At 44.6% G+C, this 57,671-nt stretch carries 51 protein-coding genes, 8 tRNA genes, 2 rRNA genes and 1 riboswitch (1 of these 62 running past the window's edge); of the genes, 18 read left to right on the top strand and 43 right to left on the bottom strand.

Going from position 1 to position 57,671, the window contains the following annotated elements; all coding sequences use genetic code 11:
* The 5 genes from A5868_RS17565 to thiW form a co-directional block, all read right to left on the bottom strand.
* Positions 1-1,047, bottom strand: the 5' portion of a protein-coding gene (locus A5868_RS17565) for an FAD-dependent oxidoreductase (protein ID WP_086306274.1). It extends 243 nt beyond the left edge of the window; the window shows 1,047 of its 1,290 coding nt (coding positions 1-1,047); its start codon is at positions 1,045-1,047; the stop codon falls past the left edge of the window.
* 197 nt (positions 1,048-1,244) lie between these two features.
* Positions 1,245-2,075 carry a bifunctional hydroxymethylpyrimidine kinase/phosphomethylpyrimidine kinase gene (gene thiD, locus A5868_RS17560; RefSeq protein ID WP_086306273.1) on the bottom strand — a complete coding sequence of 277 codons (831 nt, stop codon included), beginning with the start codon at positions 2,073-2,075 and terminating at the stop codon, positions 1,245-1,247.
* Entirely contained in the window at positions 2,072-2,713 is a 642-nt protein-coding gene (gene thiE, locus A5868_RS17555; RefSeq protein ID WP_176281405.1) for a thiamine phosphate synthase, read from the bottom strand. The genes thiD and thiE overlap by 4 nt, the downstream gene beginning before the upstream one ends.
* The gene (locus A5868_RS17550) at positions 2,692-3,510 is read right to left on the bottom strand and encodes a hydroxyethylthiazole kinase (protein WP_086306272.1); all 819 of its coding nucleotides are present in this window, start codon (positions 3,508-3,510) and stop codon (positions 2,692-2,694) included. The genes thiE and A5868_RS17550 overlap by 22 nt, the downstream gene beginning before the upstream one ends.
* Positions 3,507-3,986, bottom strand: coding sequence for an energy coupling factor transporter S component ThiW (thiW, locus tag A5868_RS17545; protein ID WP_254908415.1), 480 nt, complete (start codon positions 3,984-3,986; stop codon positions 3,507-3,509). Before thiW ends, A5868_RS17550 begins: the two co-directional genes overlap by 4 nt.
* A 131-nt stretch (positions 3,987-4,117) precedes the next feature.
* Positions 4,118-4,207, bottom strand: a riboswitch (TPP riboswitch).
* 118 nt (positions 4,208-4,325) lie between these two features.
* On the opposite strand from thiW, the gene gloA2 reads away from it, so the two are divergent.
* A complete protein-coding gene (gloA2, locus tag A5868_RS17540; RefSeq protein ID WP_086306270.1) occupies positions 4,326-4,715 on the top strand; it encodes an SMU1112c/YaeR family gloxylase I-like metalloprotein in 390 nt (129 codons plus the stop codon).
* A 34-nt stretch (positions 4,716-4,749) separates the two neighbouring features.
* On the opposite strand, the gene A5868_RS17535 is transcribed toward gloA2, so the two are convergent.
* The 9 genes from A5868_RS17535 to A5868_RS17495 form a co-directional block, all read right to left on the bottom strand.
* Complete coding sequence (locus A5868_RS17535) at positions 4,750-5,043, bottom strand: nucleotide pyrophosphohydrolase (protein WP_010779411.1); 294 nt, start codon at positions 5,041-5,043, stop codon at positions 4,750-4,752.
* 19 nt (positions 5,044-5,062) lie between these two features.
* Positions 5,063-6,586, bottom strand: coding sequence for a helix-turn-helix domain-containing protein (locus A5868_RS17530; protein ID WP_086306269.1), 1,524 nt, complete (start codon positions 6,584-6,586; stop codon positions 5,063-5,065).
* A 504-nt stretch (positions 6,587-7,090) separates the two neighbouring features.
* On the bottom strand, positions 7,091-8,707 hold the full coding sequence (locus A5868_RS17525) for a SpaH/EbpB family LPXTG-anchored major pilin (protein ID WP_086306268.1): 1,617 nt from the start codon (positions 8,705-8,707) through the stop codon (positions 7,091-7,093).
* Positions 8,704-9,363: a pilin N-terminal domain-containing protein gene (locus tag A5868_RS17520; RefSeq protein WP_086306267.1), complete on the bottom strand. Its 660-nt coding sequence runs from the start codon at positions 9,361-9,363 to the stop codon at positions 8,704-8,706. The genes A5868_RS17525 and A5868_RS17520 overlap by 4 nt, the downstream gene beginning before the upstream one ends.
* A 441-nt stretch (positions 9,364-9,804) precedes the next feature.
* The gene (locus A5868_RS17515; RefSeq protein ID WP_010779407.1) at positions 9,805-10,188 is read right to left on the bottom strand and encodes an ASCH domain-containing protein; all 384 of its coding nucleotides are present in this window, start codon (positions 10,186-10,188) and stop codon (positions 9,805-9,807) included.
* A gap of 75 nt (positions 10,189-10,263) precedes the next feature.
* Positions 10,264-10,764: a macro domain-containing protein gene (locus A5868_RS17510; protein WP_086306266.1), complete on the bottom strand. Its 501-nt coding sequence runs from the start codon at positions 10,762-10,764 to the stop codon at positions 10,264-10,266.
* A 140-nt stretch (positions 10,765-10,904) separates the two neighbouring features.
* Positions 10,905-11,873: a tRNA dihydrouridine synthase gene (locus tag A5868_RS17505; RefSeq protein WP_086306265.1), complete on the bottom strand. Its 969-nt coding sequence runs from the start codon at positions 11,871-11,873 to the stop codon at positions 10,905-10,907.
* 112 nt (positions 11,874-11,985) lie between these two features.
* The gene (locus A5868_RS17500) at positions 11,986-12,579 is read right to left on the bottom strand and encodes a helix-turn-helix domain-containing protein (protein WP_010779404.1); all 594 of its coding nucleotides are present in this window, start codon (positions 12,577-12,579) and stop codon (positions 11,986-11,988) included.
* Positions 12,580-12,745: 166 nt separating this feature from the next.
* Entirely contained in the window at positions 12,746-13,432 is a 687-nt protein-coding gene (locus A5868_RS17495; RefSeq protein WP_010779403.1) for a Crp/Fnr family transcriptional regulator, read from the bottom strand.
* A gap of 196 nt (positions 13,433-13,628) precedes the next feature.
* Between A5868_RS17495 and larA the strand changes: the two genes are divergently transcribed.
* Genes larA through A5868_RS17465 form a run of 6 tightly spaced genes read left to right on the top strand, consistent with a single transcriptional unit; the run spans position 13,629 to position 19,535 of the window.
* Positions 13,629-14,912: a nickel-dependent lactate racemase gene (larA, locus tag A5868_RS17490; RefSeq protein ID WP_086306264.1), complete on the top strand. Its 1,284-nt coding sequence runs from the start codon at positions 13,629-13,631 to the stop codon at positions 14,910-14,912.
* Between the two features lies 1 nt (position 14,913).
* Entirely contained in the window at positions 14,914-15,675 is a 762-nt protein-coding gene (larB, locus tag A5868_RS17485) for a nickel pincer cofactor biosynthesis protein LarB (RefSeq protein WP_086306263.1), read from the top strand.
* The gene (gene larC / locus A5868_RS17480; protein WP_086306262.1) at positions 15,672-16,904 is read left to right on the top strand and encodes a nickel pincer cofactor biosynthesis protein LarC; all 1,233 of its coding nucleotides are present in this window, start codon (positions 15,672-15,674) and stop codon (positions 16,902-16,904) included. The genes larB and larC overlap by 4 nt, the downstream gene beginning before the upstream one ends.
* A gap of 16 nt (positions 16,905-16,920) precedes the next feature.
* Entirely contained in the window at positions 16,921-17,757 is an 837-nt protein-coding gene (gene larE / locus A5868_RS17475) for an ATP-dependent sacrificial sulfur transferase LarE (protein WP_086306261.1), read from the top strand.
* A 5-nt stretch (positions 17,758-17,762) separates the two neighbouring features.
* Positions 17,763-18,485 (top strand): MIP/aquaporin family protein, encoded by a 723-nt coding sequence (locus tag A5868_RS17470; protein WP_086306260.1) that lies wholly within the window; start codon positions 17,763-17,765, stop codon positions 18,483-18,485.
* Between the two features lie 54 nt (positions 18,486-18,539).
* Positions 18,540-19,535, top strand: a complete 996-nt coding sequence (locus tag A5868_RS17465; protein WP_086306259.1) for a HoxN/HupN/NixA family nickel/cobalt transporter — start codon at positions 18,540-18,542, stop codon at positions 19,533-19,535.
* A 152-nt stretch (positions 19,536-19,687) separates the two neighbouring features.
* Here the strand turns inward: A5868_RS17465 and A5868_RS17460 are convergent, their stop codons facing one another.
* The 5 genes from A5868_RS17460 to rplM all read right to left on the bottom strand — a co-directional run bounded on the left by A5868_RS17460 (position 19,688) and on the right by rplM (position 23,718).
* Positions 19,688-20,893, bottom strand: a complete 1,206-nt coding sequence (locus A5868_RS17460; RefSeq protein WP_086306258.1) for an ABC transporter permease — start codon at positions 20,891-20,893, stop codon at positions 19,688-19,690.
* The gene (locus tag A5868_RS17455) at positions 20,890-21,567 is read right to left on the bottom strand and encodes an ABC transporter ATP-binding protein (RefSeq protein WP_086306257.1); all 678 of its coding nucleotides are present in this window, start codon (positions 21,565-21,567) and stop codon (positions 20,890-20,892) included. The genes A5868_RS17460 and A5868_RS17455 overlap by 4 nt, the downstream gene beginning before the upstream one ends.
* Complete coding sequence (locus A5868_RS17450; protein WP_086306256.1) at positions 21,560-22,705, bottom strand: efflux RND transporter periplasmic adaptor subunit; 1,146 nt, start codon at positions 22,703-22,705, stop codon at positions 21,560-21,562. Before A5868_RS17450 ends, A5868_RS17455 begins: the two co-directional genes overlap by 8 nt.
* A 175-nt stretch (positions 22,706-22,880) precedes the next feature.
* Positions 22,881-23,273 (bottom strand): 30S ribosomal protein S9, encoded by a 393-nt coding sequence (rpsI, locus tag A5868_RS17445; protein WP_010779392.1) that lies wholly within the window; start codon positions 23,271-23,273, stop codon positions 22,881-22,883.
* 16 nt (positions 23,274-23,289) lie between these two features.
* A complete protein-coding gene (gene rplM, locus A5868_RS17440) occupies positions 23,290-23,718 on the bottom strand; it encodes a 50S ribosomal protein L13 (RefSeq protein WP_303393783.1) in 429 nt (142 codons plus the stop codon).
* A 353-nt stretch (positions 23,719-24,071) separates the two neighbouring features.
* On the opposite strand from rplM, the gene A5868_RS17435 reads away from it, so the two are divergent.
* Together A5868_RS17435 and argH are read left to right on the top strand one after the other, a co-directional pair.
* Positions 24,072-25,280 (top strand): argininosuccinate synthase, encoded by a 1,209-nt coding sequence (locus A5868_RS17435; RefSeq protein WP_086306254.1) that lies wholly within the window; start codon positions 24,072-24,074, stop codon positions 25,278-25,280.
* A gap of 376 nt (positions 25,281-25,656) precedes the next feature.
* The gene (argH, locus tag A5868_RS17430) at positions 25,657-27,027 is read left to right on the top strand and encodes an argininosuccinate lyase (protein WP_086306253.1); all 1,371 of its coding nucleotides are present in this window, start codon (positions 25,657-25,659) and stop codon (positions 27,025-27,027) included.
* A gap of 35 nt (positions 27,028-27,062) precedes the next feature.
* On the opposite strand, the gene lacD is transcribed toward argH, so the two are convergent.
* Genes lacD through pfkB form a run of 4 tightly spaced genes read right to left on the bottom strand, consistent with a single transcriptional unit; the run spans position 27,063 to position 30,880 of the window.
* On the bottom strand, positions 27,063-28,037 hold the full coding sequence (gene lacD / locus A5868_RS17425; RefSeq protein ID WP_086306252.1) for a tagatose-bisphosphate aldolase: 975 nt from the start codon (positions 28,035-28,037) through the stop codon (positions 27,063-27,065).
* Positions 28,034-28,492: a fructose PTS transporter subunit IIA gene (locus tag A5868_RS17420; RefSeq protein WP_086306251.1), complete on the bottom strand. Its 459-nt coding sequence runs from the start codon at positions 28,490-28,492 to the stop codon at positions 28,034-28,036. The genes lacD and A5868_RS17420 overlap by 4 nt, the downstream gene beginning before the upstream one ends.
* 13 nt (positions 28,493-28,505) lie before the next feature.
* Positions 28,506-29,948 (bottom strand): PTS fructose transporter subunit IIC, encoded by a 1,443-nt coding sequence (locus A5868_RS17415; RefSeq protein WP_086306250.1) that lies wholly within the window; start codon positions 29,946-29,948, stop codon positions 28,506-28,508.
* Positions 29,930-30,880: a 1-phosphofructokinase gene (gene pfkB / locus A5868_RS17410; RefSeq protein WP_086306249.1), complete on the bottom strand. Its 951-nt coding sequence runs from the start codon at positions 30,878-30,880 to the stop codon at positions 29,930-29,932. The genes A5868_RS17415 and pfkB overlap by 19 nt, the downstream gene beginning before the upstream one ends.
* A 149-nt stretch (positions 30,881-31,029) precedes the next feature.
* On the opposite strand from pfkB, the gene A5868_RS17405 reads away from it, so the two are divergent.
* The 4 genes from A5868_RS17405 to A5868_RS17395 are packed head-to-tail and all read left to right on the top strand — an operon-like array spanning position 31,030 to position 34,036.
* Entirely contained in the window at positions 31,030-31,779 is a 750-nt protein-coding gene (locus A5868_RS17405) for a MurR/RpiR family transcriptional regulator (RefSeq protein ID WP_010779384.1), read from the top strand.
* Between the two features lie 34 nt (positions 31,780-31,813).
* Positions 31,814-32,638 (top strand): DUF1538 domain-containing protein, encoded by an 825-nt coding sequence (locus tag A5868_RS19445; RefSeq protein WP_254908401.1) that lies wholly within the window; start codon positions 31,814-31,816, stop codon positions 32,636-32,638.
* Between the two features lie 35 nt (positions 32,639-32,673).
* A complete protein-coding gene (locus A5868_RS19440; RefSeq protein WP_254908400.1) occupies positions 32,674-33,339 on the top strand; it encodes a DUF1538 domain-containing protein in 666 nt (221 codons plus the stop codon).
* On the top strand, positions 33,326-34,036 hold the full coding sequence (locus A5868_RS17395; protein WP_086306248.1) for a transposase: 711 nt from the start codon (positions 33,326-33,328) through the stop codon (positions 34,034-34,036). The genes A5868_RS19440 and A5868_RS17395 overlap by 14 nt, the downstream gene beginning before the upstream one ends.
* 57 nt (positions 34,037-34,093) lie before the next feature.
* Here the strand turns inward: A5868_RS17395 and A5868_RS17390 are convergent, their stop codons facing one another.
* Positions 34,094-34,561, bottom strand: coding sequence for a Dps family protein (locus A5868_RS17390; protein ID WP_010779381.1), 468 nt, complete (start codon positions 34,559-34,561; stop codon positions 34,094-34,096).
* Between the two features lie 112 nt (positions 34,562-34,673).
* On the opposite strand from A5868_RS17390, the gene A5868_RS17385 reads away from it, so the two are divergent.
* Positions 34,674-35,363 (top strand): prepilin peptidase, encoded by a 690-nt coding sequence (locus A5868_RS17385; protein WP_176281404.1) that lies wholly within the window; start codon positions 34,674-34,676, stop codon positions 35,361-35,363.
* Here the strand turns inward: A5868_RS17385 and msrA are convergent.
* The 4 genes from msrA to rpoB form a co-directional block, all read right to left on the bottom strand.
* A complete protein-coding gene (gene msrA, locus A5868_RS17380) occupies positions 35,360-35,884 on the bottom strand; it encodes a peptide-methionine (S)-S-oxide reductase MsrA (RefSeq protein WP_086306246.1) in 525 nt (174 codons plus the stop codon). The two genes, A5868_RS17385 and msrA, sit on opposite strands and share 4 nt — an antisense overlap.
* A gap of 122 nt (positions 35,885-36,006) precedes the next feature.
* The gene (locus A5868_RS17375) at positions 36,007-37,107 is read right to left on the bottom strand and encodes an LCP family glycopolymer transferase (RefSeq protein WP_010779378.1); all 1,101 of its coding nucleotides are present in this window, start codon (positions 37,105-37,107) and stop codon (positions 36,007-36,009) included.
* Between the two features lie 249 nt (positions 37,108-37,356).
* Positions 37,357-41,010, bottom strand: a complete 3,654-nt coding sequence (gene rpoC, locus A5868_RS17370; RefSeq protein ID WP_010779377.1) for a DNA-directed RNA polymerase subunit beta' — start codon at positions 41,008-41,010, stop codon at positions 37,357-37,359.
* Positions 41,011-41,151: 141 nt separating this feature from the next.
* Positions 41,152-44,766 carry a DNA-directed RNA polymerase subunit beta gene (gene rpoB, locus A5868_RS17365; protein WP_010779376.1) on the bottom strand — a complete coding sequence of 1,205 codons (3,615 nt, stop codon included), beginning with the start codon at positions 44,764-44,766 and terminating at the stop codon, positions 41,152-41,154.
* 781 nt (positions 44,767-45,547) lie between these two features.
* On the opposite strand from rpoB, the gene A5868_RS17355 reads away from it, so the two are divergent.
* From A5868_RS17355 to A5868_RS17340, 4 genes are all read left to right on the top strand, one after another.
* A complete protein-coding gene (locus A5868_RS17355) occupies positions 45,548-46,513 on the top strand; it encodes an ABC transporter substrate-binding protein (protein WP_010779375.1) in 966 nt (321 codons plus the stop codon).
* Positions 46,514-46,554: 41 nt separating this feature from the next.
* On the top strand, positions 46,555-47,478 hold the full coding sequence (locus A5868_RS17350) for an ABC transporter permease (protein WP_086306244.1): 924 nt from the start codon (positions 46,555-46,557) through the stop codon (positions 47,476-47,478).
* Positions 47,453-48,256, top strand: a complete 804-nt coding sequence (locus A5868_RS17345; RefSeq protein ID WP_010779373.1) for an ABC transporter ATP-binding protein — start codon at positions 47,453-47,455, stop codon at positions 48,254-48,256. The genes A5868_RS17350 and A5868_RS17345 overlap by 26 nt, the downstream gene beginning before the upstream one ends.
* Before the next feature lie 102 nt (positions 48,257-48,358).
* Positions 48,359-49,312, top strand: coding sequence for a biotin--[acetyl-CoA-carboxylase] ligase (locus A5868_RS17340; RefSeq protein ID WP_086306243.1), 954 nt, complete (start codon positions 48,359-48,361; stop codon positions 49,310-49,312).
* Between the two features lie 32 nt (positions 49,313-49,344).
* On the opposite strand, the gene gor is transcribed toward A5868_RS17340, so the two are convergent.
* From gor to A5868_RS17265, 15 genes are all read right to left on the bottom strand, one after another.
* Positions 49,345-50,694, bottom strand: a complete 1,350-nt coding sequence (gene gor, locus A5868_RS17335; protein ID WP_086306242.1) for a glutathione-disulfide reductase — start codon at positions 50,692-50,694, stop codon at positions 49,345-49,347.
* Positions 50,695-50,858: 164 nt separating this feature from the next.
* Complete coding sequence (locus A5868_RS17330; RefSeq protein WP_086306241.1) at positions 50,859-52,100, bottom strand: peptidase U32 family protein; 1,242 nt, start codon at positions 52,098-52,100, stop codon at positions 50,859-50,861.
* 13 nt (positions 52,101-52,113) lie between these two features.
* Positions 52,114-53,028: a peptidase U32 family protein gene (locus A5868_RS17325; protein ID WP_086306240.1), complete on the bottom strand. Its 915-nt coding sequence runs from the start codon at positions 53,026-53,028 to the stop codon at positions 52,114-52,116.
* 105 nt (positions 53,029-53,133) lie between these two features.
* Positions 53,134-55,635, bottom strand: coding sequence for an ATP-dependent Clp protease ATP-binding subunit (locus A5868_RS17320; protein WP_086306239.1), 2,502 nt, complete (start codon positions 55,633-55,635; stop codon positions 53,134-53,136).
* Between the two features lie 5 nt (positions 55,636-55,640).
* Positions 55,641-56,108 (bottom strand): CtsR family transcriptional regulator, encoded by a 468-nt coding sequence (locus A5868_RS17315; protein ID WP_279625400.1) that lies wholly within the window; start codon positions 56,106-56,108, stop codon positions 55,641-55,643.
* A 119-nt stretch (positions 56,109-56,227) separates the two neighbouring features.
* Positions 56,228-56,301 (bottom strand) — tRNA-Pro (locus A5868_RS17310).
* An 18-nt stretch (positions 56,302-56,319) separates the two neighbouring features.
* A tRNA-Arg gene (locus tag A5868_RS17305) sits at positions 56,320-56,393 on the bottom strand.
* A gap of 12 nt (positions 56,394-56,405) precedes the next feature.
* Positions 56,406-56,491, bottom strand: a tRNA-Leu gene (locus A5868_RS17300).
* Between the two features lie 22 nt (positions 56,492-56,513).
* Positions 56,514-56,585: transfer RNA gene (locus tag A5868_RS17295), tRNA-Gly, on the bottom strand.
* A gap of 1 nt (position 56,586) precedes the next feature.
* Positions 56,587-56,662 (bottom strand) — tRNA-Thr (locus A5868_RS17290).
* Between the two features lie 22 nt (positions 56,663-56,684).
* Positions 56,685-56,766, bottom strand: a tRNA-Leu gene (locus tag A5868_RS17285).
* 9 nt (positions 56,767-56,775) lie between these two features.
* Positions 56,776-56,848, bottom strand: a tRNA-Lys gene (locus A5868_RS17280).
* Positions 56,849-56,851: 3 nt separating this feature from the next.
* Positions 56,852-56,924: transfer RNA gene (locus A5868_RS17275), tRNA-Val, on the bottom strand.
* Between the two features lie 10 nt (positions 56,925-56,934).
* Positions 56,935-57,050: ribosomal RNA gene (gene rrf / locus A5868_RS17270) — 5S ribosomal RNA — on the bottom strand.
* 75 nt (positions 57,051-57,125) lie between these two features.
* Positions 57,126-57,671 (bottom strand): 23S ribosomal RNA (locus tag A5868_RS17265); the annotation flags it as partial.

The following is a 57,671-nucleotide window of genomic DNA, read 5'->3' as shown; positions in this document are numbered from 1 at the left end:
GACCTGCGCTATCTGGATTTCTTCAGGGTACAATAAGGCTTCTTTTTCAAGCAAACCGGCACTGCCGACAAAATAGCCAAACCATTGATTGCCGCTCACTCGCACGGTTCCTGGATCTTCTTCCGGCGTTCCAAGGATGTTCTGACTGGCGATGCTCGCTGTCCGAAGCGCGTTCGTGACCAACGATACGTAGAGTTCTTCCCCCGTCAGTTGGAATCTTACTTTGATGGTATCCCCGATCGCATAAATGTTCGGATCGGAGGTTTGCAAATAGGCGTTCACTTTCAGCGTGCCGTCATCGTTGCGGTCCAATGCCTGCCAAATGTGATTGTCGGGACGCGTACTATTGGCCAACATGACCAAATCAACAGCCAGATCTGTTTCCTCAAAAAAGAGCCGGACGTGCCCCTCATTGGTTTCCTCCATTGATTCTACAAAGGTGCCCATATGGAGGTGGACGGCGGACTGGTGGATCGCCGTCTCGAGGGGCTGGATCATTTCTTCATCAAAATAGTGCCCCATCAGCATCGTGTCACTCTCAAACAAATGAATCTGCTTATCGGTTTGTGCAAAAGCATCCGCAAGCTCTAAGCCGACGTGTCCGCCACCGACGATCGCGACTGTCTCCAGCTCCTCCAGCTGCGTGAGAATGTCTGTGACATCCTGCTCGGTCTTACAGGTTTTGATTCTGGCTGACGACATCTCTTCTTGTTGAAACGATTGCCGCGAACCGGTCGCGATCACCAGCCGATCAAACCCGATCGCTTCGCCAGTCGACAACTGGATTTGATGGTCTGGCAAAAGACCGGTACAAGAAACACCCGTTCTTACGTGAATCCCCTGCGCCTCTAATTCCGCTCGTGTGATCCAGCGCAATCCGTCTACAGAGGCCGCTTTTCCCTGTAAAATCAGGGCTAAGCTGCCGGGCACGAAGCCCAATTCTGTTTGCTTTTCAATCACTAGGACCTCTGTTTCTGGCGCCCTCCGCTTTATTTCCACTGCCGCTTGGACACCGCCAAAGGAGCCTCCTACAATCACTACACGCATATGTTCCCTCTTTTCTTTAAATACTGATTTTCTAGTTCTTCCAGCATTGCATTTATTTCTTCACCCATGAATTCCTCATCTTCAATTATAAATCTTTGCCTCAAAGATCGCTATTTTAACCATTTGGTGACAGGAATAAAAAAAGCCCGTTGCCAGAAAAGTTCTGACAACAGGCCTTTACTAAGATAGTCCTTTTTCTAAACAAGGGCGTCCTGAATTGAAATAGATTCTGTGATTTCCGCCCAATGATTCGTTGGGCCATGACCGTGTCCGACAAAAATCGGCTGACGAATGGCTGCCTGAATAAATCTCTTTCCGATGAGGATCGCTTCCTTCAGCTCCGTCCCCTTTGCCAGTTCAGCCGCGATACAGGCGGAGAAGGTATCCCCTGTGCCGTGGGTGCTCGCTGTTTCCACCCTCGGTGCACTCATCCAAAAGGCGTCTCCCGATGCCAGCAGAACAAAATCCGCCGCTTCTTTCTTCTGGCTATGACCACCCTTGACGACGACATTCTCCGTCCCGAAAGCCAGCAGCTTCTTCGCAGCAGCAACCATTTCCTGATCGGTCACGATCCGTTCACCAATGATCACCTCTGCCTCAGGCAAGTTCGGCGTCACGATCGTCGCCAGCGGCAATAATTGTTCATTGATCGTTTTTACCGCATCGCTTTGCAGCAAATGATGGCCGCCTTTTGCCACCATCACCGGATCAACGATCAAGGGGCCAAAATCGACTTGCTTCAGTTTTTTTACGACGGTCTCCACCCGTTCCACATCTGCCAGCATCCCTGTCTTCGCGGCACCGATCGCAAAATCTGCCGCCAATGAATCAAATTGATCTTCGATGAACGCACTTGGGATCGCCATGCTGTTTTGTACGCCATACGTATTTTGCGCGGTCAGAGCCACGAAGATGCTCATCCCGAAGGCGTTGCGGGCTTGAAAGGTTTTAAGGTCTGCCTGCACGCCTGCGCCGCCGCCAGAATCCGAACCGGCGATCGTTACGACTTGCGGTGTTGCATTGATCATTTTTCTTCCTCCAATACATCCGTGATTTTTTGTTTCAGACGACGGACTTTCTGTCCGACAGCCTCCGCTAACATAATGTCGCTTACGATGGAGACGCCCGCGACCCCTGTTCTGCCAACAGCCGCCAAATTGTCTTCCTTGATCCCGCCGATCGCCACACTTGGGATCGTCGTTGCGTCATTGATCGCTTTCACTGTTTCCAATCCCGTCAGCGGCGTCTCCTTGGTCTTCGTTGGAAAAATCGCCCCGATCCCTAAATAATCTGCGCCTGCCTGTTCCGCTTCCACTCCCCGCGCCACCGTCTTCGCTGAAACACCTAAGATTTTTTCCGGACCGATCAGCGATCGAACGACCGCCACCGGCAGCTCGTCATCCCCGATGTGTACCCCCGCTGCGTCAACGGCTAGACAAATATCCACCCGATCGTTGATGATCAACGGAACCTGATACGCGTCGGTGATTGCTTTGACCTTTAACGCCAGGTCATAAAATGCCCCCGTCAGCAATTCCTTCTCCCGCAATTGAACAAGAGTCACCCCATTCTTACAAGCCTCTTCCACCACCGCTAAAAATTTCGCGTCGCTGAAATCATAGCGCCCAGTCACCAAGTACAACGTTAGATCCATTGCTTTTCCCATCCTTTGATCTCCCTCCACCATTCTTTTTCCATTTGTAACGAAAGCTGGTTCAGTGTTTCCTGTCGAAAAGCAGCTAAGCCCTTCCCATCGGCTGCCTGCTCTCCGCAAAGATTGAAGTAACTGACCGCTGCGATGACGGCTTCAGGCGTGTCCAGACCGCTTCCCAACAAAGCCGCGATTAACGCCCCCACCACGTCCCCCGTGCCCGTAAACCGATCCAGCTCAGGGACTCCGTTCGTCAACCGCCACGTTCGCTGTTGGTCCACGAGAATGTCTTGACTACCAGTCGCCAAGAAAGTGGTTTGCGGGTACGCTTTCGCCGCTCGCTGCAACGCTTCGGCCAATTCTTCTAACGCTTCTTCTCCTTGGTCCAATGCGCTGCCATCCACTCCGCGGGCATGACTTGAAAGCTGGCAAAAGTTTCGCAGCTCCGAAATATTGCCCTTCACGACCGTTGGGTTTTCTGCGGCTAGCTGCCGCCCGACACCATTCCGCAGCTCGCTGATGCCAAAACCCACAAGGTCCACGACGGTCGGTTTTTCCTGCTTTCTTGCACTTGCCGCTGCTGCCGCCAGACTTGCTGCGCGCTGCTCCGACAAATGTCCGATGTTCAGCAGCAGACTGTCCGTCTGCTGAAACAAGGCGTCAAACTCTCTTGGATCAGCCGCCATGATCGGTTTCGCGCCCACATAAAGCAGCGCATTCGCCACCGTCTCACAGGTGACCTCATTGGTAATACAATGGACTAACGGAGCACGCTTCAAAGGAAATACGTTTGAGACTTTTTGTTTGATCATCCAATCATCCTTTCATTGGCAAATAACCGCTGCCACCGTTTGAAAATCGTTGTCTCCTTTAACTTCACCAGCACAACAAAGGCGATCGCAGCGCCGATCACCGTCGCGCCTAAAAACCTCGGCGTGTAGATCAGCCAGTACAAGTCGCTTTGACTGCCTGTGAACCAGACCATCACGGGATACGACAGCAACGAGCCTATGATTCCGGTGCCAACTATTTCCCCCAGCATCGACCAATACACCTTTTTTCCGAAACGATAAAACACCCCAGCAAAGAACGCCCCAAATACCGCCCCTGTCAGCGCTAAAGGGGGAATCCCCAACAGTGTCATGCGAATCAATCCGCATACCAGCGCCATCATAGTGCCATAAAAGGGTCCCAATAAAACACCCGCGAGGATGTTCATCACACTAGACATCGGCGCCATGCCCTCGATCCGCATCAACGGTGACAAGACGACATCCAGTGCGATCATCAATGCTAAAAGCGTCAATTTATGGATTTTATTTTTTTCCACGACAAATACCCTCCTTTTTTCAAGAAACAAAAGGAGGGTGTACAAAAAGACAGAAAAACCCAACCAAAAGAAAATGGTCGGGTGCACGTCGTAAATTCGCTACATTTCCCTGCGACAGTTTTAACTGCATCAGGTTCCATGGGTATAATCTCAGCAATACAGCACCCCAAATGTTTCTCTTCAATTGGTTAGAGTATAACATACTTTTTTTAAAGCAACTAGCTTATAATGGAGGAGAAGCCTTCGAGCACGTCGAAGCGACGCTTATAGCCAACGAAAAAAAGAAAGGAGACGCCTATGTCGAAACCCGATTTTTCTGCGATCCATCACGTGGCGATCATTGTGTCTGATTATCAAAAAGCCCGCCATTTTTACGTCGATATTCTCGGTCTGCCGATCCTGCGGGAACATTACCGGCCTGAACGGCACGACTACAAGCTGGATCTGCAATTGAAGGACGCGGAATTGGAACTTTTTGCTGTCCAAGATCCGCCGAAACGCCCAAGCTTCCCAGAAGCGGCCGGTTTGCGTCATCTTGCCTTCAAAACCGAGGACATCGAAGCGACAGTGGCCTATTTAGCTAGTGAAGGGGTCGTCTGCGAACCGTTGCGCACCGATGATTTCACTGGCAAAAAAATGACCTTCTTCTTTGATCCTGACGGTCTGCCGCTAGAATTGCATGAATAAAAAAGAGGTGCCGCTGCATACGGGCACCTCTTTTTTACGCGTTCTCCACTGGGTATTTGATCGCGTTTTTCTTTAGTTTTTCGCTGATGATCTCGTCAATATCAAAGTCTAGATTGTCCGCCATCATATAAGAATAGATCAGCACATCTGCCAATTCCTCTTTCAGCCGCTCAGTTTGGGTCCGAGCTTCTTCAGAATCCTTCCATTGAAACAGCTCCAATAATTCGGCTGCTTCTAAGCAGATAGACAGCGCAAGATCCTTTTCATTGTGGAACGGGCGCCAATTGCGATCATCGCGAAATTGATTGATTTTCTCCATACTGTTCATAGTCGACCTTCTTTCGCTTCTATTCTATCACAGAAAGAAGGCTTCGTTTTTCCTCCAGCTCGGTGATCATCTCCTGTATCCACCGCGTACTCTGCCTTGTTAAAAAAGGATCGATCACTACCACTGGATAGTCCTGGGGCAACCCTTCCGCCGAACCCGTCGTGATCAAACAATCATAATTTTTCAATTCATTTCGTAGTTGCGGGTTTCCCCCGGATAATGTTTCAAAATGCAGAATGATAAAATTTCCATATATAGCGTCTGAAATTTGCTTGGCCAAAAAGCTTTCCTCTGTTGGCGTTAGATCAGACAGCAGCAGCACCTGCAGCAACGGCTCTTGGTTCGCCAGCCATTCCATGCTTCGCTCTTCTGTCGTCACCAATAAGTATGTATAGTTCCGCAAAAAATCTTCTTCTTGATACATCTGGTATTTTTCCGTAAATCGCTGAACGAGTTTCTTTACCCGTTCCACGCCGCGACTGTAAACCTTCGATACCTCTGATAAAAACACCGTCCGATTGCGCCATAGTAAGCAAACATACTGCCCTGCCGGATCATAAAGGTAAAATTCATTCGACAAGACGGTCGCCAGATTGATCCGACTTTGCTTGTCCAAGCGGTACCCTAGCATTTTGTTGTACGCCCCCACCAATTCATAGTGACGACTGAATAATTGCTGATACTTTTCATTGTCTGACATTGCAAGCGCACGATGAGAACTGCTGAATACGATCGAATCCGAAAAGAGCAGCCATAGCCCGTCGCGAACCAGCTCCGGCGACAGCTCGACCTCCGCGCCCTCATGGACCGCCTGCTTCAAGTGTTGATAATAAGGGCCTTTCGGCAACTCCAAGCCTTCTGTCCGCAAGTGATCGACCGGATACCGATGGCCATTTTTAACCCGCCAAATACTGATATAGAAATTGTAGATCAAACGCTTTTGAAAGACGTACTTTTCATGGATCTGATTGATCGAAACAAATTCCTGTACGTACTGCTCGATCACGTGATAGTGCTTCGCAGGCAGCTTCGGCAGTGTGCTTTCAAACGCCTCTTGCCGTTCACTGTAAAAGCGGTAATAAAAATTTCGGATCTCCCCTTCATTTCCCTCGACGCGTAAGGGCCGATAGCACAATTCTATCCCCGCCTCTGACAACGCCTCTTCGATCTTTTTAAGATAACGCTGCGTGTTTGAGGAACTAAGGTACAGCTTTTTCCCTAAAGCCGTGATATTTTCACATTCCTCATACAGCAATTCCTCGATGATCTGAAATTCAGGGCTCGTGTTCAAAATATTGGCATACAAATTTCCCAAACTGACTTTCTTGTCCACCTCTAGCCGATAAAGTCCCTTCGTTTTCGTAATCTGGAAACTGGGGTACTCCTCGTTGATCATCTCGATGTCATTCAACAAGATCGGCAGCGAACAATTCAATTCACTCAAAAGCTGATCACTCGACCACCCTTCCCGACGATAATAAAGCTGCTCCAGCAACGCCAATCGTCGTTTGTTGCTTGTCCCTAAAACCCCACGAAAATCCATGATCATTCTCCTCTCAAAAGAATGTCTTCACAAGTAAAATCCTGCGTTTCCCCTTATTGGATACTGCTTTAGACAGCCCGTTTCGGATTTTTACTCTTTTGCTAAAAAATTGGAATCCTCCTTTATTAATAGATTGATTCAAGGCTATTTTCTCAAAAATAGTCCGTTTTCCCAATAATAGAAAGAGAAAATACAAGAAATATTTTTGTGTTATTCAAAAATAATAGTATAAAAAAACGATAAAAGCAATTTTCGGTCAAAATTATTCAAAATATATGATTTCAAAATGACCTTTTTCTGAACGCTGAAAAACGGGTGCCTAAACACCCGCTAAAACAGCAAAAAAGTAGATTAATATCCTTAAATTAATTGTATTTTCTATGAAAAATGAGCAATTACCAACCAACTTTCACCTTAAAAATCATTTTTTCTTCTTACCCATTTTTTTTCAAAAAACAAAAAAACAAGAACCGTTTCGCTCTTGTTTTTTCGTCTTTATTGGTTTTATGCGTGATTTATCTGGCGATACTTGATAAATGCCCCTGTCATCAATGCTGCTCCGATCACTAAAAAGGCAATGATCCCTGTTCCACCTGTTGAAGGCAAGAAGCCGCCTTTTGACACGTTGGCGATCGGCAAGGTCGCTGCATCGTCAAAGGACCCTTTCTCTACAATGAACTCCTTATCCGTCTCCAACAATTGGAAGCCTTTCGGTGCCTCGATCTCACGTAAATAGTAGGTACCAACCGCTAGACCCGACACTTGCAGATGTCCGCCATTTTCGGACGTATAGTGTGTCGCTGTCGCGAAATCTTCTGTTTCTCCAACTTCTGTCCAAATCATTTGGTCATTTTTATTCGTTAAATAGTAATCTTTTCCATCTTCTTTTTTGATAACAACGAATTTAGCGCCATCCAATCCTTGCTTCTCTTTTTCGGATTCATGCTTCATAAATTTCTTACCGCCAGTAACGACAGGCGGTACGGTTGTATGGTCGTCCGTTTCTGTTTGTCCATCATGGGTCAGCTCAACGGAGAAGTTATTATTGATGTCAACGTCGACAGGCGTTTTATCCGTAAAGGAGATCGCGTAATAAATATGCAGTGTCTTTCCGCCAAAGGGCTTCAGATACTCCGCTGTCTCCTTCGATGAAGCAAACTTAGCAGCATCTCCATCGCTTTTCGCGTCAGACAAATTCATATCGATCGTGAATCCTGCTTTTTCATTGTAAGGAGCCGCGGTGCTCGTATAGCTCGCTGTTCCGTGAGAGAGGAAGGCCGCTTTGATATCGTCTGTTTTATCCGCGATCGAGATTCGTTCGATCCCTTCAAATTTCACGCCATTTTGTGACACCTCATCCTTGAATTGCAATTTCGTGTAACGTGTCTGCAAACTGCCCTCTGAGTCAAGAATCTCACCAATTTGGCTCGGGATCGTAAAGCTTGCATGGTAGTAGATTTTTTTGCCTACTTCATAATCGTAGCGATCTTTCCCCGTCAATTCCTTCCCGTCTTCGTCCACAAGCTCTTTGTCGATCTCACCTTTGATCTTGTTTTTTGGATACAAATGGATATCCGTGTTCTCACCCGCTTCATCGACAACAGGCAATACTAAAATCAATGGTACCGCCGAAGCCGTCGCGCCTTTACTGTCGGTTTCTTCAAACAGGTAGACCTTGTACGTTCCCTCTGTTGTCCGCTTATCCAAATCAGCAAAAGTAGCCAAGCCCAATTTATCCGTAGTTTCAGAACCCTTTGATACGGCTGCATCCTTGTTCAATTTAAAGTTCTTCATTAAATCCTTCACAGCCGCCTCGTATACGGCCTTCGACGCATTCGGCGCTACGAGTTTATTCAATTGTGTGTAAAAATCAGTGGTGATGTCCCACGCCTCAAAGGTGACTTCAGCCAGACCTTCGTATTGCTCAAATTCGGCCATTTCCTTCCCTGTATTCTCTACTGGATTCGTTGGGAATTGGTCCATTTTTTTCTTGTGAAGTGTGACATCCACTTTTCCTTCAGCAGCGGCCTGTACCGCGCCCCCAAACCCAAACACTCCGGCGATCAGCGGAAGCAGACACACGATCGCTATGACAACCCGAACTATCTTCTTACTTTTCATTCATTTTTCCTCCTGTTTTTTTGTTTTTGATAAGCCAGACCACCGCCCCCAGCTAGAGCTAGCAGAATTCCGCTATACAGAAAATTACTAGGACGCTCATTTGTTTGAGGCAATGATGTTTTTGTTGATGGCTTATTCTCATGATTGGGTGATTCCTCGATCAGCTCTTCTGTCCTTGCGGTCGTTTGGTATTTTCCATACAGATACACCGTTGCCGTCGGATACTCTGTCGGCAGAAACAAAACCAGTGGCAGAAACTCTTGGTTCCCCGTTTCCCCCAAAGCTGAAAATAAATAAACGGCTGGCTTCCCTTGCTGATGATAAGGAAGCGCTGCTTGCATAAGCCCGTCAGACCCAACAGCTAAAGGGCGCTCATTTACTTTGCTTAACGCCGCCTGTTGGATGACCCGTTGGAATTGTTGTTTATTTTGATACTGATCTAGCCAAAATTGCTTGCTCTTCTTTTCGCTTTGATTGTTTTTTTGACACCACTCGGTCAAATCGTACACATCAAAGGTGAGCGCTTCCGTTCCAGCAACGAATTCTCCAGCGCGCTTCGTATCGATCGACACGGAAACGGCGGCTTCCGAAGCAAAGGCCGAATTCCCGTAAAAAAAATAGACGATCACTAAACAAATAAGACTTAATTTTTTCAAGTACGAGCCCCTCTCTCTATTCTTCCTCCACTGCCTGCGCCACCGTTTCAACGATTTCTCCCTTTATATAGAAGAACTTCCCCAGCAAAAACTGAACGCTCAGAATTCTTATTTTTCAACGGAATGACCTTCCCCACCTGCACAAATAATATTTTAAACAACTTCTTTTCTACGTGCTTTTTCACAAAAAAATTGATCGTAGTTATTTTTAAAGATTTAAAACCGCTTGTTTAAAGGCATTTATCACTAATATTAGAAAGAATCCGTTATAAACCTTTTTTTATTATTTTTAATTACGAATTAAGTTTTTTTAAATCGCTTGTTTAGGCAAAATAAAAACACTCATTTCCTCAATGAGTGTTTTTAAAAACGGCTATTCTCCCCGTTATAACAGCGATTACATTTGCTTGTTCGTTATTAGCAGAGGTGTTTTAGACAGGCTTAATTGATCAAATTTACGTAGTATTTCTCCCAAAATTCGTCCGTAACGACCCGTTCTCCATCCTCAATCACAAACTCGCCCTTTTCAGGTTCGACGATTCGATCATCAGGAACATGGTACAGACGACGCTGACCTTTGATAGGAAAAGGCTTGATGCAGCGCACATTTTCAAACACCCACGCATAGGAATGGGGCGTTTCCTTTACAGCGACCAGATCAACGATACAGACAGCATGACCAGAGATGCATCCAGGTGTTTTGATGGCTGTTGAGCAGATCAATAACGGGCCACGATGATGCGTAGACCACGAACGGTATTCCTCGGTTTTCTTCCCAGAAAGAATGTCCATGACCGGCTCAGGATGAATCGAAATAGCTTTCAAATGATTCGCCTCACTTTTCTTATTTATCCCTATTTTATCACTTATTTGAACACCAAGAAAAAATCCCAAGTTCCATCAGTTGCCCTGTTGGAGCGCCGCGAAAATTTCCAGCCACGATTCCTCAAAGACAACAATGGTCGTAGCAATCCCTTGATTTTCAGGGCGTCCCGCTACTTCATAAAGCACCCGCGCCGCTGCTTTTTTTGGATAACCATAGATCCCTGCACTCAAAACGGGCACTGCAAGGCTCTCGAGCTTGTATTCCTGCGCTAGCTGATAGACCGCTTCATAGGCACTGTAGAGCAACTTTTCTTCCTCGTGTTCGCCATCTTGATAACGCGGGCCAACCGCATGAATCACATACGTCGCAGACAGCTCAAAAGCTGGCGTGATCACCGCCGTCCCTGTCGGTGTTCCGCCAATCGCCCCCATCGCCTTTTTCAAATTCGGTCCCGCTGCTCGGTTCAATGCGCCATCCACACCGCCTCCGGGAATCAAAGCCGCATTCGCCGCATTGATGATAGCTTCTACTTGAAAGGTCAAATGCGCGATATCTCCCACTACTACTTGAATCACCGTCTTCTCCTCCTTTGTTCTGCTCCTTCTATCCTACAGTCCTTCTGGCTTGCGGGGCAACTGTTAACGTTCAGACCGTTGTCATAAAAAAAGACACCTTCTCCTCAACGGAAAAAAGTGTCTTTGAAGGCAGTCCTCCATTAGTGCTGTTCAGCCTGCTCAAAGGCGTCTAAAATCTCACGAACTTCAGCCGTCGATTTCGTATTCATCAAGCGCACGCGTAAGTCATTCGCACCGGGAAACCCTTTAACATAAATTTTGAAGAATCGGTGCAAGCCAACGATCGAACGAGGAACTTTCTCCGCATACCGGTCTTGCAAATCAAGCTGTAAACGCAGCAGTCCAATCAATTCTTCGGGAGAATGTTCTTTAGCTTCCTTTTCAAAGGCATAAGGATTCTTAAAAATCCCACGACCGATCATCAGACCATCTACACCATATTTTTCTGCCAGATCCAAGCCCATCTGACGATCCAAAATATCCCCATTGATCGTGATCAGCGTTTGCGGTGCTAGCGCATCCCGCAGCTTCACGATCTCAGGAATCAGATCCCAATGCGCATCCACCTTGCTCATCTCTTTGCGCGTCCGCATATGAACAGAAAGATTGGCGATGTCCTGCTCCAGCAAATGACTGATCCACTCCGTCATCTCCGCGGTATCTGTAAATCCAAGACGTGTCTTCACACTTACAGGCAATCCCCCAGCTTTTGCTGCTTGGATCAATTCCGCCGCCACTTCTGGCCGCAAAATCAAGCCGCTGCCTTTTCCTCGTTCCGCCACATTCGGCACCGGGCACCCCATATTGATATCGATTCCGCTGAAGCCCATCTCCGCCATCGCAAGACTCATCTCGCGGAAAAATTCAGGCTTGTCTCCCCAGATATGCGCCACCATCGGCTGTTCATCCTCAGTAAACATCAACCTACCGCGAACGCTCTCGATCCCATCAGGATGACAAAAACTATCCGAATTCGTAAATTCCGTAAAAAATACATCCGGTGCGCCCGCTTCCTTCACCACATGACGGAAGACCACGTCCGTCACATCCTCCATCGGAGCTAAAACAAAAAAGGGCTTCGGCAATTCCGCCCAAAAATTATTCTTCATTATGTAGATTTCCTCCTACTATCGCTATGTATACAAAACAACGTTATTATACTAAGGTTTGCGGGAAGAAGCAAAAATACAAATCACAAAATAAAAATACACTCAGCTTTCACTAAGTGTACTTGATCTCATGGATATGTTCTTTGCTGTCGTACCACAGTTCCTCCGGTGAGTAATGATCCGTCCCATTGAGGATGACTTCTCCCGTCTCCTTGATCTCAAACTCTGAGCCCAACCAATAGTGGGCTTTCGGACCGCCGAACATCCACAGTCCCCCTTTGCGTTTCCAGCGCCAAGGAGAAAAAACATCAACAATATCCTTGTACAAATGCGACCTCAGATAGCGAATCTCACCAGTGTCGAACGTGATTCGTAAAAAACTAGAGACATTTTCCACTTTTGTCGCTTTCGGTACGTCACCTTCTGGATATTGTTTTATCTCGATCGATTTATCCATCTCCTCGTCTCCCTTTGTTTTAGAAAAGAAAGAGGCAAAAAAGGACGGCTTGGAATTTCCCAGCAGTTCGTCTGCCGTCACCTGAAAAAAATCACTTAACTTCACCAGCATATCCAAATCGGGGTAGCTTTTGTTCCGTTCCCATTTCGAAACCGCCTGCGGTGTGACGCTGAGAAAATCAGCCAAGTCTTTCTGTGACATCTTTTTCACTTCTCTTAATTCCCTGATTTTTGCTCCGATCTCTACCATGACTATAGCCCTCCAATGTGTAAACAGACAATAAACCTTCTGTTGAAATAGCGAAAACTAAGCTCAACCATTCGTTGAATACTTAAATTTTACCATGACCAGAAGGTTTACATCGATAAAGTTTATTCATTTTTACTGGGCTCTTTGCAAACGGAGGGGCTATTTCTCAATAGGCGATATAATCATCCAATTTCTGGACATTGCAGACAATGATTCTTCGTCTGCCGTTGTCACTATTGGTAAATGCGATCACGCCCTCTTCCTTCAGCTTCTTCATCATTCTGCTGACGCTTGCGTACGTAGCGATACCGCAAAATGCTGCAATATCCTCATTAGTGACCTCAAAATCAATCAAGATCTTTGATCCGCCGTCCAATTCGCGTCCGAACTTCAAGACCAGATCTCTTAAAAAGCTCGCCAATGCTCCTAATTTGCCATTCATGGTCAAACGCTGCAAACGCGAAAAATTTTCAGACAAGCGATGGCGGTAATATTGTTTTACATAGTTTTGGAGATACGGATCGTTGTTGACATACTTCCAAAATTGCACCCGATTGATCTGATAAAAAGTAGCCGTCGGTGATTCGATCCGTACGTTGAAGGGTTGTTCATCGTATTGAAGTGCTTCGTCATGCAGCAGTGAAATAACGTCCGGCTGATTGATATAGGAAATATTAAATTCCCGACCATCCTGCAAAATGACCGACGTTTTGATAACGCCCTCCTTCAGGATAAACACACTCGCCGCTTTTAAGCCGTGAAAAGTCAGATACGTATGATAGTCTTTCGTAATAACCGGAATTTGTTTGTCTTCCAGAAAATTAACGAGGTAATCGATGTCTTTATTATTCATAGTTTTCCTTCCAATCCCTACTTTCATTTATGAATGAAAGAATCTGTTGTATTTTATCATATCCTCTTACCATTTGGTAATGTCAAAGGACGATGCTTCTCGATAATGCTCAGAAACAATGCCTATCAACAAGGTGAGCGTCGTTCTTGGGCCTTATCATAAGTCTTGTACCAAATAGAAAGAGGATGAAGAACAAATGATTGAACTAGCACTTCCTTACGACAACAAAACAATAATTGCAAAAATAGAAGACGACCGTTTTGCGGGGTCTCTCGTTTCTCAAGCCGCTACCTACCGTGCGGAGTATTCAGAAGAGGAGCTAGTCGAACGCTCTTTAGATTTTCCTATCGCTTCTCCCAAACTAGAAGAGCTAGCGAAGGGAAAGAAAAACATCGTCATTATTTCTTCCGACCACACGAGACCCGTTCCTTCAAAGATCATCACACCGATTCTTTTACGCCGCATTCGTTCCGTTGCTCCTGATGCACGAATCCGAATTTTAGTCGCCACAGGTTTCCACAGACCCTCCACAAAAGAAGAGCTGATCAGTAAATATGGCAAAGACATCGTTGCCCATGAAGAAATCGTTATGCATTATTCTGAACGAGACGAAGACATGGTGACCCTTGGTAAACTCCCTTCTGGCGGTGATCTGATCATTAATAAAGTGGCAATGGAGGCAGATTTACTACTGTCAGAAGGATTTATTGAATCTCACTTCTTCGCTGGTTTTTCTGGCGGTAGAAAATCTGTCTTACCGGGTATTTCTTCTTATAAAACGATCATGGCCAATCATTCAGGCGAGTTTATCAATGATAAACATTCGCGGACAGGGAACCTCAAGCATAATTTGATCCATGAAGACATGGCTTACGCGGCCAAAACGGCGCATTTAGCCTTTATCCTGAACGTCGTCCTTGATGAAGATAAGAAAATCATCGGCTCCTTCGCCGGCGACTTGGAAAAAGCACATAAAAAAGGCACAGTGTTCGTTAATTCCTTATCTCAAGTCGACGCGATCGAATCCGACATCACGATCTCTACCAATGGCGGATATCCCCTTGATCAAAACATCTATCAAGCAGTAAAAGGCATGACCTCCGCTGAAGCTACAAATAAACTGGGGGGAACGATCATCATGGTTGCCGGCTGTCGAGACGGACACGGCGGCGAAGGCTTCTATCATAATATTGCGGATGTTGCCGATCCTAAGGAATTTCTCGACAAAGCTATCCACACCCCGCGACTAGAAACCGTCCCAGATCAATGGACGTCTCAGATCCTTGCTCGTATTTTGGTGAACCATCACGTCATCTTGGTGTCTGACCTCGTGGATCCTCAATTAGTCACCGATATGCACATGGCGCTTTCGACATCCTTAGAGGATGCACTAGAAAAGGCCTACGATCGTGAAGGAAAAGAAGCGAAGGTCGTCGTTATTCCAGATGGACTCGGCGTCATCGTCAAAGGAACGAATTAAGATGGACGCAAAAAAAATAAAAGAACTCTTACAGCTTGTTTCGGAACAAAAACTAAGCCCGGAAGATGCGGCAGAAACGATTCATAACGACGGCTTCACTGATTTAGGCTTTGCCAAGATCGATACAGAGAGAGGCCAGCGAACAGGGATGCCTGAAATTGTTTATGGGGAAGGAAAAACCGCTACTCAAATCATCAGGATCGTCGAAGCCATGCTAGGAGAACAAAACAACATCCTAGTCACAAGAGTCGACGGAAAAAAAGCAGCGGCTGTTAGAACGAAACTCCCCCACCTGCACTACGATACGGCTTCAGAAATCTTGCTGTGGGAAAGAAATCCACAAATGAAGACACAAGGAAAGATTGCCATAGTCACCGCAGGAACCTCCGATCTGAAGGTTGCTGAAGAAGCTGCGATTACAGCAGAAGCCTTTGGAAACAGCGTAGACAGAATCTATGACGTCGGCGTTGCAGGAATCCATCGCTTGTTTGCTCGCCTTGAACAAATCCGGGCAGCACAAGTGGTGATCGTGATTGCCGGAATGGAAGGGGCGCTGGCTTCCGTGGTTGGAGGACTGGTTAGTACGCCGATCATTGCAGTACCGACAAGTGTAGGCTACGGAACAGCCTTCAATGGCTTGGCTGCACTCCTCACGATGCTCAACAGCTGTGCTACAGGTATCACGGTCGTAAATATTGATAACGGCTTCGGCGCCGGATATGCGGCTAGTAAAATCAACCATTTAGCGGAGGCTGCGAAATGAAAACTCTCTATCTTGACCCCTTTTCAGGCATCAGCGGAAATATGTTACTAGGAACCTTGTTTGACCTTGGGCTGGACGTTGAGGACTTCACCCACGAATTAGCCAAACTAAAGCTGACAGGATACCAATTATCACTGACCAAAACAACAAAGTCAGCGATCGACGGGCATTTATTTGAAGTCGTGCTAAGCGACGAGTTCAAGGGGCATCACCCTGATGAAGGTGCGGAAATGATCCATCATCACGGAAGAAATCTTGCGGCCATCGAAGGACTTATCCATGCTTCAGAGCTGAGTGCGTCCATCAAACAGAGCGCCTGTGCCGTCTTCGAAGAGATCGCAGCAGCGGAAGCGCGTGTCCACGGAAAAACGATCAATGAGATCCATTTCCATGAAGTCGGTGCGATCGATTCGATCGTGGACGTCGTCGGCTTTTTTATTGGGTTAGAACTTTTACAAATCCAGCACGTCCTTTGCGGCACTCTTGTTGATGGAACTGGGACGATCACTGTGGCTCACGGCGTCATGCCCGTTCCAGTTCCCGCAGTCATGCAGATGCGGTTGAATAGCAATGTCCCTTTTCGGCAGCGAGAAGATGTCCTCACTGAGCTGGTTACACCAACTGGATTTGGACTGATCAAGCACACCGCAGAGACCTTCGGCACCCTCCCGGAAAATGTGATGATCGAAAAGATCGGATACGGGTTTGGAACGCGAGAGACCGGCAGCTTGAACGCCCTCAGAGGCTGTCTCTGTAATTCTTTACTGAGCAATCAGCAAGTCCCCCGTGAACAAGATCATGTGTTGTTGATCGAGACCAACTTAGATGATGCTACAGGACAGGAATTATCCGACGTGATGCAGCTCCTGCTTGAAAAAGGAGCAAAAGACGTTTGGACAGCACCCATTACCATGAAAAAAGGCCGTCCTGCCTACAAGCTGAGTCTCTTAGCGGCCCCTGCCCAAAACGATGAAATGGTCAAAATCTTATTTGAAACGACTTCTTCGATCGGCGTTAGGCAGCAACTGCTAGACAGAAAAATCATGCAACGAACGGTTCGTTTAGAAAAAACAGCCCTTGGCGATGTTCATGTTAAACACTTGTCTTATCAGGGCCTTTCAAAGAGTTCCTTTGAACATGACGAGCTTCTCGCCTTAGCCAAAGAAAAAAGGTGCACGATCACTGAGGTAAAAAATCAATTAATGGAACAACTTCAAAAGAACGAATAAAGAAAGAAGCCTTCAAATGACCTTATTAAAAGAAAAAGAAAAAAAGCTGCAAGCAATTTTATCCCATTATCAAAAAGTCGTCGTTAGTTTTTCCGGCGGGATCGACTCGACACTCGCATTAAAGGAAGCTCTCGACACACTAGGCAAAGAAAATGTTCTCGCTGTCGTTGCCGACTCTGAATTTTTTGCGGACGATGAATACGAAGAAGCCCTTCAATTAGCCGAAGAAATGGGCGCGCGGGTGATGGGGGTGCAACTAGATTATTTAGCAGATGAGCATATCAAAAACAACCAGCCGGATTCGTGGTATTACATGAAAAAAATCTTCTATACCAAGTTGACAGAAATCGCCGAAGAATTTGGGGCGAATGCTGTAGTTGACGGCATCATCATGGATGACGACGCGGATTTCCGACCAGGTCTTCGCGCGAGAAATGAAGCAGGAGCGGTCTCCATTTTGCAGCAAGCGACCCTTTACAAAGACGAAGTCCGCCAGCTCTCACAACTCTTAGGCTTGAAAAACTGGAACAAGGCCCCCTCATGTTCAGTTTCCTCGCGCTTTCCCTACAATACAAAATTGACGAGTAAAAAGCTGCGGCAAGTCTTAGCCGCTGAAAAATATTTAAAGGAATTAGGATTTCCTACGGTACGAGTCCGTGTCCATAAAAAATTGGCCCGCATTGAAGTCCCTGAAGAAGCTATCGCGCAAGTGGTGGCTCAACGCGCCGCGATCACTAAAAAATTAAGCGAACTAGGCTACGACTATATTTCAGTCGATCTTGACGGGTTTATCAGCGGTCGAATGAATCAGACACTTTCAGAAGAAGAAAAATCAACCATATTAGCGGGGTAGAAAAAATGCATGACTCATTATTTATACGTTGTCTCACCGAACTGATGGGCACAGCCATTATGGTCGCTTTGGGAAATGGTTCGGTAGCAAATGTTGAACTACGTGGAACAAAAGGCTTTCAAGGCGGCTGGATCTTGATTGGTTTTGGGTACGGGATCGGTGTGATGATCCCTGCCCTCATGTTCGCTGCCATATCTGGCGCCCAGATCAATCCAGCCATGACCATCGCCTTAGCCGTCAGCGGCAGCTTTCCTTGGAAAGACGTACTGCCCTACGTTCTTGCGCAAGTCCTCGGTGCAATTTTAGGACAGTTGCTCGTCGTCTTCGCCTATAAGCCCTATTATGATCAGACTGAAAATTCCGAAGCGATTTTAGCGACCTTCGCAACGATCGATGCCGCGAACAGTAAATTAAACGGCTTTATCAATGAATACATCGGCACGTTTTTATTAGTATTCGGCGCACTATTCATCACGGCTGACACGATCGACCCCCGTGCCGACTTTCTTGGCTTAGGGTTCTTGGTCATGTGTTTAGTCATCTCTTTCGGAGGGCCTACTGGACCTGCACTAAATCCCGCTAGAGATATAGGACCCAGACTTTTGCACGCCTTGTGGCCTTTTAAATTTAAAGGAAGCTCTCAATTCAACTATAGCTGGGTCCCAGTCCTTGCGCCCATTTGCGGTGCCATCACTGCTACGATGCTGTACAAACTCATCGTCAACTAAAGGCTGTTCAGCCGGCACCTGTCGCTGGACTGCTTTTCCTGAAAGGAGATACTCATGAAAAAACAGATAGCGATCGCTTCTGTTCCTTATTACTTAGCCATTTTAGCCCTGCATCTTTGTACGTTCTCATGGCTATGGGTGATCGCAAGACAAAGACCCTCTCTGATTGGCTTAGGACTTGTCGCCTATACATTGGGCCTGAGACACGCATTTGATGCCGATCATATTGCCGCGATCGATAATACCGTCAGAAAATTAATCCATCAGAAACAAAAATCCTGCGGCGTAGGTTTCTACTTTTCCTTGGGACACTCAAGCGTGGTGCTCCTCATTATTTTTTTAGTTAATCTATCCGCTGATTTTTTTAAAGAGCATTTATCTTTCTTAAAAGTATTGGGCGGAACAGCAGGGGGCATCATCTCTGGAACATTCTTACTCTTTCTAGCTATCAATAACTTGATCATTCTTATCCATCTGATAACTATCCGTAAGAAAAAAACAGACGAACAACTCGAACACGAAAACGTGGAAAATCTCTTAAATTCAAGAGGACTGCTGGCAAAAATTCTGACACCCTTTTTACATATGGTCACGAAAGCCTGGCATATGTACCCTATCGGTTTCCTATTCGGCTTAGGCTTTGATACCGCTACGGAGATCGGTCTGATTTCCCTTTCTGCCGAAAACAATCACACTTTGATAGGCTGGAACAGCATGGTCTTTCCGTTATTGTTCGCAGCAGGGATGTCTCTCATGGATACCAGTGATTCCGTCATGATGTCCGGCGCATACAGTTGGGCCTTTGCCATGCCCGAACGTAAAATGAACTACAATCTGATCGTCACCTCTATCTCAATCATCGTGGCTTTTACGATCGGAGCAGTCGAATTGGCACAAGTCGGAATCAGCACCCTAGGACCCCTCAACAACTTTGGGCTCTGGATCTCAACGATCGATTTTAATAAAGCCGGAATCTACATGATCCTTCTGTTCGCTGCCCTCTGGCTCGGCTCCTACTTTGTGTGGCAAGTCAGAAAAGCGCACGCGTGATGAATTGAAAAGTATTCATTAAACAAACAGAACTTCCCTTCAAGCTAAGCCTTAGTCATTGGACTACGCCTAGCTTGAAGGGAAGTTCTTATCATTTTTTAAAACATCGTCCCTTGAGCAACGGTTACCCGCGACCCAATCTGGATTTTCTGCTATTTCAATATATCGATCAATTCTTTTTTCGCGGCTGCTGAAGCGGGCAAGTAGCTGAAGCATACGCCGATCACCACGGAGGTCCCAATCGAGATCAGCACGGTCATCATGTCTGGCCGCACAGAAAACGGCAAGGCAAAGGACGCTGCGAAAGCAATCAAAATACCAAGAATATACCCAATCACACCGCCACTCATTGTCAAAACGATCCCTTCAAATAGAAATTGGCGCTTGATCGACTTCGCATTCGCACCAAGTGCACGTCGAATACCGATTTCCTTGGTCCGCTCAGAAACAGAGATGTACATCATATTCATGACGCCCACGCCGGCAATAAATAGCGAGATCGCTGCGACTGCACTGATGAAAAGAGTCATTTGATCCAGCATAGATCCCAACTGCTTGATTTCAGAAGTCGGATCATAGGCTTGATACTCCCCCTGCGCCCGACTTTCTCCGTTCATGTTCAACTGTTTTAAGACTTTCGTCATCGCTGTATCCTGATTGACCCCTGTATTAAATTTAAGTGCCAATACGGAATGGTCGTCTTTTTTTCCTAAATAATGCGTATAGGTTTTTTTCGGAAAATAAGCAAGCGGTTCATAATTTTGCGGCCCGATCTCTCCAGAAGTATTCGCCGAAACACCCACAACGGTAAAGACCTGCCCCTTTAACTCGAATCCGTTATTTAATGCGGCCTCCTTCGACCCGAATACTTGCTTTGCGACCGCCTCATCAAGAACGACCACCTTATTTAGCCCATCGCTGTCCGCGGCGTTCAATTGGCGACCATTTAAAAGAGACACGGCGGTTTCTTTCGCCGGATGGACCGTCATCGTTAATTTTGTATTTTTATCATAAAAATCAACGGTAGGATTCCCGTCCTTCTTCATCGCTTTGTAATAAGAAACCTCCTTCACTTCTGGAAGGTTGGCGACCATATTTTTATCGGTCTGCGAGATCCCGCTATCTTCACTGACTAGATTATCAAAGTCGTTGTACTTGATGTTGACGTACTTCGTTTGTCCAGTTTCATCCGCGCCCGTCGTCTCAGATAAAATATTTCGTTTAAACCCATTTCCTAAAGCCACGATCGTAATCACGGCGGCAATTCCTATAATAATACCCACCATCGTTAAAAAACTGCGGCGTTTGTTCTTGAAGATCGAACGAAAGGCAGTCCGCCAGAGAATGTATTTTCTCATGATTGCAGCACCTCCTCGATCATCTTTCCATCTCGGATTTTCAATAAGCGGTCACAGTAGACGACCGTCTCTGGATCATGCGTCACCAAGATGATCGTCACCCCTTCCTCATTCAACTGCTTGAACAATCGCATGATGTCCTCTGTTGTATGGGTGTCTAGCGCCCCCGTAGGTTCATCCGCAATAATAAAGTTGGGACGATTGATCAATGCCCGGGCGATCGCCACACGCTGCTGCTGCCCACCGGATAACTGCTTCGGCAATTGATCCAGCTTGTCTGCTAATCCGACCCTAGCCAACGCATGCTTCACTTTCTTCTGCGTCTCATTGTGTTTCGCACCGCTGTACAAAAGAGGCAATTCAACATTTTCCGCAACCGTTAAATTCTCGATCAAACTAAAATTTTGAAAAACGAAGCCAACAGAACGATTCCGTATCTCAGACAATTCATCGTCTTTGAAATGCGTGATCTCCCGACCATTAAACAAATACTCCCCTTCAAACTGTCGATCGATGAACCCCAGCAAATTGATCAACGTGGATTTTCCTGAGCCAGAAGGCCCCATAATAGCCACAAATTCTCCAGCTTCAATCGAAAAATTGATGTCGTCTAAAACAGGCACTCTTGTTTCCCCTGTTTCATAATACTTATAGATATGTGCCAAGCTAATCATTGGCACTCACCTGAACTTCTGATCCGTCCTTCAACGCGTCATCTGGATTTTCAATGATTTGATCCTTGTCCTTCAATCCTTTTTGAATGATCGTGCGCCCATTGACAGCCAACGTTTGAACGACCGTTTTCTTCGCTTTTCCATCCTCATACTTATAGACATATTGTTCATTTCCTGTTTTCTTAAGTGCAGACGACGGTAATAGAAGCTGTTTTTGCTGCAACGTGATCAATGTCGATAAATCATCCGTCCAAGGGAAATTCCCCTCCACAGTAAATGCATAAGAGGCAACATTGCTGTTGTCCCCGCTCGTCGGTATAGCACTCGCAGCAATCGATTTAATCGTTCCCTCCACTTTTTTGTCATTGCCCACCGTCGTGACTTGAACGGTTTGCCCCGGCACCAATTTGTCTAGATCATATTCCGTGACGGTACCTTTGACTTGCTTTTCTTTGCTGGAAACTGCAACTACTGGAACCTCTGGAGAGCCCTTTCCCTTTTCATCCACAGACGCCACGCCCGCAATTTCAGCACTCACCGTCGCTGACGCTTGCTTTTGCTGCCCAGCAAGCACATCTTTAGCAGATTGGACTTCCTCATAAGCCCCCTGCACCGCAAAACGAGATTGATTTAACTGGTCATTGGCCGTTTGCAATTCCCCTTGCTGCTGCTTTAATTGTTCATTCAAAGCAGCCTTTTCTTCCTCATCTTTCGCACGAGCCAGCTTCTGCTGCGTCTCACCAATTTGATTCGATAGCGTTTGCACTTGTCTTTCCCCCACAGCAACAGTCGCTTCAGCCTGAGACGCATCAAGAGAACTCTTATTCACCGCATGATGCTGCGTGATTGTTTCATTTTGAGCCGTATCATTTTGATACTCGATCAAAGGCGTGCCCACCGCCACTTCTTGCCCATTGCTTACAGGAACATTTTTGATCGTTCCTTTATTCGCATCTAAAAAATAAAGCTGACGCTTCAGCGGTTCCACTTTCCCCTTCAACTGCAAAGGATCTGCTGTTTTTACTGTATACACCTGATACGAAGCTGCATCCTTTTTACCACCGAATGCAAAAAAAGCACCCCCTGCTATAACCAAACCAGTGACGCCAGCAATAATGATCTTTGTCTTCTTCTTCATGTCCATCCCCCAAATTAATCGTTCTATCCTCAGTTTATAGGGGAACGACCCTCTCCAACATCGAATCCTCTTTCTTTAAACGAACAAAAAAGTAATATTGAAAAACACGTTTATTTCTATACAAAAAAAACACTTTCCAAAATTGGAAAGTGTTTTGATCTTCTGTATAAACGGATTAACGTTTTGAGAATTGTGAAGCTTTACGGGCTTTCTTAAGACCTGGTTTTTTACGTTCAACCATACGTGAATCACGAGTAAGCAATCCAGCGCGTTTTAGTGGTGCACGGAAATCAGGATCTACTTCTAATAAAGCACGTGAGATACCGTGACGGATAGCGCCGGCTTGACCTGCGTAGCCCCCACCATCAACGTTTACAAATACATCGTATGAACCAGCAGTTTCAGTAACACCAAATGGTTGGTTGATTACTAAACGTAGGTCAGCATGTGGGATATATTCTGCAACGTCTTTTTTATTTACAGTAATTTTACCAGTTCCTGGTACTAAACGTACGCGAGCAACTGCATTTTTACGACGGCCTGTGCCGTTATATTGAACTTGTGCCAATGAATTTCCCTCCTATTTAAATTAAGTTTGTGATGTCTAATACTTCTGGTTGTTGTGCTGCATGTAGATGCTCTGCTCCACCGTATACGTGAAGTTTCATGCCTTGAGCGCGGCCTAAAGTGTTTTTAGGAAGCATACCTTTAACAGAAGTTTCGACCAAACGGCGAGAATTTTTAGCACGCAATTCGCCTGCTGAGATTGATTTCAATCCACCAGGGAAGTTTGAGTGACGGTAGTAAATCTTGTCAGTTGCTTTCTTACCTGTTAATTTGATTTGATCTGCATTAATTACAATTACAAAATCACCAGTGTCAATATGTGGTGTGAATGTTGGTTTATTTTTTCCGCGTAGTACAGATGCAACAACTGTTGAAAGACGTCCTAAAGGAACATCAGTTGCGTCTACTACGTACCATTTGCGATCTACTTCGCCTGGCTTAGCCATATATGTTGTACGCACGTTTTTTTTCCTCCAATTTCAATTTCGAATGTTTGACAAACACTTGAGTTTCCGGGGCTCTTGTGGGGCAAACAATACCATTTACCATAATACTTGCAAAGCCTTGTCATGTCAATGTTTTTCTCCTTGAAAACGCAAAATAGTTTCATTTCTTTATGTTTCTTCTACTATACAGTTTCTTCCGTTATATACAGGCAATAATGAATAAAGAAACGAAATATCAAAATATTTTTGCATAAATATTTAAAAAGTGCTTGCTTTTTGTATTTTACGATGCTAATATGGCTTCAACACATTAATTAGAATTTAATGAAAAAGCGATAAGGGAGCAATGCAGGATGAAAGAAAAAGTGATTTTAGCCTATTCAGGTGGTTTAGATACGTCTGTCTCTATCAAATGGCTCGTTGACGAAGGATATGATGTGATTGCGTGCTGTTTAGACATCGGCGAAGGCCGCGACACGGAGTTTATTAAGAATAAAGCGTTACAGGTCGGCGCAACTGAATCTTATGCCATTGATGCTCGTGAGGAGTTCTCGCAGGATTTCGTTTTGATCGCCTTGCAAGGAAACACCTACTATGAGAATTCTTACCCATTGGTTTCTGCATTGTCTCGCCCGCTGATCTCGAAGAAATTGGTTGAGTTGGCTCATGATACTGGAGCAACGACCATCGCTCATGGCTGTACAGGAAAAGGAAACGACCAAGTCCGTTTTGAAGTTTCCATCGCCGCACTTGATCCGAACTTGAAGATCATCGCGCCGGTCCGTGAGTGGAAATGGTCCCGTGAAGAAGAGATCAATTACGCTGCTGAAAAAGGGGTACCGATCCCAGCGGATTTGGACAATCCTTATTCGATCGACCAAAACTTATGGGGACGTGCCTGTGAATGCGGCATCTTAGAAGATCCATGGGCGACACCGCCCGCGGGTGCTTACGCTATTACTGCTGAATTAGAAGATACGCCTGATAAACCGACGATCGTTGAGATCACTTTTGAAAAAGGTGTACCGACAGCTTTAGATGGAGAAGAACTTTCTTTAGCTTCATTAATTATGAAATTGAACACACTCGCTGGTGTCCATGGCATCGGCCGAATCGACCATATCGAAAACCGTTTAGTGGGAATCAAATCTCGTGAAGTGTATGAATGTCCAGGTGCAGAAGTGTTGATGAAGGCTCATAAAGAACTGGAAGATTTGACTTTTGTCCGTGAAATGGCGCATTTCAAACCCGTGATCGAGCAGCAATTATGCCAAATGATCTATGATGGCCTCTGGTTCAATCCAACGATGGATGCCTTGATCGCCTTCTTAAAGCAATCACAAGAAGTGGTAAATGGCGTATTGCGTGTGAAATTATTTAAGGGCAATGTGATCGTTGAAGGACGGAAGTCTGACAACAGCTTATACAACGAAAACTTGGCGACGTATACCTCAGCCGACACCTTCGATCAAGATGCAGCGATCGGCTTCATTAAACTCTGGGGCTTGCCAACAAAGGTGAACGCAGAAGTACAAGCGGAAAGCAAACAAACAACTGTCTAGTCGCAAGAACGGCTAGACAGCTATGAAAGTGCAAGAGAAACCAGATGTGAGGCGGCTTTTACTTGCCGGTAAATAAAGCCGTCCGGTTTCACATCTTGCCATTGCTCTTAGGAGAGTTTCTTTTCCTGTCAGGAAATAAGGAAACCAGCAATGTTTTCATCCTGAGGTGTCTGAAAAGATGCCTCCTCCCTAAAGAACACGTTTTACGAACACGTGCTGCTTTTTGCGCGATGATTATTCTGTCTAACATCAGGTTTAGCAGTCATCGGATAGTCACTTGCGCAAAAAGCCCGTTCGTAAAGCTGGATAGTAAAAAAAAGACCGTCTATGCGGTCTTTTTTGTTAAAAATTCGCAGATAAAAGTGAGGATAAACCAATGGCAAAATTATGGGGTGGACGCTTTGATGGAAAAAACGAAGCATGGATCGACGCATTTGGCGCTTCGATTCCCTTCGATCAGCAATTAGCGTCACAAGATATCACCGGCAGCTTAGCCCATGTGAACATGCTTGGCGAAACAGGCATTATTACGAAAGAAGAAGCGCAGCAAATTTCCGCTGGATTGCACATCTTAGCAGAAAAAGCTTTACAGGATGATCTTCATTTTACGATTGAAAATGAAGACATTCATTTAAACTTGGAAAAAATGCTTCACGACGAAATCGGACCTGTCGCCGGCAAACTCCACACTGCCCGCAGCAGAAACGATCAAGTCGCCACCGATATGCATTTATACTTGAAGGAACATTTACAGGCGATCATTGAAAAAGTGCATCATTTCAGAACTATCCTAGTCAATAAAGCCGAAGAACAGGTCGATACGATCATGCCGGGTTACACCCATTTGCAGCATGCACAGCCGATTTCTTTCGGTCATCATTTATTGGCGTATTACGGTATGCTTACCCGTGATCAGGCACGACTGGAAGAAAGCATGAAGCGTGTGGATATTTCCCCCTTAGGATGCGCGGCCTTAGCAGGAACGACCTTCCCGATCGACCGTCAAATGACCGCAGATGAACTTGGGTTTAGTGATCTATACCGAAACAGTCTCGACGGTGTCAGTGATCGTGACTTCATTCTTGAATTTTTGAGTAACAGCTCGATCTTGATGATGCATCTTTCACGTTTTTGTGAAGAGATCATTCTTTGGTGCAGCCATGAATTTAAGTTTGTCGAACTGACAGACACCTTCTCGACAGGCAGCTCGATCATGCCGCAAAAGAAAAATCCTGACATGGCCGAATTGATCCGAGGAAAATCTGGACGAGTGTTTGGTGATTTGATCGGCTTATTAACCGTGATGAAGGGATTGCCACTGGCGTATAACAAAGATCTGCAGGAAGACAAGGAAGGCATGTTCGATACCGTCCACACGGTAGCAACAAGCCTAGATATCATGGCGGGCATGATCGACACGATGAAGGTGCATACGCAAACCATGCACGATGCCACAGAAAAAGATTTTTCCAACGCAACGGAATTAGCCGACTATTTGGCAACAAAAGGTGTTCCCTTCCGTCAAGCCCATGAAATCGTTGGAAAGCTGGTCTTAGCTTGTACACAAAAAGGCATCTACTTACAAGATGTCCCGTTGGAAGACTATCAAGCCATCAACGCTGTGATCGAAGACGACATCTATGACACGCTGTCCTCCAAAACAGCAGTGACTCGTCGTCATTCCTTCGGCGGTACGGGCTTTGATCAAGTCAAAAAACAAATTGCATTCGCCAAAACAGAGCTATAAGAAGAAACGACTATCCGAATGGGATAGTCGTTTTCTTATACATTGGTATAAATAGATGTCGCGGTTTCTTTTAATACCGCATTTAATTCTTCAATATTTTTTCTCCCTTGCTCAGACAGCCAGGTGATAGCTTGCTCGTCCCCTTCTTCTACAAAAGGCGCGACACCATTGGCCCAAGTTGCCCGGCCGCATAAGACGCCGTTAAAGGTTGAGCCGGACTGCTTCGCAAAGCGCAACGTTTCCTGGAACAATTCTGCACTCACTCCTGCGCTTAAAAAGATGAATGGCAATTCTGTCGCGTTTGATTGTTCTTTGAAATAGGCTGCTGCTTCGGAGCGACTGTAGCAGACCTCTTGTCCGTATCCCTCAACATAGTTCATCGTTACGGGTACTTCCACTTTTAACACATCGACTTGATAACGCCCTTGCGAAAATTCCCGCATCGCCTCGATGACTTTCCGCGGCTTCATTTTCGCATATTCCACCGATGTCGTGTCTGTGATCGTCGCGTCATAGGAAACGATCTCTAAGAAAAACGGTAGATCCTCTGCTGTACATTCTGAACCGATCCGTTCCATGTACGCACGCTTTTGCTCATTGATTTCTTCCGGTTCATCCACATCATAATAAAGCAGGAATTTGCACGCATCGGCACCAGACTCCTTCAGGCGTTTGACAGACCAAACATTTAGCACATCTGGCAATCGTCCTGGCGTGGTCGCGTCATAGCCTGTTTTTTCATAAGCAAGCAACAATCCGCAAGTCTGCTCACGCGCTTGGGCTGCGGGCAAGCCATATTCTGGATCTAATAAGATCGCGGAAGCATAGGGTGTTAATTGCTGAGAGACCAGTTTCTTAAATTTAATGACATCCTCTGTCGTCGCTTCTTTATACTTGCCGATCATTTTTTTCAAGGCCCCTCGTTGGTCGATCGCCAACGCCCCGATGATCCCCTCTTCATTCGTCAATTGGTCTAAATACTTCTTTTTTCCTGTGCTCATTGTCTTCATTTACGATCTCCTATGTTTTCATTTAATAATGTCACGATATCTTTTTCCGTTTGTGCTGCGTTTAATTGCTCCGTTACTTCCTTTCGCATCAATAACCGTGCAACCGCCGACAATAGTTTTAAGTGGGTCGTTCCAGCTTCCGAGTCTGGAATGAACAACGCAATGACAAAATTTATCAATTGGCCATCCATGCTGTGCCACTCGATCCCTTGTTCCAAGGTAACGATGAGGAGACTGGGTTCAACGATGGAGGCATCTTTGGCATGAGGAATCGCAAACCCGTCCATCATTCCTGTCGTGCCCTCGTTTTCTCGTTCAACCAGTTTTTGAAAAACTTGCTCTTCTTCAGTAGCTATCCCCAACTGAACAGCTTGTTTTGCTAAAAACTCGAAGGTTTCTTTTTGTGTCGCTAGCGCTTGGTCTAAAAAGACATTTTCTTCTCGAAGCATTTCCATCCTGACTTCCTCTCTATTCTGCGATTGCTGATTTATCTGCTTGTTCGGCGTTCGCTTTCTTTTCCTTTGCCGCGACACTGCTTTTTTGAATCAATCCTAGAATGACTCCGCCGACGATGGAACCAATTAAAATAGAAAGGACCCATTGGATTTTCCCCGTTACGACTGGCAGTACTAAGAAGCCGCCGTGTGGTGCTGGTACTTGGACACCAAACATATAGGTCAGTACCGCCGCAATAGATGACCCTAACATCATTGTTGGCAAGACCCGAATCGGATCTTTTGCAGCGAATGGAATCGCCCCTTCCGTAATATGCGTGGAGCCGAGAATGAAATTGACTAATCCCGCATTCCGATTATTCGTATCAAAATACTTGCCGAAAAAGAGCGTGGCAAATCCTGTGATCAGCGGCGGTGCAATACAGGCCGCAGAAACGCCAGCCATAAAGGTCGTGTTTCCCTGAGCCAACAAGGCTGTCCCTGTAACATAGGCTGCCTTATTGATCGGCCCGCCCATATCAAAGGCACACATACAGCCGACGATCACTCCCAGAACCAATGGATTCGAATGTTCAAATCCAGCTAAGAAGCTCATCATTCCCTCGTTCACGGCTTTCATCGGACCTGCCAATAAAGACATGACGATACCAATGACAGCTACTCCGATCACTGGATACAGGAAGATTGCTTTCAGCCCATCTAGCTGTTTCGGTAGAACATCCAAAACTTTTTGCAGCAGTAAAATGAAATAGCCTGCTAAGAAACCAGCTAAGATCCCGCCTAAGAATCCTGTCCCGCCATTCATCGCAACGATACCGCCGACAAAACCGACCACTAATCCTGGACGTTTAGCGATGCCTTCAGCGATATACGCAGCCAACACAGGAACCATCATTCCCATCGCCGCATCACCGACACTTTTCAGCATTGCCGCCGTCGCGTTGTACTGTGCATTGTCTGGATCAAACGAATAAATTCCCCAAACAGCAAAAGATATCGCGATCAACACACCGCCAGCAACGACGAAAGGCAGCATATGGGATACCCCATTCATCAAGTTCTTATAGATGCTGCGCCCAAAGCTGGTCTTATTTCCCGTTTCCTGCTCCAATGCATCCACAGCTTGATTCTCAGCAGAAAGAACACCTTTTCCAGCCAAGGCGTCATCGATCAAACGTTCCGCGTCTTTGATACCCGTGCTGACAGAGACATCAATGATTCGTTTCCCCGCAAATCTTTCTGGATGCACGTCTTTATCCGCTGCGATAATGACTGCCTCAGCCTGCTTGATTTCCTCTGGAGTCAACTCATTTTCGACACCAATCTGTCCATGTGTCTCAACCTTGATCGTGATGCCTTTCTTTTTCGCCGCTTGTTCCAAAGCTTCTTGAGCCATATAGGTGTGAGCAATGCCTGTCGGACAACCAGTTGCTGCAATTAATTGATAATTTCCCATGTTTGTAACTCCTCTTCTTTGATTTCAATTTGTTTGCTTAATTCTTCCACATCTAAAAAATCGGTCAATCCCTTGCGAAACGCTGTGGAGCTTCCAGCAGCCAGACTTTTTCTTAATGTTTCTTCTAACGGCTGCTCTGATAAATACCCCGCCAAAAACGTTCCTAATAATGTATCGCCGGCACAAGCAGTATTCACGACTTTCCCCTTGGGCGAATTGCCTCGAAGGATCTTTTCTTGTGTAAAGAAAATGGCTCCTTTTTCACCAAGAGACAGCAGTACATTTTGTGCCCCTGCTTCCAATAATTGCTGCCCATAAAATAAATAAGCTTCTTCAGTATCGATCACTTGTCCAAACCAGTCGGACAATTCCTCCTCATTGGGCTTCAGTAAAAAGGGATGGTACGGCAGACAATCCATGATCTCGTGATAACTGCTATCAATAATTAAGTGAACGCCTCGCTCCTGGCAGATACGACTGATCTCCACTAAAATCCCAGGCTCCACGCCTTTTGGCAAACTCCCCGAAAAGCAAAGGTAATCGTCTGCTTTAAGACTTCTGATTTGAGTCAAAAATTCTTGGACTTTTTCAGGCGGGATCGCTGGCCCCTGATTGACTAATTTATACTCCTCCTCCGTTTGATTGACTTGCGTGAAGACATTGATGCGGGTCATGCCCGGAACCTCAATAAACGCTGTGTTGATTGCTTTTTCCTGTAAATAATTTTCTATATAATTCCCTGTAAATCCCGCACGAAACCCCAATGCAGTAGTGGGCGTTCCCAACATGTTCAATATGAGGGACACATTCACCCCTTTGCCGTTCGCTTGTATGTCATCGTCTTTCGTTCGATTTACGGTGAAAGGAATCATGGTATCTGTTTCAATAAATAGATCAATCGCTAAATTCATAGTGCATGTATAAATAGACATGAATGATGACCTCCTTGACCTTATTATGAGGGATAAGACGCAGAAAAGGTTTTCACGATCAAGGGATTACCATGAAAAGCTTTACATTTTTTCACGAAACGTGATACTTTTTAAGTAGCGTTACATGTGAAAGAAGGGTAAACGAAACCATGGACTCTAAATTGAGCAGTACTGAACACTATCTTTGGGACTTTGTTGAAAGTCATATTCTCGAGATCCCCAACTATTCCATCGTCAAACTGAGTGAGCAAGCCAATGTTTCCACGGCCACGATCGTTCGCACGATGAAAAAGAAAGGCTATGAAGGATTCACCGCCTTTAAGCATCATTTAAAGGAGCAGGAAAATAAAAACATCAATTTTTCTTCTTTAGATAAGGTAGACAAAGGCATTCGACAAGCGATCCTCAAAAATGAACAAGAAGTGGTTCGTACCATTAACATGATGAAAATCGGAAATATTGAGGACGCCATCCAAAAAATCAAATTTGCGGAACGGGTCATTATTTTTGCCAGAGGGTTCTCAGAAATGATCGGACAGGAAATGATGGTAAAATTTCAACTGACCGGAAAAAATTGTCAGATGCACACAGATCCAGAGATCATCAAAAATATCAGCCGAAAATTAACGAAACGAGACATTGTCCTGTTCATTTCCTTGAACGGGGAGACGAAGGAGCTCGTAATTGCGGCTAAAAATTGTTATGACGCGGAGATCGGCACGATCTTACTAACGGCAAGCAACACGTCTAGTCTAATGAACTATTGTGAAATTCCTTTAGTTGGCTTCAAATCCGAAGGTTCCTACTTTCCCGATTATGAAGTTCGTTCAAGATTGCCGCTGCAAATCATCGCACGTATTTTACTTGATTCCTATGCGCTGCGCGTCACTGATAATTGAACTACGTACACAACTCAGTCAAAGGAGTGAATCAATGAATCAAAAATTAAAAGAGAATATTTCTGAATCCTTATCCTCTGTCCTCCCGATCACAGTGATCGTTCTATTCGTAAGCGTCCTTTTAGTCCCTATGGAAATCGGGACATTCGCGATGTTTTTGATGGGGGCTGTCATGCTGATCATCGGCATGGGATTCTTTCAGCTAGGTGCTGAAATCGCCATGACACCCCTTGGAGAAGGAATGGGGGTCCAATTATCCAAAAGTAAAAAAATCGGCATCCTAGCAGTGAGTGTATTTATTATTGGCGCTGTTATTACGATCGCCGAACCTGACCTGCAAGTGCTGGCGGATCAAATGCCGGCCATTCCCAGCGATTTATTAGTGTGGACCGTCGCCATCGGGGTCGGGCTTTGTCTAACGATCGCTGTCTTACGGATTTTATTTAAAATCAATTTATCCTTGATACTAATGATTTTGTACGTTGTCGTGATTTTGCTTTCCTTCTTAACCCCAAATGATTTCGTTCCCGTAGCCTTTGATTCCGGCGGGGCAACGACTGGTCCCATTACTGTCCCTTTCATTCTGGCATTAGGCGTTGGTCTGGCTTCTGTTCGTAGTGACAAAAATGCTTCCGAAGACAGCTTCGGACTCGTTGCTATCTCCAGTATCGGACCTATTCTGGCAGTATTGCTGCTAGGGATCTTTTTCCGACCTACCGATGCCTCTTACTCGCCTATTGAATTTTTGAACGTCACCACAACACAAGACGTCATGCGTGAATTTATGTGGGAACTGCCCCATTACGCAAAAGAAGTCTTCATTTCCATCCTCCCTATCGCTCTTTTATTTTTCAATTAATCAGCCGACGCTACCATCATCGACAGTACCTGCGAATGATCGTCGGACTCATCTATACCTATATTGGCTTGGTCCTTTTTCTAACGGGCGTGAGTATCGGATTCGCACCTGTCGGCAGTCTGCTGGGCAGCGAATTAGCGACAAGCCCATTCAAATGGCTGCTGATCCCGATCGGCATGCTGATCGGCTACTTTATCGTAAAAGCAGAACCGGCGATCCAAGTTTTGAACCATCAAGTCGATAATGTCACAGGCGGGGCCATTTCCGCGACTGCTATGAATGCAAGCCTTTCGATCGGTGTCGCCATCAGTGTCGGATTGGCAATGTTGCGGGCATTGACTGGACTCAGTATTTACTGGATCAGCATTCCCGGGTACATCATCGCCTTGCTTCTCTCCAGATTCGTTCCGAAACTATTTATCGGGATCGCCTTTGACTCTGGCGGTGTCGCCAGCGGCCCCATGACCAGCACCTTTCTCCTGCCTCTTTGTATAGGGGTCAGCGAATCCCTTGGCGGAAATATCATGGCGGATGCCTTTGGGGTCGTAGCCCTTGTCGCATTGACGCCTTTGATCGCGGTGCAGATCATGGGTCTCGTTTATAAATGGAAGGACGCACGCGCGACAGGAAATGCCGCGTTATCTGTAGAAGAACTAAATGAAATTGAAGAATGGGAGGACTCCGAGGATGACACAGAATAAACCTGCGATCCGAATGCTGGTATTGATTATCGGCCACAAGGATACAAAAAAGGCGCATGCGATCTTTGATGCCCACAATGCCCCCGTCCAATATCTCTGTATCGGTGAAGGAACAGCAACAAGCGAAGTCATGGATGTTTTAGGCTTAGGAATCTCTGAAAAAGTTATTCTCTTTTGTCCTGTTTTAAAGCTTCAAGTACCGGAGCTATTCCGCGCACTCGCTGAAGGTCTGTGTTTGCATAAACCCAATCGAGGGTGCGCATTCACATTTCCTATCTCAGGAGCAAGTTCATATATCAAGAAAATTTTGGCCTCTGAACTGCCAAAAACGAGTCAGAAGGAACGTGAAGGAGAGGAAAGACAAATGATTCATGAAGCAAAGCATTGCTTACTGATGGTCACTATCAATCAAGGATTTAGCGAAGAGGTCATGATCGCGGCCACTGCGGCTGGTGCAGCTGGCGGAACCGTTGTCCATGCCCGCCGACTGGATTCTCAAGAAACACTAAAAAAATGGGGCATCAGTGTTCAGCCAGAAAAAGAAATGGTGTATATCTTAGTCGAACAAGAAAAGAAATTAGCCATCATGAAAGCCATCAGTGAACAGTGCGGACTGCTCAGTGAGGCGCAAGGAATCTTAATGTCTATTCCTGTAGATGGTGTGATCGGACTAAACATAGATACACCCTCTTCATAAAAAAAAGAGGCACCTATCGAATTCACGATAGGTGCCTCTTTCCATTTTTAAATAGACTTACGCATCAATTTCTGGTGCTTTTCCTAAATGCGCTTGGATCATCCAAATACGTTTTTCAGTCGCTGTTTTGAATTCGATGAAGATATCTTGTGTTGGATCATCGCCTTCTTCACCAGTAACTTCAATTCCTTTTTGGTAAAGATCTGCTAAATAACGGTAGCCTTCAACAAGTGTTGACAAGCGTTCTTCCATCGTACGATCCCAACGTCCTACTTCATCAGGAATCTTTGTTTGGTCAGCCATTTCACGCAATGTTGAAAATGGTGAGCCGTCTAATGTGATCAAGCGTTCTGAGATTTCATCCAATTGATCATTCACATCATCCATAAAATCATCCATCATTGGGTGTAATGTCAAGAAACCAGGACCACGCATATACCAATGTGTTTGGTGAATGACCATGGACATTTGACTCAAGTCTGCAACTAGTTGGTTCAGTACTTCTTTTGTTTTTTCGAATTTCATTCCTTTATACCTCCTAATTTTTGCTCCAATAAAAGCATAATACAATTATGGCAAAAGCACAAAGGAAATGCTGTAAAATTGATTTTTTTTCGTACTTTATTTGAGAAGGAAGGTGAAAAAAATCATACACTTTATTTTTGGTACAATCATTGGCTCCTTTTTAGCTGTCGTTTGCTCCCGCATCCCAAAAGGAGAATCCCTGCTTTCCCCACCGTCACATTGCGAACACTGCGGACACACACTTAGACCAGTGGAACTGGTCCCGCTGGTCTCCGCCGTCTGTCTGCGCTTTCGTTGTACACAATGTCATCAGCCATTTCCTGCAAGGAGCTTTTGGATAGAACTCGGATGCGGCATTCTATTTGCGATCTTCTTGCCGAATTTTCAATGGGTCGCTCTCTGGCAACTCTTTTGGTTGCTAAGCACCTTAGTTTTGGCAGTGATCGACTGGGATTATTTGATTGTCGAGATGCGGATTTTTTATTGTACAGGGGGGCTGCTGCTGCTCAGCGGGGCGTATCTATTTCATCTGAATTGGCTTCACCCGCTGATCATCGGTGCTTTGTTTTATCTTAGTCAAAAAATCCTCCCAAACAGCTTAGGTCTGGGAGATCTTTGGGTGATTGGTTTGTGGAGTTTCTTTTTGTCTGGCTATGAACTGCTGCAAATCTTATTCATTGCTTCATTCAGCGGCTTGGCCTTTTTCGCTCTGGAAGCCTTTCGAAAAAAGAAGCCAAAACAGCTTCCTTTTCTCCCATTTTTGTTTATCGGGCTGCTATTCCTGCTGATCAAAAAGCATTAAGCCTCCCAATGCTGACGAATAAAGCCTTTGCGTCCTGACCCTTCACTATACGCATTGTAGTGCCCAGGATTTTTTTGATAAAAGTCTTGGTGATACTCTTCCGCTGGATAAAAGGGTTGTGCCGGTTCGATTGAAGTCACAATAGGTTCTTTGAAGCGTCCGCTAGCCTGTAATTGTTCCTTCGAAGCTTCGGCCGCTTCTTTTTGTTCCACGGATGCATAAAAAATGGCCGGACGATAAGAATCTCCGCGATCCGCAAATTGTCCAAAAGCGTCTGTCGGATCTGTTTGCTGCCAATAAATATCTACCAATTGCCGATACGAAATAACAGATGGATCAAATGTGATCTCGACTGCCTCTGTGTGACCTGTCGTACCGCTGCAAACTTCTTCGTACGTCGGATTCGGTACGTGCCCGCCTGTATATCCTGAAACCACGGCCTTGATGCCAGGCATTTGGTCGAATGGTTTCACCATACACCAAAAGCAGCCGCCGGCAAAAATTGCTTTTTCTTCTTTCATGAGAGAATCCCCCTTTTGACTTCATCATAACCAATTTGAGAGAAATTGAAACGAATCTGCTCAACCGATTTTTCCAAAATAAAAAAATAGCGGCTGCCAAAATTTTGGCAGCCGCTATTTTCCTAATAATTGTCCTTATCAATTGGATACAGGATCTTTCCGTAGCCAGTATAATCGTAATGTGTTCCCGCGCTTATTTTGTCTACCTCGCTGTCATCAAAGAATAATTGATTGTCATCGTCTTCATCTAAGTTCGGTAATTTTTTCTTCGTTGGCAGTCCCAACTGTTTCTTCACAACGTTTTGTTCTTCCAATAAATTGTTCAATCCTAGGACTTGGAAGTAAATGTCGTTGATCATCTCTCCTTGTCCCTCTACTTGTGTTTGCTTGATATTCTCAGCCGCTGGTGTATAGTCTTTTGCGACAGTCAGCATCTCGTTCCAAGTAAGGTCTGTTCGCACGTAATCTTCTACTGCACGTAAATATTTTTTATATTTCGTCACAGAATCGACGGAGAGGATTTTATGGACAAGCTTTGAAAGAATCTCCCGTTGTCGCGCTTGTCGGCCGACATCCCCTTTTGGATCTTCGTGGCGCATCCGCACATACTCTAATGCGTGCCGGCCATCTAAGATCTGCTCCCCTTTTTTCACATGCACCCCATCTAAGGTAAAGTCGATTTTATTGTCGACTTCGATCCCGCCAACGGCATCTACTAATGTTTTTAATCCCTTCATATTGATCTCAATATAATGATCCACCGGGACATCCATCATTTTTTGGACAGATTCAATCGCCATTTTTGTTCCGCCCAACGAATACGCCGCATTCAATTTATCATAATAGGTATCCCCTTTGGCAACGTAATTGTTCTCATCGCCTTTATACCCAACGATCTGCGTATAAATGTCTCGATCTAGACTGGTCATCAAGGTCTGCTTTTCTTTAGGATTGATCGTGACCAACATCATCGAATCCGAACGTCCTTGGTATGTTCGTCCCTTGTCTCCCGTATCCGTCCCCATCAAGAGAATAGAAAAAGGCTCGCCGCTTTTTAAATCCACTGCGTCTGATCGCTTGCTTTTATAGTCAATTTTTTTTGTCATTTTAGTGATTGCCTGATCCACATCATTATTTACTTTCAATAAATAGACAGTGGCGCCTCCGACAAATAGTACAATAATTCCAATGACAATCAAGATGATTTTCTTTGTTCTGCTCATGTAGCACCTCAAAAATTTTTACGTCTCCGTAGAGTTTCCGTCATTTTCTCACAAAAAGACCGTCGGCAATAGCATTTGCCTGATGCTCTAAACGAAATTTAATATCTGTTTAAAGTGACCGCTCTCATTTTGCCAGATACCTTCCTATAATAGCGCGAAAACAAAAAGACCACAAGATTCTTTTGAATCTTGTGGTCTTACATGTTAACTATACCTAGCTTCATAAACGAATTCGTGAAGCCTTTGGATTTAGTTTAATGGATTGTTCAAAGCGTCTTCCGCAGCCATTTGTGCTTCAATATCAGAGATACTGTAAACATTTTCGCTAGCTACAACGACTTCTTTTGGTTCCATGTTACGGTAAGTAGCCATACCTGTACCAGCAGGAATGATCTTACCGATGATAACATTTTCCTTCAATCCAAGTAACGGATCTTTCTTACCGCGAATCGCAGCATCCGTCAAGACACGTGTTGTTTCTTGGAAGGATGCAGCAGATAAGAAGCTGTTTGTTTCCAATGAAGCTTTCGTGATACCAAGCAAGACTGGACGGGATGTCGCAGGTGTTCCGCCAGCAACTAAGGTATTGTAGTTTTGATCTTTAAAGTCAGCAATATCCAGCAATGTACCTGGCAAGATATCTGTGTCACCTGGGTCCATTACGCGGACTTTACGCAACATTTGACGAACCATTACTTCAATATGCTTATCGCCGATTTCTACCCCTTGCATCCGGTAAACACGTTGTACTTCACGAAGCAAGTATGTTTCAACTGAGATCACATCGCGGACTTGCAGCAAGTGTTTCGGATCGATCGAACCTTCTGTCAATCGTGCACCACGGTGGATCATGTCCCCTTCAACGACCTTCATACGAGAAGTATAAGGAACAGTGTAGGTACGAGTATCCGTTTCACCTTTGACAGTAACTTCCTTCGTACGTGTCGCAGCATCTTCAGCGATCTCAACAACTTCACCCGTCACTTCAGTAATGACAGCTAGACCTTTAGGATTACGTGCTTCGAAGATTTCTTGGACACGAGGAAGACCTTGTGTGATATCATCTCCGGCAACCCCGCCGGTATGGAATGTACGCATGGTCAACTGAGTACCTGGTTCACCGATTGATTGCGCGGCGATCGTACCAACAGCTTCACCAACTTCAACGTCGTCACCAGTCGCCAAGTTGCGGCCGTAACAATGTTTACATACACCATGTTTGGTATTACATGTGAAGACGGAGCGAATCGTTAATTTCTCAACGCCAGCGTCAATTAGACGTCTCGCATCTGCTTCACTGATCAATGCATCTGCAGGCAATAGAACTTCGCCTGTTTCAGGATGTTTTACAGATTTTTGTGTATAACGTCCAACTAAACGTTCTTCCAAGGATTCGATGATCTCGTTTCCTTCACGAATCGCAGAGATTTCAAGACCACGGTCAGTACCACAATCTTCTTCACGTACGATAACATCTTGGGCAACGTCAACCAAACGACGAGTCAAGTAACCTGAATCGGCTGTCTTCAAGGCAGTATCGGTCATCCCTTTACGCGCCCCGTGAGTCGAGATAAACATTTCCAAGACAGATAGACCTTCACGGAAGTTTGAGATGATCGGCAATTCCATGATTTGTCCATTCGGAGCGGCCATCAATCCACGCATACCAGCAAGCTGAGTAAAGTTGGAGATGTTACCACGGGCTCCAGAATCAGACATCATGAAGATTGGGTTCTTCGCATCTAAGGATTCCATTAGTCGTTGTTGGATTTCATCTTTGGCTGCATTCCAAACGGCAATAACACGTTCATACCGTTCATCATCTGTGATCAACCCACGACGGAATTGCTTCGTGATCGTGCCGACTTGTTTGTGGGCATTGTCGATGATTTCTTGTTTTTCAGCTAGCGCCATGATATCTGCGATACCAACAGTCATACCAGCATGTGTAGAATGTTTATACCCTAAGTCTTTCATGCGGTCCAACATCATTGATGTATCAGTGACTTTGAAACGTTTGAAGACTTCAGCGATGATATTCCCAAGATTTTTCTTCTTGAATGGCAAGATGATTTCTTGTTGTTTGATCGCTGCAGGAATATCTGCACCTTTTTCGACAAAGTATTTGTCAGGTGTATATTGTGTCAAATTGAAATCAGTCGGTTCGTTCAAGTAAGGGAACTCTTGCGGCATGATCTCGTTGAAAATGATTTTCCCAACGGTAGTGATCAGCATACGTTCCTTTTGTTCTTCTGTGAATGGTTTGTCGCCTAATGTATTAGGGTCAACAGCCACGCGTGAATGCAAGTGAACATAGCCATTGCGCCATGCTAAAACAGCTTCATTCATGTCACGGAAGATCATTCCTTCCCCTTCACGGCCTTCTTCTTCCATTGTTAGGTAATAGTTACCTAAGACCATATCTTGAGATGGTGTAACAACGGGTTTTCCGTCTTTAGGGTTCAAGATGTGAGTTGCAGCTAACATCAGCATACGAGCTTCTGCTTGCGCTTCTTCACCTAGAGGTAGATGGACAGCCATTTGGTCACCATCGAAATCGGCATTGTAGGCTTCACACACAAGTGGGTGAAGACGAATAGCACGACCTTCAACTAAGATCGGTTCAAACGCTTGGATACCTAATCTGTGCAATGTAGGTGCCCGGTTCAGTAAAACAGGGTGTTCTTTAATAACTTCTTCTAGAACGTCCCAAACAACGTCTTCTTGACGTTCGATTTTACGTTTCGCATTTTTGATATTTGAGGCAATTTCACGTTGGACTAATTCTTTCATTACGAAAGGTTTGAACAATTCGATCGCCATTTCTTTTGGCAGACCACATTGATACATTTTCAAGAAAGGTCCAACAACGATAACGGAACGAGCAGAGTAGTCAACACGTTTACCCAGCAAGTTTTGACGGAAACGACCTTGTTTCCCTTTCAACATGTGAGACAAAGATTTCAACGGACGGTTACCTGGTCCAGTAACTGGACGGCCACGACGACCATTATCGATCAATGCATCCACGGCTTCTTGTAGCATCCGTTTTTCATTTTGAACGATGATGTTTGGTGCATTCAAGTCTAACAAACGTTTCAAACGGTTGTTACGGTTGATGACACGACGGTATAGGTCATTCAAGTCAGAAGTCGCAAAACGACCACCTTCTAATTGAACCATCGGACGTAGATCTGGCGGGATGACAGGGATAACATCCATAACCATCCAGCCTGGCAGGTTGCCAGAAGAACGGAAGGCTTCTAACACATCCAAACGACGAATAGCGCGAGTACGCTTTTGTCCTTGAGCGGTTTTCAACTCTTCTTTTAATTCTGCAGATTCGCCGTCTAGATCGACTTGATCTAACAATTGTTTGATGGCTTCGGCACCCATAGCCGCATGGAATTCTTGACCGTATTGATCCCGTTTTTCACGGTATTCACGTTCAGTCAATAATTGTTTCTTTTCTAAACTAGTATTCCCTGCATCGATCACGACATAAGATGCAAAGTAGATGATTTCTTCTAACGCACGTGGACTCATGTCTAACACAAGACCCATCCGAGAAGGAATTCCTTTGAAATACCAGATGTGTGTTACAGGCGCTGCTAATTCAATATGGCCCATACGTTCACGACGAACTTTCGAACGTGTAACTTCGACACCACAACGGTCGCAGACGATTCCTTTATAACGAATCCGTTTGTATTTCCCACAGGCACATTCCCAGTCTTTGGTTGGCCCAAAAATTCTTTCATCGAATAACCCTTCGCGTTCAGGTTTTAGTGTACGGTAGTTAATGGTTTCCGGTTTTTTTACTTCACCGTATGACCAGCTTCTGATTTTTTCAGGAGAAGCCAAACCTATTTGCATACTTTCGAATTTATTTACATCGATCAAAAGGGTTTCCCTCCATTTCATTTTATCGTAAGTCAGCTAACAACTAGCTGACTTACATATGCATAAACGGTGTTCCAGAAGTAGCTTTTTCGGAAATAAGCTGAGCACTTCTGGCACATCCTCTTCAGACAAGTGTGTTGCTTATAAGTCTTCGGCAGTTTCGATTTCTTGGATCAAGTCAGATTTTTGTTCCGCTTTTTCAGCAGCAGCTTGCTCTTCCACTTGTTTTGCAGATTGTTGCTGTTCTGCATACTTCGTTAAGGCATCCACTGTAATCAAGTCATCATCATCGTCATCCATGTCTCGCAACTCGATTTCTTTGTCATTAATATCTAAGACTTGCATATCTAAACCAAGAGCTTGTAATTCTTTCACCAATACACGGAAAGATTCAGGCACGCCTGGTTTTGGAATAGGTTCACCTTTGACGATGGCTTCGTAAGTTTTCACACGACCAACCACATCATCTGATTTGTAAGTCAAGATTTCTTGTAACGTATACGCAGCACCGTAAGCTTCCAGTGCCCAAACTTCCATTTCCCCGAAACGTTGTCCACCAAATTGCGCTTTACCACCCAATGGTTGTTGTGTAACAAGAGAGTATGGTCCAATTGAACGAGCATGCAATTTATCATCGACCATGTGGGCCAATTTGATCATGTACATCACTCCGACAGAAATACGGTTATCGAATGGTTCACCTGTACGTCCATCATAAAGGACAGTCTTAGCGTCTGCCGCCATACGAGATTCACGTACTGTTTCCCAAACATCGCTATCTTGCGCACCATCGAAGACAGGTGTAGCTACATGGATACCTAGTTGGCGAGCAGCCATCCCTAAGTGCAATTCCAGTACTTGCCCGATATTCATACGAGAAGGTACCCCTAATGGATTCAACATGACATCCACTGGTGTGCCGTCTGGTAAATATGGCATGTCTTCTTCTGGCATGATGCGAGAAACGACCCCTTTGTTTCCGTGACGGCCGGCCATTTTATCTCCTTCGTGAATTTTACGTTTTTGCACGATGTAGACGCGCACTAACATATTCACACCTGGAGATAATTCGTCGCCTGCTTCACGGGTAAAGATCTTCACGTCATGAACGATCCCACCACCGCCGTGAGGCACACGTAGAGAGGTATCACGAACTTCGCGGGCTTTTTCACCAAAGATCGCATGCAATAAACGTTCTTCTGCTGATAATTCAGTTACCCCTTTAGGAGTGACTTTTCCTACCAATAAATCGCCATCGTGAACTTCGGCACCGATGCGGATAATACCCATTTCATCTAAGTTCTTCAGTGCGTCTTCCCCAACGTTAGGGATTTCCCGAGTGATTTCTTCAGGTCCTAATTTCGTATCACGGGCTTCTGATTCATATTCTTCAATATGGATTGATGTATAGACATCATCTTTCACTAAACGACGGCTCATGATGATGGCATCTTCATAGTTGTACCCTTCCCAAGTCATGAAGGCTACGACCACGTTTTGCCCTAAAGCCAATTCGCCGTTTTCCATAGAAGGTCCGTCAGCTAAAATATCGCCGACTTCTACTTGTTCACCTAGTCCTACTAATGGACGTTGGTTATAACTTGTTCCTGAGTTTGAACGACGGAATTTTGTGATGTCGTATTTATCTAATGCACCGTTGTCGCGACGTACACGAACTTCGTGCGCATCAACAAATTCAACGACACCGTCATTTTTACATAATAAAGCGGCCCCTGAGTCATGCGCTGCTTTATATTCCATCCCTGTACCGACCCAAGGAGAACGTGGTTGGATCAACGGCACAGCTTGACGCTGCATGTTGGCACCCATCAAGGCACGGTTGGAGTCATCGTTTTCCAAGAACGGGATACACGCAGTAGCGACTGCGACTACTTGTTTTGGCGACACATCCATGTAATCGACTTTATCGATCGTTACTTCCAAGTTTTCAGAAGTGGCACGAGCCATAACGACTTCTTCTGCAAACGTGCCGTCATCGTTCAATTTACTGTTCGCCTGGGCTACTACGTAATGGTCCTCGATGTCAGCTGTTAAATAGTCGATCGTGTCCGTTACTCGACCTGTTGAACGGTCCACACGACGGTAAGGTGTTTCGATGAATCCAAATTTATTGACCTTCGCATAAGAAGCCAAGCTATTGATCAATCCGATGTTCGGACCTTCGGGGGTTTCAATCGGACACATACGGCCATAGTGAGAATAGTGAACGTCTCGAACTTCATATCCGGCACGGTCACGAGTCAAACCACCAGGTCCTAAGGCAGATAGACGACGTTTATGCGTCAATTCCCCTAATGGATTGGTTTGGTCCATGAACTGTGACAACTGAGAAGAACCAAAGAATTCTTTGATGCTGGCAACAACTGGACGAATGTTGATCAATTGTTGCGGCGTCAATGTTTCTTGGTCTTGGATCGACATACGTTCGCGAACAACACGTTCCATACGAGCTAATCCAATACGGAATTGGTTTTGTAATAACTCACCCACTGAACGAATACGACGGTTCCCTAAATGGTCGATGTCATCGACATTGCCGATACCTTCCATCAAGTTCAAGAAGTAGCTCATTGAAGCAATGATGTCAGCAGGACGAACCGTACGTACAGAAGAATCTGGGTACGCGTTTCCGATCACAGTGACTTCACGTTCTGGATCTTTTGGTGAAAAGACTTTGATGACTTGAACCGTCATCGGATCTGTCACAACTGCATCTTCAGATGGATAATAGGTTACTGAGTTCAAACCAGCTTCAAGTTTTGGCCCTAATTCTTCCATTACTTGATGGGTAAGAACTGTACCCTTTTCAACAACGATTTCGCCTGTTTCAGCATCCACTAATGTTTCAGCTAAAGTGAGGTTCAAAAGACGTGTTTTAAGGTCTAATTTTTTATTTACTTTGTAACGACCAACATTTGCTAAGTCGTAACGCTTTGGATCGAAGAAACGAGCAGTTAACAAGCTGCGAGAGCTGTCTGCTGTTTTTGGTTCGCCGGGACGTAACCGTTCGTATACATCTTTCAACCCTTCTTCTGTACGAGAATCACTTGGGTTTTTGTGCAAGTCCTTCTCGATCGTGTTGCGAAGTGAATCACTTTCGCCAAAGATTTCAAAGATCGTATCATCTGAACCAAATCCTAAGGCACGAACTAACGTGGTCAAAGGAATTTTACGTGTACGGTCGATACGCACATAAGAGATATCTTTTGCGTCAGTTTCCATTTCTAACCATGCGCCACGGTTAGGAATGACCGTAGAACCGAAACCTTCTTTCCCGTTTTTATCCACTTTACCGTGGAAATAAACACCAGGAGAACGAACCAACTGGGATACAATAACCCGTTCTGCTCCGTTGATGATGAATGTTCCTTGTTCTGTCATTAATGGGAAATCTCCAAAGAATACTTCTTGAGATTTGATTTCGCCCGTTTCGCGGTTCACTAAACGTAAAACAACATGCAATGGTGCAGAATAATTTGCATCGTGTGAACGAGCCTCTGCAACCGTGTATTTAGGTTCTTTCAATTCATAGTCAACAAATTCAAGTGACAAGTTTCCATTAAAGTCTTCAATTGGCAAAATGTCTTCAAACATTTCTCGCAAGCCCTCATCTAAGAACCATTGATAAGAATCTGTTTGAATTTCGATCAAATTCGGTAATTCCAACACTTCACTGATTCGTGCGAAGCTTCTACGTTCTCGGTGTTTCCCGTATTTTACTACGTGTCCAGCCAAGTTCTTCACCCCTCTTAAAAGTTTGAAAACCGATCCGAAGATAAATTACAATAATATTACAAAAATTAAATTACTGTAACGCGCGACATTTTTTGCGGCTTTTAGGCAAAAAAAAACCAAAAATAGAACGTTCTCTTGAAAATATTCATGAGCTTCTACTTTTGTTTCCTTATTTAAAAGCCGGAACGGACAATATTTCGCTCCTGCCCTTTATCAGTTCAGATAGTTTTAGCAAATTAATATAATACACGCTCTGAACATAAAAGTCAATAGCCTCAACGAGTGCCTTCACTTTGCATAATGTTTTCTTAAAAATTTCTGAAAGTATTAATTGATTCAAATCGTTATACATTTTTGAATATTCAGAATATTCTTCTCTTTGTTATTGACATCTCATTTTTCTTAACGTATACTAATCTACATCTTAACAAGTTGGAGGTTATTCCTATGATAAATCATAAAAACTCACAACTGAATAACCGCTATTACTTTAGCTATTTTAGATAGGTTTGTATTCATCACGATGGATACAAACGACTTGAGTGTTTTTTGTATCTATGATGGCTAGAGCATTTCAACGTACCAACGGCCGCATAGAGAAATCTAAGTGGCTGAGGGATCATACTATTTTTGTATTCGTATCACCCACTTAGAGTTTTAGACTTCTAAGCGGGTGATTTTTTTATTGAAAAAGGGTTCGATGAAGGTTGAACAGTTTGAGCAGCAGAGGCCTTTTCCTAGAGAAAAGGAAAAACTTTAAAACGAAAGAGGAGAAAAGATGATGAAAAAGACAGTATTAGCAGGAATTGGATTAGTAAGTTTATTGATGTTGGGAGCTTGCGGCAACAAAGAAGCAGCAAGTAACGATGATGTGAAAACCGTGGGTGTTTTACAGTTGGTACAGCACGCGTCATTAGATAGTGCGTACGACGGTTTCAAAGAAGGGCTGGCTGAAGGCGGCTATAAAGAAGGCGATAATTTGAAAATCGAATATCAAAACGCCCAAAACAATCAAGACAATCTAAAAAGTATGAGCGAAAAATTAGTTAAAGATAAAGCAGATTTGTTATTAGGGATTGCTACTCCCGCTGCGCAATCGCTTTTGAATGCAACACAAGATATTCCGATCACAGTTACAGCCGTAACGGATCTAAAAGAAGCAAAACTCGTGAAGAGCGATAAAAAACCAGGCGGAAATGTCACAGGAACAACTGACATGGTCCCTATCGACAAACAAATCGACTTGCTGTTGTCCATCGTTCCTGATGCAAAATCAATTGGCATTATGTATAACGCCGGCGAAGCCAATTCAAAAATCCAAGCAGACTTAGCTGAAAAGGCATTGAAAAAAGCTGGGGTCGAAGTAAAAGTCAAAACAGCAAATACTACCAACGATGTGCAACAAGTAACGGAATCTTTAGCGAATGAAACAGACGGCATCTATGTTCCTACAGACAATACCTTCGCCAGTGCAGCACCGGTGGTTGGAAATGTCGTAAAAGAAAAGAAAATCCCGCTCGTTGCTGGATCGACAGACCAAGTTGACGGCGGCGGTTTAGCAACTGTAGGGATCGACTACAAATCCCTCGGAAAACAAACTGGGAAAATGGCTGCTAAAATTTTAGATGGCGATGCAAAACCCGCGGATACGCCTGTTGAATCCGCAGACTCCCTTAAATTAGTCGTTAACAAAGACATGGCTGAAGCTTTAGGAATCGATCCAAACAGCATCAAAGAACCGAAATAATCACCCTTTAATATAGCTCGACGAAGAAAGAAGGAAGAATCATGAATGTTATCACTCTGTTATTATCAGCGACGTCACAAGGTATGCTCTGGTCGTTACTTGCGATTGGGGTCTACATGACTTTTCGAATTTTAGATATTGCCGATCTGACTGCCGAGGGTAGTTTTCCCCTTGGCGGCGGGATCGCAGCCATCGCTATCGTTAATGGAATGCATCCCGTAGTGGCTACGTTGCTTGCGTTTGGCGGCGGGATGTTGGCTGGCTTGGTCACAGGAATTTTAAATACGAAATTTAAGATTCCTGCACTGCTTGCCGGGATTATTACTATGACGGGGCTATATTCGATTACGTCTCGCGTCATGGGCGCACCAAACATCGCATTGCTCGGTGAAGATACTGTATTCACCGCGGCTCAGAATATGGGATTGATTAAAAATAATGCCGTTATTTTAGTAGGATTAGTGATCGTACTGCTGGCTATTTTACTATTGGTTTTATTTTTCCGAACAGAGATTGGTTTAGCGGTTCGAGCAACGGGAGACAATCCTGATATGAGTGAGGCCAATGGAATCAAAACAGAGAATATGAAGCTGTTAGGGTACATGATTTCAAACGGCAGTATCGCGCTTTCGGGTGCCTTACTCGCGCAAAACAACGGGTTTGCTGATCTAAATTCAGGAGTAGGGACGATCGTTATAGGATTAGCGTCTATCATCATCGCAGAAGTCCTGCTTCGTAATAGACCTATCTTTATCCGCTTGATCACGATCGTTGCCGGCGCTATTATTTACCGTTTCATCTTAGCATTGGTTTTCGAAATGAATGTGGAGCCGACCGATTCTAAGTTAGCTTCAGCGATCGTTTTAGTTATTTGTTTATCGTTACCGCAAATTCGCTCAAAATTTACCATTAAATCCAAAAAGAAAGGGGCGGACGTCCATGCAACCGGTACTAAGAATCAGTAATCTTCATCAATATTTTGAACGTGGAACAGTCAATGAAAATCATGTCTTGCGTGGCATCAACTTAAGTTTAGCCCCTGGTGAATTCGTGACGATCATCGGCGGAAATGGAGCAGGTAAATCCACCCTGCTAAACAGTGTGGCAGGAACGTTGCCGATTGAAGAAGGCCAAATGTTTTTAAACGAAGAGGATATCACGAAACATTCCGTGACTCGACGCTCAAAAAAAATCAGCCGTGTCTTCCAAGACCCGAAGATGGGGACTGCCGTACGCTTATCTGTAGAAGAAAATTTAGCCTTAGCAATGAAACGTGGGCATAAGCGTGGATTTTCTCTTGGTGTTAAAAGCAAAGACCGCAGCTTTTTCCAAGAACAATTAGCGATGTTGAATCTAAATTTGGAAAATCGCCTTGATGCAGAGATCGGCTTGCTTTCCGGCGGACAACGCCAAGCGATCACCCTATTGATGGCAACCCTGCAACGACCTGATTTGATTTTACTAGATGAACATACGGCTGCACTAGATCCAAAAACATCGCTGACAGTGATGGAATTGACGGATCGTCTGATTCGAGAGCAGGAACTGACGGCTTTCATGGTTACCCATAATATGGAAGATGCTATCCAATACGGCAACCGTCTAATCATGCTTCACCAAGGTCAAATCGCATTAGACTTGAAACAAGAAGAAAAAAAACACCTGACTGTGCCAAAATTAATGGAACTTTTCCATCAAAATTCGGGTGTCGAATTGAAAGACGATGCGTTATTATTAGGGTAAAAATTACATGCTTTACTTCCTTCTTTTGTGACAGGCTACTTTTATGTAGCCTGTTTTTTTGTTACACTGAGCCCAGAATAGAAAAAGGAAGAAGGTGTTCGATTGGCAACAAAAGAAAAAGTCTTGGCCTTTTTAAAAGCTGAAAATGCTGTGTTATCTGGCGAAGCGTTGGCTCAAGAATTAGGCGTCTCTCGCACAGCGATTTGGAAAGCCATTAAAGAATTAGAAAAAAAAGGATACCAAATCCAACACTTAGGCAATGGGTACCGGTATCGTCCTTCTGATATTTTGGATGCAAAAGAAATCCAGGAAAATATTTATCCTCCGATGAAAGTGTCTGTGCTAGAAACTTCAGCGTCAACAATGAAAGATGCGCAGCTGGCTGTGGTTGAAGGAAAAAAAACACCTCTATTGATCGTAGCGGATATGCAAGAAGCTCCTCACGGCCGTTTCAACCGCCCCTTTTTTGCAGCGAAACAACAAGGAATCTATATGAGTTTGTTATTGGAGCCAAAAGAGCAATTGCAAGAACTGCCGCAATATACCCTCTTAATGGCCGTTGCCGTGGCTGAAGCGATCGATGAATTATTAGGCGTGGACAGCCAGATCAAATGGGTCAATGATATCTATTTGAATCATAAAAAAGTAGCGGGGATTCTTTCAGAAGCAATGACGGATATCGAAACAAATTCCTTAAAGCATATCATTATCGGCATGGGGATCAATTTTTCAATTCCGCAAGAAAACTACCCTGCAGCACTACAAGAGAAAGCAACCTCCCTCTTTCCAACAGGTGAGGCAAGTGCGACACGAAACCAGTTGATTGTCCTGATCTGGAATCGATTCTTTGAATTACTAGCAGAACCAAGCACGTATTTAGCTTCTTATCGAAAAAAATCTTTCGTGCTTGGGAAAAAAGTCACGTTTAAACGCAAGGACCGCACCTATTTTGGAACAGCGATTGCCATTACTGACACTGGCGAATTAGTCGTTGATCTAGGAAACGAACACCTTTCTCTTTCCTCAGGAGAGATCAGCTTAAGCTCGATTCAATAAAAAAATGTGCCCATTTGGACACATTTTTTTATTTATCTCATAGTCACAAATTCTTCGCTGCCTGTTGGGTGAATCGCAACTGTATCATCAAAGTCTTTCTTCGTAGCACCCATCTTAATAGCTACAGCAAATCCCTGCAGCATCTCATCAACACCGATACCAATAGCATGCAGTCCGATTATTTTTTCTTCTTCACCAAGACAGACCAATTTCATCTCACATTTTTGACGGTACTCGCTTAGCGCAAAATACATTGGTGTAAAACGTGAGTGGTACGTCTTGATAGTATCTTTTCCATGGCGCTTAATCGCCTCTTCTTCCGTCAACCCGATCGTTGCGATCGTTGGATGCGTAAAAATCACCGTTGGAACATTTTCATAATCCAAAAACTCTTCTGATTTACCGTTGAAGATTCGTTCAGACAAACGACGACCCGCTGCAATCGCCACTGGCGTCAAATCAATCTTACCAATCACATCCCCAACAGCATAAACGCCTTCACTCGTTGTATTTTGGAATTTATCGACGATGACAAACCCTTTTTCGTTTAACGTCACCGATGTATTTTCCAGTCCTAATTTATCCGTGTTTGGCAACCGCCCGCCGGCAAACAAGACCTTGTCTCCTGTTAAAGTATTTCCGTTCTCAAAATACACAGTATATGTTCCATCGGCATTTTGTTTGATTTCTTTGGCTACATGATGATCATACAGCTTCATTTTATTGTCGCGATAAATCTCGACCAAATTATCTGCAAGCATAGTATCGAATGTTCGCAACGGACGACGATGACGAAAGGCCCAATGGACTTGCGTGCCCATCCCTTGCAAAACGCCACTCAGCTCTGCTGCAATATATCCTGCACCTAGAACAACGACTTCTTTCGGTTGTTCTGTCAATTCAAAGAATCCATTGGAATCAATCGCAAATTCACCACCAGGTACTTGCATTTGACTCGGACGCCCGCCAGTGGCAATCAAAATATTAGCCGCCGTATACTCCGTTCCATTAACGCTAACAATGTGGTCCGATTTAAACGTAGCATACCCTTCGATTCGCTCAACATGGTTACTATCCAACCCACGGTAATAAGCGCCATGTAAGAAGTCAATATACTTTTCGCGACGTTCAACCAACTCTTTAAAATCAAATTTTGTGACATCCGCTTGAACACCATAACTAGACGCATCTCGCTCGATCGTTTCCAGCATCGTGCTCGCCTGCCACATCACTTTTTTTGGAACACAGCCTACGTTGACACACGTTCCGCCAATTTTATTTCCCTCAATCAACAGTACCTTTGCACCGTACATCCCCGCACGATTTGCCGAAGCGATACCGCCGCTTCCGCCACCAACTACAATGTAATCATATTCTTTCATTCATCTGCCTCCTAGTTAGCATGAATTGCTTAGTTATACTATGTAAATTAAAAAAATGACCTGATTAATTTAGACTCAATATATCCATTTTAATACATTCTTGGAAAAAAGATTTACTTTTTGCCCTGATGATAGAAATTCATTAAAAAAAGACTGAGAAATTCTCAATCTTTTTTCTTACGAATCATATCTCCGGGGTGTACAGGTTGAGCAACAGGCATCGTCAATACCATCATAGGATTTGGTGCTCGATCGATCCTTTCACCCTCATCATTCTTCATTTCCGTCACTGTTTGTTCAAAATGATGGAATTTTGGCCCATAAAATTCAATTTCATCGCCTACTCTGAAATGATTACGTTGACGTACGGTGGCAATACCACTCTTTTCATCATAGCTTAATACTTCACCGATAAATTTATAAACAGGAATTTTTCGACGCGGACCAAAAAGCTGTTCATTTTCTGTGGGAACATGATAATAAAATCCTGTAGACAACTCCCGTTGCGCGACCTTCCATAATTCATCGATCCATTCTTGTTTGCAGACATAATTTTCCGGGTCCGCAATGTAGCTGTCTACAGCCGCCTTATAGACATTCGCTACTGTGGAAACATAATGGATGGATTTCATCCGCCCTTCAATCTTCAAGCTGTCCACACCGTTTTCAATCAAGTCAGGGATATGCTCGATCATTGACATATCTACCGCGCTCATTGAAAACTCTTCCGTCACGTCTCCATTTTCTGTCAGTGACCGATGTTCTTGTGCAAACGGCATATCAAACAATTCATATTTCCAGCGGCACGATTGCGAACAGCCGCCGCGGTTGGCATCACGCATCGACATATGGTTAGATAGCGTGCAACGACCTGAATAGGAAATGCACATTGCACCATGAATGAAAGCTTCAATTTGAATGTCTGTATTGCGACGAATTTCCGCCAGCTCTTCCATGGATACTTCACGCGCCAAGACCACGCGTTCCAATCCTTCATTTTGCCAAAATTTCAATGTTTCTGCATTTGTTGCTGACGCTTGAGTCGATAAATGGATCTCTAGACCTGGAGCTTCACTGGCACAAATCTCAATTAACGCCGGATCAGAAATAATCACTGCTGAGATGCCGATATCGCGCAGCTTCTTAAAAAATGCTCCCGCGCCTTCTTCATTTCCTTCGTGCGTCACCATATTGGCAGCTACATATACTTTTGCTCCATATTGATTGGCAAAAGCTACCCCTTCCTCCATTTCTTCAAATGAGAAGTTGCCTGCTCGAGAGCGCAAGCCGTAAGCATCTCCGCCAATATACACGGCATCTGCGCCATAGTGAATCGCCGTTTTCAATTTTTCCAAAGTTCCAGCAGGTGCTAAAACCTCTGGACGTTTCAAAGTTCTCTTTGTCATGCTGTTATTACTCCTATTTAATCGCTGTTGGGTCTAAATGGTAAAAACCTGTATCCATTCCTCGACCAACAGGATGATATTTTTGAATATCTTGTTGTGCAGCGGTTGCCGCTGCTTCATCCCAAGAATCCGATTCAATCGCTTTTTTCGCATGTGCAAATGTTTTTGCAATCGCAACAAAATCCGCGCCAGGTGTAAACAACCCGTCCAATTTCCAGGTCTGGTAGCCCGCTTGATTTAATTCAGCCAATTCCTTAATCAAATTTAGATCATTGTCCGCAAAAATATGTGTGCCATGCTGATCTTCATAAATAGAATAGTGCGTTTCCGTTTTTTTCGGTTCTGAAATAAACAGGCCCCGTTCTTTTGAAGAAACTTCTGTTTGGTTTGTATAATTAAAATAATTTTCCAGCAAAGGTCGTTTGGATTGATGAATGCATGTTGCGCCATAAACAAGCACTTCGACAGGAACATCCACGTGCTGACTTAAACGCTGCATCTCTTCAAAAGGAACTTCGCGAGCGAGGATAGCCCCAACAGCACCTTTTTTCTGCCAAAAATTAATTTGTCTTGCATTCGTTACTAATGTTTCCGCGTCATAGATATAAGGCAAATCATATTCTTGAAGTAAATAAATGACACCCGTATCGCCAACAACGACGTGATCCGGTCCAACCTCTGATAAAAAAGCTAAATATTCTGGTATTTTTTTCATCTTATCTGGATGCATAATGCCAGTTATTGCTACATTCACTTTTTTTCCTTGCGCATGGGCCATTTCAATCAACGCTCGTTGTTCTTCACGAGAAAAAGAATGCGGCAATCGCAAACCAAAAGCTTCTTCCCCTATGTATAAAGTATCTACGCCAGCAGCTAGCAATTCTTCAGCTTGCGCCATTGATTCTGCTGTCGCAATTAATTCGATCATGGTATATCCTCCTTTTAGACTTTCTCATACTATCATAGCTTTCAATAGTTTCCAACTGACTCCATAAAAAAAGAGGATAACGCCTCTGCGCTATCCTCTATGCTCTTAAACTTTTTCTGGTATTTTCTCTTCATTAGGGTTCTTCACAGTCAGTGTGATCTTTCCCTTACTAGCTCCGATCGTAACGGCGTCGCCCAATTGAATTTGACCTGACAACAATGCTTCTGCCAGTCGATCTTCAATTTCCTTTTGCAAAGCTCGACGGATTGGCCGTGCCCCATATTCAGGATCAAAACCAACTTTTCCAATCACATCATAAGCAGCAGGGGTGATTTTTACTTTGATCTCATGTTCTTTCATGCGATCTAATACAGAACGACTCATGATTTTCACGATTTCGTGAATTTGTTCTTGGTCTAATGATTTAAAGACAACTGTTTCATCAATTCGGTTCAAGAATTCTGGACGAAAGGCTTTTTTCAATTCTTCCAAAATTCGTTTTTCCATTGCTTGATGATCTTTTGTAATATCCTTTACATTAAAACCAACATTTTTCTCTTCACGAATTTCTGTCGCACCAATATTTGATGTCATAATTAAAATCGTGTTGCGGAAGTCCACTTTACGGCCCTTAGAATCCGTCAAATGACCGTCATCTAAGACTTGTAATAGAATATTGAAAACATCGGGATGGGCTTTCTCTACTTCATCCAACAAAATAACGGAGTAAGGTTTTTGACGGATTTTTTCTGTCAATTGCCCGCCTTCTTCATAACCAACATACCCTGGAGGCGACCCAATTAGTCTGCTTGTGCTGTATTTTTCCATGTATTCAGACATATCGACACGAATCAACGCTTCTTCACTACCAAACATTGCCTCTGCTAATGCTTTTGCTAACTCCGTCTTACCAACCCCTGTAGGTCCTAAGAACATAAAGGAGCCAATCGGTCGATTTGGATCTTTCAATCCGCTACGCGCCCGACGGATAGCTCTAGAAATAGCCTTAACCGCTTCTTCTTGTCCAACGACACGTTTATGAAGAACATTCTCTAAATCTAATAGACGTTGGCTTTCTTTTTTCTCTAGTTGTTGTAATGGAACACCCGTCCATTGAGAAACTACCGCTGCTACATCCTCATCCGTTACCTGATCAATATAACCATTCTCTTGCTTAGCGGCTTTGACCTTCGCTTGTTCTAACGTCTCAGATAATTGTTTCTCCCTTAATCGCAGGCGAGCTGCTGATTCAAAATCTTGATTTTGGATCGCCTTCTCTTTTTCAATTACCAATTCTTGAACTTCTTCTTCAAGCTCTGTTAACTCGGATACTTCATCCGTAGAATCCAACCGTACTTTAGCTGAAGATTCATCCATCAGATCAATGGCCTTATCTGGCAGTTGACGTGAGTTGATGTATCGTACAGATAATGACACCGCTGTGTGCAATGCTTCATCCGTGATTTCCACCCCATGATGCTCTTCGTAACGAGGCCGCAACCCCTTCAAGATTTCCTCTGCTTCTTCCGGTGTAGGCTCCTCGACTTGTACACGAGCAAAACGACGTTCTAAAGCAGAATCTTTTTCGATGTATTTTTGATACTCATCTAATGTAGTCGCACCAATTGTTTGTAGTTCTCCGCGAGCAAGCGCAGGTTTTAAAATATTGGATGCATCAATAGCACCTTCTGCCCCGCCAGCACCGATTAATGTATGCAATTCATCAATAAATAAAATGATTTGTCCATCATGATAAATCTCATCAATCACTTTTTTCAAGCGATCTTCAAATTCTCCACGATATTTCGTACCAGCAACTAAGGCACCCATATCCAACATCATCAATCGTTTCTCTCGCATATCCTCTGGAACATCTCCGGTAATGATCCGTTGCGCCAGACCTTCAACAATAGCCGTTTTCCCTACACCAGGTTCACCAACTAACACAGGATTATTTTTTGTACGACGGCTCAAGATTTGAACGACACGTCGCACTTCCCCATCTCTTCCTACTACAGGGTCTAAGCGTTTTTCCCGCGCCAATTTAGTTAAATCACGCGCTAAACCGTCTAAAGTTGGCGTTCCTTGAGAATTGCTTTGTTGGGTAGCTTTCGTTGGCGCTTTACGCCGGTTCCCTGCTCCTTGACCTGCATTAGATGCCTCATTTACGCCCATTTTTTTTAGCAAAAGCTGGCGCATTTTAGGTAAACTCAACCCCAGATTTACTAAAATATGCGATGCCAATATTTCATCATCTCTTAAAAGGCCTAACAAGAGGTGTTCCGTTCCAACTAATTTAGCATTGAACCGTTTTGCCTCATCATCTGCGAAAATTAAAATTTGTTTTGCTCTAGGAGAGTAAGGTAGGTAGCCGCCTTCAGGATAAGATTTAACAGAACCATACCCCGTCATATGTTCAATTTCTTCACGTATATCATTTTCACTCGAATTCATTTGACGCAATGTTTTGCCTGCAATTCCTTGCTGCTCAATCACTAACGCTAACAATAGATGCTCCGATCCAACCGAGCGATGTTTAAAGTATTTCGCCTCTTGCTGCGCGATTGCTAATACTGCTTTTGCACGTTCTGTGTACAGCTGATCCATATCCCTCACTCCTTTTTCTCATAACTTAAACGTTCCAAAAATCCATGAAGAATCCTTGAGCGTAGTCTATTTTCAATCTGACTGATACCAAGTACATTCTTCGATACCGAACTTAACATCAAATTACCTTCATTTTCTGTAATAATCTCTTCTTCGAATAGCTTCTGAATGATTCCAAAAGCATTTGCTTCAGAAATTTCACTTCCAAAAGAATCCATCAATTGCTCTAAAAAATAATGCTGATCAGAAATCTTAACTTTGCTGATTCGAATATAGCCTCCACCGCCGCGCTTGCTCTCAACTAAATACCCTCGTTGAAAAGTAAACCGTGTGTTAATCACGTAGTTTATTTGAGAAGGAACACAATTAAACAACTGTGCCATTTCAGCTCTTCGAATTTCGATAATTTCACTAGTTTCTAAAATATCTTTCAAGTAAGATTCGATCAAATCAGAGGTATTTCTACTCATAATATCTCCTCCTATTGACTATTCCTGACCATAATTATATCGAATTTAACGTGTGAAATAAAGGAGAACGCCTTTCTTTAAATAAGGATAAAAAAAAAGAAGGTTTTCACCTTCTTTTTTGATCGGGAAGACAGGATTCGAACCTGCGACACCTTGGTCCCAAACCAAGTACTCTACCAAGCTGAGCTACTTCCCGATAAACAAAAAAAACCTATGCACCCGAGAGGACTCGAACCTCTAACCCCTTGATTCGTAGTCAAGTACTCTATCCAATTGAGCTACGGGTGCCTATTTAGTTAATGCCGAGGACCGGAATCGAACCGGTACGGTGATCACTCACCGCAGGATTTTAAGTCCTGTGCGTCTGCCAGTTCCGCCACCCCGGCGTTTTCCTCTGGTCTTCAGGAAAGCGGAAAACGGGGTTCGAACCCGCGACCCCCACCTTGGCAAGGTGGTGCTCTACCACTGAGCTATTTCCGCATGGTGCCGGCTAAAGGACTTGAACCCTCGACCCTCTGATTACAAATCAGATGCTCTACCAACTGAGCTAAGCCGGCATACAACCAAAAAAAATAAAAATGCGGGTGAAGGGACTTGAACCCCCACGCCGTAAGGCGCTAGATCCTAAATCTAGTGCGTCTGCCAATTCCGCCACACCCGCATATACTTATGAGCCGTACTGGGCTCGAACCAGTGACCCTCTGATTAAAAGTCAGATGCTCTACCAACTGAGCTAACGGCTCAAATGGAGGTTAACGGGATCGAACCGCTGACCCTCTGCTTGTAAGGCAGATGCTCTCCCAGCTGAGCTAAACCTCCATAAGAATTCGCGTGGCGACGTCCTAATCTCACAAGGGGCAACCCCTCACTACAATCGGCGCTAAGAAGCTTAACTTCTGTGTTCGACATGGGAACAGGTGTATCCTTCCCGCTATCGCCACCACACTATGCTTTATCTGAGTAAACGTCGTTCACTCAAAACTGGATCAGAAACTGTTAAACTACCGTGAATCAATTTTTTTGGTTAAGTCCTCGATCGATTAGTATCAGTCCGCTCCGTACATCACTGCACTTCCACTCCTGACCTATCTACCTGATCATCTCTCAGGGATCTTACTTTCTTAAAGAAATGGGAAATCTCATCTTGAGGTGGGCTTCACACTTAGATGCTTTCAGCGTTTATCCCTTCCCTACATAGCTACCCAGCGATGCCTCTGGCGAGACAACTGGTACACCAGCGGTAAGTCCATCCCGGTCCTCTCGTACTAAGGACAGATCCTCTCAAATTTCCAACGCCCGCGACGGATAGGGACCGAACTGTCTCACGACGTTCTGAACCCAGCTCGCGTGCCGCTTTAATGGGCGAACAGCCCAACCCTTGGGACCGACTACAGCCCCAGGATGCGACGAGCCGACATCGAGGTGCCAAACCTCCCCGTCGATGTGGACTCTTGGGGGAGATAAGCCTGTTATCCCCAGGGTAGCTTTTATCCGTTGAGCGATGGCCCTTCCATGCGGAACCACCGGATCACTAAGCCCGACTTTCGTCCCTGCTCGACTTGTAGG

It is taken from the genome of Enterococcus sp. 12F9_DIV0723 (genome assembly GCF_002174375.1).
GTDB classification, from domain to species: Bacteria; Bacillota; Bacilli; order Lactobacillales; family Enterococcaceae; genus Enterococcus_A; species Enterococcus_A gilvus.
This window is presented reverse-complemented; position numbering and strand designations above follow the sequence as displayed.

What these genes read in the sequence shown, in the direction of transcription:
- larA (WP_086306264.1), top strand. Translation starts at nt 13,629, where the DNA reads ATGATTGAACTAGCACTTCCTTACGACAACAAAACAATAATTGCAAAA.
- A5868_RS19440 (WP_254908400.1), top strand. Translation starts at nt 32,674, where the DNA reads ATGATCGTCGGACTCATCTATACCTATATTGGCTTGGTCCTTTTTCTA.
- msrA (WP_086306246.1), bottom strand. Translation starts at nt 35,884, where the DNA reads ATGAAAGAAGAAAAAGCAATTTTTGCCGGCGGCTGCTTTTGGTGTATG.
- pfkB (WP_086306249.1), bottom strand. Translation starts at nt 30,880, where the DNA reads ATGTCTATTTATACATGCACTATGAATTTAGCGATTGATCTATTTATT.
- A5868_RS19445 (WP_254908401.1), top strand. Translation starts at nt 31,814, where the DNA reads ATGAATCAAAAATTAAAAGAGAATATTTCTGAATCCTTATCCTCTGTC.
- argH (WP_086306253.1), top strand. Translation starts at nt 25,657, where the DNA reads ATGGCAAAATTATGGGGTGGACGCTTTGATGGAAAAAACGAAGCATGG.
- A5868_RS17395 (WP_086306248.1), top strand. Translation starts at nt 33,326, where the DNA reads ATGACACAGAATAAACCTGCGATCCGAATGCTGGTATTGATTATCGGC.
- A5868_RS17435 (WP_086306254.1), top strand. Translation starts at nt 24,072, where the DNA reads ATGAAAGAAAAAGTGATTTTAGCCTATTCAGGTGGTTTAGATACGTCT.
- thiD (WP_086306273.1), bottom strand. Translation starts at nt 2,075, where the DNA reads ATGATCAATGCAACACCGCAAGTCGTAACGATCGCCGGTTCGGATTCT.
- A5868_RS17450 (WP_086306256.1), bottom strand. Translation starts at nt 22,705, where the DNA reads ATGAAGAAGAAGACAAAGATCATTATTGCTGGCGTCACTGGTTTGGTT.
- A5868_RS17390 (WP_010779381.1), bottom strand. Translation starts at nt 34,561, where the DNA reads ATGAAATTCGAAAAAACAAAAGAAGTACTGAACCAACTAGTTGCAGAC.
- A5868_RS17525 (WP_086306268.1), bottom strand. Translation starts at nt 8,707, where the DNA reads ATGAAAAGTAAGAAGATAGTTCGGGTTGTCATAGCGATCGTGTGTCTG.
- rplM (WP_303393783.1), bottom strand. Translation starts at nt 23,718, where the DNA reads ATGGCTAAGCCAGGCGAAGTAGATCGCAAATGGTACGTAGTAGACGCA.
- A5868_RS17550 (WP_086306272.1), bottom strand. Translation starts at nt 3,510, where the DNA reads ATGATCAAACAAAAAGTCTCAAACGTATTTCCTTTGAAGCGTGCTCCG.
- A5868_RS17355 (WP_010779375.1), top strand. Translation starts at nt 45,548, where the DNA reads ATGAAAAAGACAGTATTAGCAGGAATTGGATTAGTAAGTTTATTGATG.
- A5868_RS17470 (WP_086306260.1), top strand. Translation starts at nt 17,763, where the DNA reads ATGCATGACTCATTATTTATACGTTGTCTCACCGAACTGATGGGCACA.
- A5868_RS17465 (WP_086306259.1), top strand. Translation starts at nt 18,540, where the DNA reads ATGAAAAAACAGATAGCGATCGCTTCTGTTCCTTATTACTTAGCCATT.
- A5868_RS17530 (WP_086306269.1), bottom strand. Translation starts at nt 6,586, where the DNA reads ATGGATTTTCGTGGGGTTTTAGGGACAAGCAACAAACGACGATTGGCG.
- A5868_RS17345 (WP_010779373.1), top strand. Translation starts at nt 47,453, where the DNA reads ATGCAACCGGTACTAAGAATCAGTAATCTTCATCAATATTTTGAACGT.
- A5868_RS17455 (WP_086306257.1), bottom strand. Translation starts at nt 21,567, where the DNA reads ATGATTAGCTTGGCACATATCTATAAGTATTATGAAACAGGGGAAACA.
- A5868_RS17405 (WP_010779384.1), top strand. Translation starts at nt 31,030, where the DNA reads ATGGACTCTAAATTGAGCAGTACTGAACACTATCTTTGGGACTTTGTT.
- A5868_RS17330 (WP_086306241.1), bottom strand. Translation starts at nt 52,100, where the DNA reads ATGACAAAGAGAACTTTGAAACGTCCAGAGGTTTTAGCACCTGCTGGA.
- A5868_RS17415 (WP_086306250.1), bottom strand. Translation starts at nt 29,948, where the DNA reads ATGGGAAATTATCAATTAATTGCAGCAACTGGTTGTCCGACAGGCATT.
- A5868_RS17460 (WP_086306258.1), bottom strand. Translation starts at nt 20,893, where the DNA reads ATGAGAAAATACATTCTCTGGCGGACTGCCTTTCGTTCGATCTTCAAG.
- A5868_RS17320 (WP_086306239.1), bottom strand. Translation starts at nt 55,635, where the DNA reads ATGGATCAGCTGTACACAGAACGTGCAAAAGCAGTATTAGCAATCGCG.
- thiE (WP_176281405.1), bottom strand. Translation starts at nt 2,713, where the DNA reads ATGGGAAAAGCAATGGATCTAACGTTGTACTTGGTGACTGGGCGCTAT.
- A5868_RS17375 (WP_010779378.1), bottom strand. Translation starts at nt 37,107, where the DNA reads ATGAGCAGAACAAAGAAAATCATCTTGATTGTCATTGGAATTATTGTA.
- A5868_RS17350 (WP_086306244.1), top strand. Translation starts at nt 46,555, where the DNA reads ATGAATGTTATCACTCTGTTATTATCAGCGACGTCACAAGGTATGCTC.
- A5868_RS17420 (WP_086306251.1), bottom strand. Translation starts at nt 28,492, where the DNA reads ATGGAAATGCTTCGAGAAGAAAATGTCTTTTTAGACCAAGCGCTAGCG.
- larB (WP_086306263.1), top strand. Translation starts at nt 14,914, where the DNA reads ATGGACGCAAAAAAAATAAAAGAACTCTTACAGCTTGTTTCGGAACAA.
- A5868_RS17535 (WP_010779411.1), bottom strand. Translation starts at nt 5,043, where the DNA reads ATGAACAGTATGGAGAAAATCAATCAATTTCGCGATGATCGCAATTGG.
- gor (WP_086306242.1), bottom strand. Translation starts at nt 50,694, where the DNA reads ATGAAAGAATATGATTACATTGTAGTTGGTGGCGGAAGCGGCGGTATC.
- larC (WP_086306262.1), top strand. Translation starts at nt 15,672, where the DNA reads ATGAAAACTCTCTATCTTGACCCCTTTTCAGGCATCAGCGGAAATATG.
- lacD (WP_086306252.1), bottom strand. Translation starts at nt 28,037, where the DNA reads ATGAAGACAATGAGCACAGGAAAAAAGAAGTATTTAGACCAATTGACG.
- A5868_RS17500 (WP_010779404.1), bottom strand. Translation starts at nt 12,579, where the DNA reads ATGGTAGAGATCGGAGCAAAAATCAGGGAATTAAGAGAAGTGAAAAAG.
- A5868_RS17505 (WP_086306265.1), bottom strand. Translation starts at nt 11,873, where the DNA reads ATGAAGAATAATTTTTGGGCGGAATTGCCGAAGCCCTTTTTTGTTTTA.
- larE (WP_086306261.1), top strand. Translation starts at nt 16,921, where the DNA reads ATGACCTTATTAAAAGAAAAAGAAAAAAAGCTGCAAGCAATTTTATCC.
- thiW (WP_254908415.1), bottom strand. Translation starts at nt 3,986, where the DNA reads ATGATCGCACTGGATGTCGTCTTGTCACCGTTGATGCGGATCGAGGGC.
- A5868_RS17325 (WP_086306240.1), bottom strand. Translation starts at nt 53,028, where the DNA reads ATGATCGAATTAATTGCGACAGCAGAATCAATGGCGCAAGCTGAAGAA.
- A5868_RS17495 (WP_010779403.1), bottom strand. Translation starts at nt 13,432, where the DNA reads ATGAATAATAAAGACATCGATTACCTCGTTAATTTTCTGGAAGACAAA.
- gloA2 (WP_086306270.1), top strand. Translation starts at nt 4,326, where the DNA reads ATGTCGAAACCCGATTTTTCTGCGATCCATCACGTGGCGATCATTGTG.